General features: G+C 39.8%; 47 protein-coding genes, 1 tRNA gene and 1 other RNA gene (1 of these 49 running past the window's edge). 22 read left to right on the top strand and 27 right to left on the bottom strand.

Going from position 1 to position 57671, the window contains the following annotated elements:
• The 8 genes from QZ738_RS10345 to QZ738_RS10310 all read right to left on the bottom strand — a co-directional run.
• Positions 1-802, bottom strand: partial view of a citrate synthase gene (locus QZ738_RS10345; RefSeq protein ID WP_293787208.1) — the 5' portion only. The gene continues 488 nt to the left of window position 1, outside the view; the window shows 802 of its 1290 coding nt (coding positions 1-802); its start codon is at positions 800-802; the stop codon falls past the left edge of the window.
• 134 nt (positions 803-936) lie between these two features.
• Entirely contained in the window at positions 937-1467 is a 531-nt protein-coding gene (locus tag QZ738_RS10340; RefSeq protein WP_293787206.1) for a DUF3347 domain-containing protein, read from the bottom strand.
• 96 nt (positions 1468-1563) lie between these two features.
• Positions 1564-2112: a hypothetical protein gene (locus QZ738_RS10335; RefSeq protein WP_293787204.1), complete on the bottom strand. Its 549-nt coding sequence runs from the start codon at positions 2110-2112 to the stop codon at positions 1564-1566.
• Between the two features lie 149 nt (positions 2113-2261).
• Positions 2262-2768: a hypothetical protein gene (locus tag QZ738_RS10330; protein WP_293787202.1), complete on the bottom strand. Its 507-nt coding sequence runs from the start codon at positions 2766-2768 to the stop codon at positions 2262-2264.
• 133 nt (positions 2769-2901) lie between these two features.
• Positions 2902-3816 (bottom strand): tRNA (adenosine(37)-N6)-dimethylallyltransferase MiaA, encoded by a 915-nt coding sequence (gene miaA, locus QZ738_RS10325; RefSeq protein ID WP_293787200.1) that lies wholly within the window; start codon positions 3814-3816, stop codon positions 2902-2904.
• Positions 3816-4598 carry a hypothetical protein gene (locus QZ738_RS10320; RefSeq protein WP_293787198.1) on the bottom strand — a complete coding sequence of 261 codons (783 nt, stop codon included), beginning with the start codon at positions 4596-4598 and terminating at the stop codon, positions 3816-3818. The genes miaA and QZ738_RS10320 overlap by 1 nt, the downstream gene beginning before the upstream one ends.
• Positions 4599-4651: 53 nt before the next feature.
• Positions 4652-5014, bottom strand: coding sequence for a hypothetical protein (locus QZ738_RS10315; RefSeq protein WP_293787196.1), 363 nt, complete (start codon positions 5012-5014; stop codon positions 4652-4654).
• A 51-nt stretch (positions 5015-5065) separates the two neighbouring features.
• A complete protein-coding gene (locus QZ738_RS10310; RefSeq protein WP_293787194.1) occupies positions 5066-6160 on the bottom strand; it encodes an MBL fold metallo-hydrolase in 1095 nt (364 codons plus the stop codon).
• Between the two features lie 213 nt (positions 6161-6373).
• Here QZ738_RS10310 and QZ738_RS10305 point away from each other — a divergent pair, with 213 nt between their 5' ends.
• Positions 6374-7390 carry a LacI family DNA-binding transcriptional regulator gene (locus tag QZ738_RS10305; protein ID WP_293787192.1) on the top strand — a complete coding sequence of 339 codons (1017 nt, stop codon included), beginning with the start codon at positions 6374-6376 and terminating at the stop codon, positions 7388-7390.
• A gap of 893 nt (positions 7391-8283) precedes the next feature.
• On the opposite strand, the gene QZ738_RS10300 is transcribed toward QZ738_RS10305, so the two are convergent.
• From QZ738_RS10300 to QZ738_RS10290, 3 genes are all read right to left on the bottom strand, one after another.
• Positions 8284-8463, bottom strand: a complete 180-nt coding sequence (locus QZ738_RS10300; protein WP_056096518.1) for a hypothetical protein — start codon at positions 8461-8463, stop codon at positions 8284-8286.
• Between the two features lie 265 nt (positions 8464-8728).
• Positions 8729-9148, bottom strand: coding sequence for a response regulator (locus tag QZ738_RS10295; protein WP_293787190.1), 420 nt, complete (start codon positions 9146-9148; stop codon positions 8729-8731).
• Positions 9149-11362 (bottom strand): ATP-binding protein, encoded by a 2214-nt coding sequence (locus QZ738_RS10290; protein WP_293787188.1) that lies wholly within the window; start codon positions 11360-11362, stop codon positions 9149-9151.
• A gap of 141 nt (positions 11363-11503) precedes the next feature.
• On the opposite strand from QZ738_RS10290, the gene QZ738_RS10285 reads away from it, so the two are divergent.
• Positions 11504-11872: a response regulator transcription factor gene (locus tag QZ738_RS10285; protein WP_293787186.1), complete on the top strand. Its 369-nt coding sequence runs from the start codon at positions 11504-11506 to the stop codon at positions 11870-11872.
• Between the two features lie 3 nt (positions 11873-11875).
• On the opposite strand, the gene QZ738_RS10280 is transcribed toward QZ738_RS10285, so the two are convergent.
• From QZ738_RS10280 to QZ738_RS10270, 3 genes are read right to left on the bottom strand one after another with little or no spacing between them, the layout of a single operon-like run.
• Complete coding sequence (locus tag QZ738_RS10280; protein WP_293787184.1) at positions 11876-12682, bottom strand: mechanosensitive ion channel family protein; 807 nt, start codon at positions 12680-12682, stop codon at positions 11876-11878.
• A gap of 21 nt (positions 12683-12703) precedes the next feature.
• Positions 12704-12856 carry a hypothetical protein gene (locus QZ738_RS10275; protein ID WP_293787182.1) on the bottom strand — a complete coding sequence of 51 codons (153 nt, stop codon included), beginning with the start codon at positions 12854-12856 and terminating at the stop codon, positions 12704-12706.
• Positions 12857-12865: 9 nt separating this feature from the next.
• Positions 12866-13234: an STAS/SEC14 domain-containing protein gene (locus QZ738_RS10270; protein WP_293787180.1), complete on the bottom strand. Its 369-nt coding sequence runs from the start codon at positions 13232-13234 to the stop codon at positions 12866-12868.
• Between the two features lie 139 nt (positions 13235-13373).
• Here QZ738_RS10270 and QZ738_RS10265 point away from each other — a divergent pair, with 139 nt between their 5' ends.
• On the top strand, positions 13374-14492 hold the full coding sequence (locus QZ738_RS10265; RefSeq protein WP_293787178.1) for an alpha/beta hydrolase: 1119 nt from the start codon (positions 13374-13376) through the stop codon (positions 14490-14492).
• Positions 14493-14601: 109 nt separating this feature from the next.
• Here QZ738_RS10265 and QZ738_RS10260 read toward each other — a convergent pair whose 3' ends face one another.
• Positions 14602-15372: a Ku protein gene (locus QZ738_RS10260; protein WP_293787176.1), complete on the bottom strand. Its 771-nt coding sequence runs from the start codon at positions 15370-15372 to the stop codon at positions 14602-14604.
• A gap of 219 nt (positions 15373-15591) precedes the next feature.
• On the opposite strand from QZ738_RS10260, the gene QZ738_RS10255 reads away from it, so the two are divergent.
• The gene (locus QZ738_RS10255) at positions 15592-17862 is read left to right on the top strand and encodes a glycosyltransferase (protein ID WP_293787174.1); all 2271 of its coding nucleotides are present in this window, start codon (positions 15592-15594) and stop codon (positions 17860-17862) included.
• A 177-nt stretch (positions 17863-18039) separates the two neighbouring features.
• On the opposite strand, the gene QZ738_RS10250 is transcribed toward QZ738_RS10255, so the two are convergent.
• The gene (locus tag QZ738_RS10250; RefSeq protein WP_293787172.1) at positions 18040-19506 is read right to left on the bottom strand and encodes a glycoside hydrolase family 130 protein; all 1467 of its coding nucleotides are present in this window, start codon (positions 19504-19506) and stop codon (positions 18040-18042) included.
• Between the two features lie 145 nt (positions 19507-19651).
• Here QZ738_RS10250 and QZ738_RS10245 point away from each other — a divergent pair, with 145 nt between their 5' ends.
• Positions 19652-20752, top strand: a complete 1101-nt coding sequence (locus QZ738_RS10245) for a sensor histidine kinase KdpD (RefSeq protein WP_293787170.1) — start codon at positions 19652-19654, stop codon at positions 20750-20752.
• On the opposite strand, the gene QZ738_RS10240 is transcribed toward QZ738_RS10245, so the two are convergent.
• Complete coding sequence (locus tag QZ738_RS10240) at positions 20738-21841, bottom strand: metallophosphoesterase (RefSeq protein WP_293787168.1); 1104 nt, start codon at positions 21839-21841, stop codon at positions 20738-20740. The genes QZ738_RS10245 and QZ738_RS10240 overlap by 15 nt on opposite strands.
• Positions 21842-21930: 89 nt before the next feature.
• On the opposite strand from QZ738_RS10240, the gene QZ738_RS10235 reads away from it, so the two are divergent.
• On the top strand, positions 21931-22887 hold the full coding sequence (locus tag QZ738_RS10235) for an alpha/beta hydrolase (protein WP_293787166.1): 957 nt from the start codon (positions 21931-21933) through the stop codon (positions 22885-22887).
• Positions 22888-22942: 55 nt separating this feature from the next.
• On the top strand, positions 22943-24145 hold the full coding sequence (locus tag QZ738_RS10230) for a DUF763 domain-containing protein (protein WP_293787164.1): 1203 nt from the start codon (positions 22943-22945) through the stop codon (positions 24143-24145).
• Between the two features lie 604 nt (positions 24146-24749).
• On the opposite strand, the gene QZ738_RS10225 is transcribed toward QZ738_RS10230, so the two are convergent.
• Together QZ738_RS10225 and gltB are read right to left on the bottom strand one after the other, a co-directional pair.
• Entirely contained in the window at positions 24750-26216 is a 1467-nt protein-coding gene (locus QZ738_RS10225; RefSeq protein WP_293787162.1) for a glutamate synthase subunit beta, read from the bottom strand.
• 3 nt (positions 26217-26219) lie between these two features.
• On the bottom strand, positions 26220-30719 hold the full coding sequence (gene gltB / locus QZ738_RS10220; RefSeq protein WP_293787160.1) for a glutamate synthase large subunit: 4500 nt from the start codon (positions 30717-30719) through the stop codon (positions 26220-26222).
• 415 nt (positions 30720-31134) lie between these two features.
• Here gltB and ffs point away from each other — a divergent pair.
• The 3 genes from ffs (at position 31135) to QZ738_RS10205 (ending at position 33276) form a co-directional block, all read left to right on the top strand.
• Positions 31135-31234, top strand: an RNA gene (gene ffs / locus QZ738_RS10215) — signal recognition particle sRNA small type.
• Positions 31235-31325: 91 nt separating this feature from the next.
• Positions 31326-31985: a fructose-6-phosphate aldolase gene (gene fsa, locus QZ738_RS10210; protein ID WP_293787158.1), complete on the top strand. Its 660-nt coding sequence runs from the start codon at positions 31326-31328 to the stop codon at positions 31983-31985.
• A 619-nt stretch (positions 31986-32604) separates the two neighbouring features.
• Positions 32605-33276: a hypothetical protein gene (locus QZ738_RS10205; protein ID WP_293787156.1), complete on the top strand. Its 672-nt coding sequence runs from the start codon at positions 32605-32607 to the stop codon at positions 33274-33276.
• Between the two features lie 187 nt (positions 33277-33463).
• Here QZ738_RS10205 and QZ738_RS10200 read toward each other — a convergent pair whose 3' ends face one another.
• Both QZ738_RS10200 and QZ738_RS10195 read right to left on the bottom strand, forming a co-directional pair.
• The gene (locus tag QZ738_RS10200) at positions 33464-33970 is read right to left on the bottom strand and encodes an HAD family hydrolase (RefSeq protein ID WP_293787154.1); all 507 of its coding nucleotides are present in this window, start codon (positions 33968-33970) and stop codon (positions 33464-33466) included.
• A gap of 135 nt (positions 33971-34105) precedes the next feature.
• Positions 34106-35395 (bottom strand): sugar MFS transporter, encoded by a 1290-nt coding sequence (locus QZ738_RS10195; protein WP_293787152.1) that lies wholly within the window; start codon positions 35393-35395, stop codon positions 34106-34108.
• Between the two features lie 296 nt (positions 35396-35691).
• On the opposite strand from QZ738_RS10195, the gene QZ738_RS10190 reads away from it, so the two are divergent.
• A tRNA-Lys gene (locus QZ738_RS10190) sits at positions 35692-35764 on the top strand.
• 198 nt (positions 35765-35962) lie between these two features.
• Here QZ738_RS10190 and QZ738_RS10185 read toward each other — a convergent pair.
• The 4 genes from QZ738_RS10185 to QZ738_RS10170 all read right to left on the bottom strand — a co-directional run bounded on the left by QZ738_RS10185 (position 35963) and on the right by QZ738_RS10170 (position 39748).
• Positions 35963-37090, bottom strand: a complete 1128-nt coding sequence (locus QZ738_RS10185) for a TIGR03364 family FAD-dependent oxidoreductase (protein WP_293787150.1) — start codon at positions 37088-37090, stop codon at positions 35963-35965.
• Entirely contained in the window at positions 37087-38397 is a 1311-nt protein-coding gene (locus tag QZ738_RS10180) for a DUF5690 family protein (protein ID WP_293787148.1), read from the bottom strand. The genes QZ738_RS10185 and QZ738_RS10180 overlap by 4 nt, the downstream gene beginning before the upstream one ends.
• A gap of 6 nt (positions 38398-38403) precedes the next feature.
• On the bottom strand, positions 38404-39087 hold the full coding sequence (locus QZ738_RS10175) for an HAD-IA family hydrolase (protein WP_293787146.1): 684 nt from the start codon (positions 39085-39087) through the stop codon (positions 38404-38406).
• 82 nt (positions 39088-39169) lie between these two features.
• Positions 39170-39748: an XRE family transcriptional regulator gene (locus QZ738_RS10170; RefSeq protein WP_293787144.1), complete on the bottom strand. Its 579-nt coding sequence runs from the start codon at positions 39746-39748 to the stop codon at positions 39170-39172.
• Between the two features lie 150 nt (positions 39749-39898).
• Here QZ738_RS10170 and QZ738_RS10165 point away from each other — a divergent pair, with 150 nt between their 5' ends.
• The 4 genes from QZ738_RS10165 to QZ738_RS10150 all read left to right on the top strand — a co-directional run bounded on the left by QZ738_RS10165 (position 39899) and on the right by QZ738_RS10150 (position 46722).
• Positions 39899-40498, top strand: a complete 600-nt coding sequence (locus tag QZ738_RS10165; RefSeq protein ID WP_293787142.1) for an HD domain-containing protein — start codon at positions 39899-39901, stop codon at positions 40496-40498.
• Positions 40499-40689: 191 nt separating this feature from the next.
• Entirely contained in the window at positions 40690-43938 is a 3249-nt protein-coding gene (locus QZ738_RS10160) for a SusC/RagA family TonB-linked outer membrane protein (protein ID WP_293787141.1), read from the top strand.
• A 20-nt stretch (positions 43939-43958) separates the two neighbouring features.
• Positions 43959-45557: a SusD/RagB family nutrient-binding outer membrane lipoprotein gene (locus QZ738_RS10155; protein ID WP_293787139.1), complete on the top strand. Its 1599-nt coding sequence runs from the start codon at positions 43959-43961 to the stop codon at positions 45555-45557.
• Between the two features lie 58 nt (positions 45558-45615).
• Positions 45616-46722 carry a phosphoglyceromutase gene (locus tag QZ738_RS10150; protein ID WP_293787137.1) on the top strand — a complete coding sequence of 369 codons (1107 nt, stop codon included), beginning with the start codon at positions 45616-45618 and terminating at the stop codon, positions 46720-46722.
• Between the two features lie 5 nt (positions 46723-46727).
• Here the strand turns inward: QZ738_RS10150 and QZ738_RS10145 are convergent, their stop codons facing one another.
• Both QZ738_RS10145 and QZ738_RS10140 read right to left on the bottom strand, forming a co-directional pair.
• Positions 46728-47591: a helix-hairpin-helix domain-containing protein gene (locus QZ738_RS10145; protein ID WP_293787135.1), complete on the bottom strand. Its 864-nt coding sequence runs from the start codon at positions 47589-47591 to the stop codon at positions 46728-46730.
• A complete protein-coding gene (locus QZ738_RS10140; RefSeq protein ID WP_293787134.1) occupies positions 47584-47961 on the bottom strand; it encodes a glyoxalase/bleomycin resistance/extradiol dioxygenase family protein in 378 nt (125 codons plus the stop codon). The genes QZ738_RS10145 and QZ738_RS10140 overlap by 8 nt, the downstream gene beginning before the upstream one ends.
• A 448-nt stretch (positions 47962-48409) precedes the next feature.
• Between QZ738_RS10140 and QZ738_RS10135 the strand changes: the two genes are divergently transcribed.
• The 7 genes from QZ738_RS10135 to QZ738_RS10105 all read left to right on the top strand — a co-directional run bounded on the left by QZ738_RS10135 (position 48410) and on the right by QZ738_RS10105 (position 56850).
• Positions 48410-50110 carry a ribulokinase gene (locus QZ738_RS10135; RefSeq protein ID WP_293787133.1) on the top strand — a complete coding sequence of 567 codons (1701 nt, stop codon included), beginning with the start codon at positions 48410-48412 and terminating at the stop codon, positions 50108-50110.
• Entirely contained in the window at positions 50107-50808 is a 702-nt protein-coding gene (locus tag QZ738_RS10130) for an L-ribulose-5-phosphate 4-epimerase (RefSeq protein WP_293787132.1), read from the top strand. The genes QZ738_RS10135 and QZ738_RS10130 overlap by 4 nt, the downstream gene beginning before the upstream one ends.
• 154 nt (positions 50809-50962) lie before the next feature.
• A complete protein-coding gene (gene araA / locus QZ738_RS10125) occupies positions 50963-52456 on the top strand; it encodes an L-arabinose isomerase (RefSeq protein ID WP_293787131.1) in 1494 nt (497 codons plus the stop codon).
• Positions 52457-52982: 526 nt separating this feature from the next.
• Positions 52983-53747 (top strand): SDR family NAD(P)-dependent oxidoreductase, encoded by a 765-nt coding sequence (locus tag QZ738_RS10120; RefSeq protein WP_293787130.1) that lies wholly within the window; start codon positions 52983-52985, stop codon positions 53745-53747.
• A gap of 35 nt (positions 53748-53782) precedes the next feature.
• Entirely contained in the window at positions 53783-54640 is an 858-nt protein-coding gene (locus tag QZ738_RS10115) for a fumarylacetoacetate hydrolase family protein (RefSeq protein WP_293787128.1), read from the top strand.
• 4 nt (positions 54641-54644) lie between these two features.
• Entirely contained in the window at positions 54645-55466 is an 822-nt protein-coding gene (locus tag QZ738_RS10110; protein ID WP_293787126.1) for an amidohydrolase, read from the top strand.
• Positions 55467-55686: 220 nt separating this feature from the next.
• Entirely contained in the window at positions 55687-56850 is a 1164-nt protein-coding gene (locus QZ738_RS10105; protein ID WP_293787124.1) for an alpha-hydroxy acid oxidase, read from the top strand.
• Positions 56851-57671 lie beyond the last annotated feature (821 nt).

The following is a 57671-nucleotide window of genomic DNA, read 5'->3' as shown; positions in this document are numbered from 1 at the left end:
CACCGCCATGCAATGGTCCCCACAAAGCCGCAATACCAGCCGCAACCGAAGCGTATAAGTTGCAATCAGATGAGCCTACAATACGAACGGTAGAAGCGGAACAGTTTTGCTCGTGGTCTGCATGCAGAATTAGCAATTTATTCATGGCGTTAACCACAATCGGGTTCACATCATAATCTTCAGTACGTTGCCCAAACGTCATCCAAAGGAAATTAGTTACGTAATCATATTTATTTTTTGGATAAATAAGCGGGTGACCTAATGATTTTTTATAAACGAAAGAAACAATAGTTGGGAATTTAGCCAAGAGTTTGATAATGGTTAAATTCTGCTCCTCTGCAGTTTGATTTGGCTTTAAGCATTCTGGATAGAAGGTAGACAAAGAGAAAATCAATGAACCCAGCTGCCCCATCGGATGCGATCTCGACGGATAACCATCAAAAAATTTCTTCATATCCTCATGGATGAGGGTATGTTTACTGATCTCGGCCTGAAGTTCTTCTAATTGGGACAGCGTTGGAAGATCACCATAGATAACCAGATAAATCACTTCCAAAAAACTAGATTTTGCGGCAAGTTCTTCAATGGCATATCCCCTATATTTTAAAATGCCTTTTTCACCATCTAAAAAAGTGATTTTACTTTTCGTAGAACCAGTATTTTTAAAACCAGTATCTAAAGTTACGAAGCCCGTTAAATCTCTTAATTTAGAGATATCAATGGCCTTTTCATCTTCTGTTCCTGTAATTACTGGCAATTCTACTGTCTTACCATCAACTTTTATCTCTGCAATATCTGACATATTATTGTATTGTGTTTATAGCTTTCTAAATTATATAAAATTAATATACATGCATAACAAATCTGTTAAATTAAAATGAATAATTGGTCAAAATGACGTAACAATCATGCTTAATTTAAGCCATATCAGCGCCTTTATTTCGCTTTAATTTCTTCGGTAACCCTACCGCATTCCAACATCTCGTTCCCATAATAAGGGTTTTTAATTTCCTTTTCGATTGATAGCCAGTCGCCTCCATCTCCTTTATTTGCCATTGGGCAATGCTGAACATAGATCGTACCCTTTTCTATTTCAGTACTTTTTAATAAAGCAATGATATCGGCACTTAAAGCCGTAAAGTCTTTTCGTTGCACAACCAGGTTATTGCTCGACGCAATTTTTTGAGCAATTTCTGCTGTTGGCTCGCAGCCCTCGTAGGCAGCTAAACTGCTTTTTAATACGGCAGCAGTTTTTTGTGCATTTGCCGCATCAGATTTTACCAGTGCATTTTTTAAATCTACATAATTTGTAAATATGGCCAGTTTCCTTTCGTCTTTTATAGAAATCTCATTTTTCGCCGATACGGTATTCGTGTGGGCAGTATCTTTAGTTTCGGGAGATTTTTTATCCGCCTGGTTACAGGCCAATAAAGTAGTCAGTATGGCTATTCCGAATATTCTTTTCATGGTATTTGGTTTTCCGCTCAAAATAGCAATTAAAATGGTAAATAAATAAAAAAGTCCCAATTTTCATCGGGACTCTAAAATTAAATGATGTTTGAATTATAAATTGAAATTGTATGCTAGCCTTAATGCATACTGACCTGTTTTCCTAAAATAGGTTGCTGATGAACTATCATTTACGTAACCTTCATATCTCACGCCCGCATCGAAACCACCAAACTCATATCCCAGACCACCAGAATAAATAAAGTTCGTTTTACCACCATCTTTAATGGCAAAGCCTGCTCCCGCTTCAGTTGCCAAATACATCCTTTTAATCGGGAATACTTTAACACCACCTTTAGCTGGAATAAAATCTACATCAATAGCATTATTTTTTGCCATTAATTTGGTATAGCCACCTGACGCGGTTACGGCAACATATGGCGATAAATCCCATTGCAATTTCAAATCAGCACCATAAGCATAATCCATTGGGGATTGATCACGAAACAAGCCACCATTAACGCCAACCCCTACTTTAAAAGCCATTCCTTTTGGAGCTGGATTTGGATCAGTTTCTGTCATCGTTTGCGCTTTCAATGTAGTGGCTGCAAACACGGCTACAGCAGTTGCTGCTGTTGCGAAAATTTTAGTAATCGTTTTCATATTAGATAAAATTAAGTTAATACTAAGGTTTTGGTAGATATACGTAATATGATTTCATCCGGATTTAATATTTTCATTTTTTTCAGAAATAATCGTAAATAAAAAAAGCCCCGGCATTTGCCGGGGCTTTTTTTATGCGGTTGATGATCTTACAAACTAAATCCGTAAGCCAGGCGAATACCTGCGAAACCTATGCTACCATTATTGGAGTAACCTTCGTATTTTGCAGCTAGATCTAAACCGTTAGCCCAAGAGTATCCAATTGCTGGTGAATAAACAAATGAAGTACCGCTGCCAGATTTTGTACCAAAACCAGCACCTAGTTCTGCTAAGCCATAAGCACCGGAACCCGAATCGTTAAAGAAATATTTAGCGCCAGCTTTTACCGGAATTACACCAAAGCTTCCACCTCCGTATGAATCTTTGATAGAGAAGTTATTGTAACCGGCGGTTACAGGAATTGATAATTGTTTATCTACATTAAATTGATATCTAATATCACCTCCTAATACTAAACCATATCCGGTTGTCGTTCCTGCGCCAACATTTAAACCGATACCTAAGTTTCTTGCTGAACTTTGTGCATTTGCATTAGTAGAAAAAAATAGAGCCACAACAGCTGCTGAGGTAGCAATAATTTTTGTAATTGTTTTCATGTTTAAGATAATGTTTTTGAGTTAAAATAATATGAATAGATAAACACAAAGGTTGTGCCAAAGGGGCATTTTAGTAATGATTTAGGGCGTAAAACCGTATAAAATGATCTGATTGTGTTAATTTTTTAATATCTTAAACTTTTTCAAGAATCAGCTGTTTTAACAGGTTGGCTGGTGCAGCTGCGTCGAGCCAAATAATCTCAATATTGTCTTTTTCCATTTTTCTAAAAAAGGTATTTTGTCTTTTTGCATACTGACAAATGGCGGTACCGAGTTTTAATTTTAATTCCTCCAGGCTTAATAGTCCATCAAGATAATTCACTATAAATTTATATTCCAGTCCGTAGAAGATTAAAATTTCCTTGCTAATCCCATCTTTTAATAATTGTTCTACTTCTTCTATTAAGCCGGCCTTGAACCTTTCGTTCAGTCTGTTTAGAATTTTAGCTCTGGTGGTTTCAATTTCGTTCTTTAATCCGAAGATAACCGGTTTGAGGGCCGGCCGGTCAACAGTTTCCAGCTTATGATGCTTCAAATAATCGGCTATTTCCAATGCGCGGATCAATCTTTTTTTAGAGGATAGATCAACATGATTTTTTTTTTGAAATTCATCCTGCTGCAATTTTGAGATCAATTCTTCTTTTGATAATAAATCCAATAAATCTCTAAGTGGTTGATTGACGGGAACAGCAGTATAAGTTTGGTTTTGCAAAAGGCTATGGATATACATTCCTGTTCCACCGCAAAGGATAGGCATGCTATTTTTTTGCGCGATGGATGCAAATGCCTGATAGAAATCGTTTTTAAAAGCATCTACATGATAGCGTTCGCCAGGTGATAAAATATCGATTAAATGATATGGAATTGTCTTACCGTTAATATGATATTCCTGCAGATCTTTACCCGTGCCAATATCCATTCGTTTAAATACCTGACGGCTATCGGCACTAATGATTTCTCCATTTAAAGCATCAGCTACACTGACGGCCAGCTTGGTTTTACCTGAAGCAGTTGCTCCCAAAATAATGATGAGATTATGCTGATCCATTAAAATTGAAGAATATATTTTAAACTTCCGGTGTTAAACACGTTCTGCACAAAAGTTTGTTCATCTTTTTTGAGTCGACGATTTAGATTCTCATCCAGGTTGTAAATCCGGGGTTCCAAAATTGCCGTTTGCCTGAAACCTAATTTGATATAGGCCTCTCCTGCTGACCAGTCGCGGTCAGCATAAGTCATGAGGTCGGTAGGTTGATAGGTTGCGGCAAAGAATGAAATGAGTTTACTTAATCCACCTGTAATGGAGTAACCTGCTTTAACGGCAAATCTGATTAATTCTGCAGATTTATAATTTTCGGTATAGTTCATCTTACGCAATGCCGAAAAAGTAGCAAGGGCTACAAGTTGATCTCTTTCAAATAAGCCAATTTTGTAACGGCTGGTTACCGCACCCTGCAGATGATTTTCGGCTAAAAAAGAATCAGCAACTGGTTTAGTAATTTTTGCGATTTTAGTTTTCCTACCGTGAATGCGGGTATTTCTACCCAGCAAAGATTTTATTCTTGATAAAACCTGATCTGGTTTTGATAACCAGAGATCTTCCCAAAGGTGAATAAGTCTAATACCTTGTCGATAATAACGCTCCTGCAGATCAATAAGATCTTGTGGAATAAAGTTGTTTTTCAGGCAGACCAGGTGCAGGATAACGTGATGATCAATCCGCAGTAACTGAAATCTACCTTCTGTAAAAAAAAAGCACCCGATTTTGTGATCAGCAATTGCCAAACTTAGTTGGTGGTGCCAGTTATCGTCAAAAGTTAAATTATTCAATCAGCAGGATCTTGTTCAGAAAAATATTTATGGCAAATTTAACCATCAGCTGGTTAAATCCATTCTTTTTCTTTAAAGTTTGTGTGGATAATCTCTACCAGGGTTTCTACTTCCTTCAATTTCGTATCATCAAGGGCGGAAATTTTTAAGCCCGCCTGATGATGACCAAAATCATTTAAATGATGGTTTTCCGCAGAAAATTCTGCTGTATTTACCTTGACTTCAACAGCATCTCCATTAATATAAACACCTGCAAAAAAGCGCTCGGTTATTTTTTCTCCATTCCGTTCAATATTTTTTTCACTAAACAGATCATATCCGTTTTCGGAATTTTCATGTACCGTATATCCTTGACTGGCATAGGGCTGTAATCCGGCTCTGATAGTCTGAAAAATTTCTACAAGATCAGTTTTCATATGGTATTTAATTTTAGCATTAAACACTACAGTACGGTTATTGTTTAATTTTTATTCTTTTAGCCACCAATTTTCATTTGGCATATATTCATTTAAAATAATGGTTTCGCCCAATTTTGGGGTAACCAGGTGGAGTTGCCTGGCAGCTGCAGCGGAGACTACCCTTTGAATTGGCTCATTCCAGGGGTGCATTGCCAGGCTAAATTTTCCCCAGTGTACGGGCATTAAAAATTTTGCTTTTAAATCGATTGCGGCCTGCACCGTTTCTTCCGGAAACATATGGATGTATGGCCAGTAAGCATGGTATTGTCCACATTCGATCAAGGCTAAATCGAAAGGCCCATGCTCCTCGCCTATCCTGGCAAAATGTGTGTCATAACCAGAATCGCCACCTAAAAAAAGTTGGAAATTTTCCGCTTTCAATACAAAGGCCGACCAAAGCGTTTGATTTCTTTTAAACTTTCTTCCTGTAAAGTGTCTGGCCGGAACAGCTGTTAAATGGAGACTGTTGAACAATGTTATGGACTCATTCCAGTTCAGCTCATTTATCTTTTCTTTCCTGATTTTCCACCGCTCCAGATGTGAACCAACTCCAAGAGAGGTTACGATGCTTTTAACTTGTGGCGAAATTTTTAAGATACTCTCGTAATCGAGATGATCGTAATGATCGTGTGTGATGATGAGAACATCAATATTCTTAAATTCTTCAGCCTTTACCAGGTCAGTACCTAAAAAAGCCTTACTCCCGATGAATGAAAATGGAGAAGGCGTTTTACTGAATATGGGATCAACCAGAACCCTTAAACCATTTATTTTAATCAGGTAAGACGAATGCCCAAACCAGATAATTTCAGGAGAATTGCCATTAGCACTACCATTAACGTTTGGTAAAATAGATGGTAGCGCCTTACCTGGTACTTTATTGGGGTGTTTTTCGAAAAAGAAAGCATGTAAAATCTTTAAAAAACTTACACCTTCTGGCTGCATAGGCGTTATCGACAGGTTTTGTAGTGCACCATTTTGATAATTCTTCAGACTGCGGATTTTTTCCAACCTGGATCCCCCTGGCAAACGTCCAAAAACCGGTAGGTTGATGATGATAAGGAATATGGTGACGATAACAAATAAAATGTATAATAAGATCATTTTTAGAATTTAGCGCGACCAAAATATGAATATCATTTTAAAAATGATGTTGGTTCGATATATATGACCTGTGGATTACAGCTTAAATTATGAATGCCGTCTGTTATCTATCGGATAGCGCTTTAAAAGAATTGAGTAAAACAGTACAAACCTTTGATTAATTTTGTATTATTAGGTATTGAAGCAATTTAATGTAGTAGTTTAGCAGGCATCATGCAGTCGAAACCAACAACCATCAAAGAAATAGCCAGAATCTTAAACATTTCTCCATCCAGTGTTTCAAGAGGACTGCACGATCATCCAAGCATTGGGGCAATTACAAGGGAGAAAATTAAGCAGCTGGCGAAGTCGCTAAATTATGAGCCTAATAAGGCTGCTATTCTTTTTCAAAAGGGAAAAACATATACTATCGGCGTAATTTTACCGGAGCTATCAGAATACTTTTTTTCCATCGCTATTTCCGCAATTGAAGATGAGGCCATCAAGAAAAATTATACGGTAATTTTTGCCCAATCTCACGATTGTTATGAGCAGGAAATAAAGCTTGTTGAGAAAATGAAAAATCAGCGTGTGGATGGTTTATTGGTATCCATCAGTAAAGACACCTTTAAATTTGATCATTTTGAAAAACTAAATTCGTTTAACATACCGGTTGTATTTTTTGATCGGATTCCACCGGTTAGGAACGTACATTATGTTGCCTGCAGCCTGGAAAGTGCAACGGTTAAAGCCGTGAACCATCTAATAAGAAAAGGACACCGAAGTATCGGGATGATTAACGGACCCAAAACTTTGTATGCGAGTGAGGAGCGTAAGGAAGGCTATAAACAGGCGATTACTTTTAACCGTTTAAAATTTGACCCTTCACTGGTGATCAATTGCGATTTAACCGAACAGGGTACCTTATCTGCTGCCGAAATGTTTTTAAACCATAAAAGAAAACCAACGGCAATTGTTGCTTTTAATGATTATGTAGCGCTTTTTCTGATTAAATACTTCAAAAAACTAAATGTAATTAATAGTTTTGATATATTGAGTTATGCGAATCTACCTATTATCAGTTATTTAGATCACCCGCCGGTAGCCTCGGTAGAGCAATATCCGTATCTCCAGGGACAGAAGGCTGTGAATATATTATTGGATCTTATTCAACATCCCAAAGCTGAAAACCAGGCCTACTACCATACGATTGTAGATGCCGATCTGATTATAAATAGCCAAAATGAATAAATAAACGTTTGTGTTGCGTTTTTAACTTTTATTTAAACTTCCCGGCAAATTCTGGTATTACCTGTTTTAAGCAGGAATAAATGTTGCGGATTTTTATAGCCCATCAAAAAGGAAACTTCGTTTACGCTTTTCTTTGGATGAAAGATAGTATACTTTTTCCTTTCTGATCTAGCCGAACATCGTATACCTGATCTCTTATCTAATTTGCTAGCCCTCTCTTCAACATCTTTATATCATTTTGAAATCTTCAGGCTACGTTTACTCACCAATCCATTTCTCTGTGTTACCATTTCGAAAATCTAATTCCGATTGTCATTTCAGTCCGTTCGAAAGTGTTTGTTGTTTATTTACAATGATCTGAAAGGTACTTATTTATCAATTTTATATTATTTATAATTAGTCTAAATAAATTAAGTATATTTGTATCAATGATTTCGATTACTCGAGGAAAATTATAGCGTTATCGGTTCAACAGTCAGAGGATATGGCCATTATCAACCAGTCCTCAGCCTAGAAATCAGCGCTGCATTACCGCGATGAACGGCTAAATTACGGTGATTAGGAAAGGATTAATTCTGAGCAACGACAGTCGCTCATCAAAAATATGTTTTGTTAGTTGGATAGATGCTCCCCGCGATGGGGAGCTTTATCATTTTAGTGGCTTTTGTGTGCCGCAGACGTATGAGGTTTAATAACAAGCGGTAGTCATTTCGTGCGGAACGGATATCGCGATGTAGTCAAAAAGATAGTGGAATAAATTAAGGATGACGTTTCGGAAGCTTATTACGCTTGGCTATCGTACTCTCGTTTTAAACCTCAAAAGAAAAATCTTTTACAAACGCAAAAAGGGCTCCGGCATACCAGAACCCTTTTTGTTTCATACTCGCGAAATATTATTTTCCAGAGTTTTTCTTTTCAGTTACTTCTGCACGGATTTCTTGTGCTAAAACTTTAAGATCTTGCATTGCTTTACGCACACGAGTACCAGCAGCTGCGTTGCCAGCGTTATAAAATTTTTCTACATCTGCTTCAATAGCAGCAACAGCAGCTTTAACTTTTGAGAATTTTTCCATCGCTAATTGATGTTTTAAAGGTTTAAAAAATTTATTTTTTTCAATAATACATATTTACCTCGAATTAACAACAGAAAGCAAATATTTATTTACAAGAAGTTTTGCACATTTTCACAATCAAAAAATGCCTTGGCGTCAACTGCAACGCAATTTGTTGCAATTTTATGATAAAATGAGATCACTCACGCAATTTGTTCAAAATACTTGATCAGGTGGAAAAGGTTTTAGTGTTTGAAGCCGGGTCTATCTGTATTTTTATCAAATTTTAATTTAATCTCAAATGTTGGTTAAACCAAAAATCGTGTACGGAATGTATACATTTAAGCAGGTTCTCGTAGCCATCGGGCTTGGTGAGGTAAGCATTGGCGCCAAACTCTATAGATGCTTTTACATCTTCAGGATTATCCGAAGTAGAGAACAAGATTACAGGTATTGTTTTTAAATAAGGGATATCCCGTATAAATTTTAATAAATCCAGGCCAGATAAGCCAGGTAAATTCAAGTCTAGCAAGATTAATTTTGGTTTAGTTTTGCTTTCTGCAAAATGCTGAAGTTTTTTCAATGCTTCTACCCCATCTTCAACTATGGCCAGATTAAGGTTATCCTTAACCTCCGTTACAGCGCTCTGCATAAAAAATGCATAGTCAATGTCGTCCTCAACGTAAAATATATCTGGTGTTTTCATTTATCTATTTTTAAAAGCGACGAAAAAAGTCGATCCTGTATTTAACTTACTTTCAAACCAAACTCTACCATGATGTTTCTCTACAATCCTTTTTACGATAGCAAGTCCCACTCCGGATCCTTCAATGTCCTTCACATTATCCATACGCTTAAATAGCTCAAATACTCTGTCGTAATAACGGTTATCAATTCCTATACCATTATCTTTAACCGAATAGATAATTTCTCCTCCTTCTATATACGCAGAAACTTCAACCTTGGGTTTGTTAACCATTGCCGAATATTTTACAGCATTTCCGATCAGGTTGGTAAACACCTGAGTAATCATAATTTTATCTCCCTTGACATTGGGAAGTTGTCCTAAAATCAGCGTAATATGATCTGCTTTATATGCTGCCCATATTTCTGTGGTGATCTCTTTTAATAAGGAAGCTATATCAACTGTTTCAAAATTAATTTCAGAACGGCCAACTCTTGCTAAATTTAAAATCTCCTTAATCAACAAGTTCATTTTATCGGCACCTACCAAAATCCTGTTTAACATTTTTTTACCGCCCTCATCTATGCTTTTGTTTTTAGCCATCAGCTCTGCGTAGGTTTTAATCGAGGTAAGTGGTGTTCTTAAATCATGCGATATAGTGTAGCTAAACGTATCCAGTTCATCATAAGCGGCCTGAAGTTTTTCATTTAGCAATCTGATTTCGTTTGCTTTTTTATTAATATCGGTGATGATAATTTCCCGAATCCTTAATACGGAGGCAATTTCTTCGGCCATCCATTTTTCAGACGTGTTATTAACTACTTCCGACCAGATTTCGAAAGATTTACGTGGTGATAGGGTCATCAACCCATTTTCAGATGAAACTGCCGGTTTATCGGGATTTCCGGCCCAGTTTACTTTGGTAATCATTTCGGGTTTAAACCAGATGATCATTTCGCCCATTTCTTTATTGATCACACAAGAAAGAATTCCCGAAGCGATTGTTTTATATTTTTTGGCCGGAGAATAGATTTCAGGCAATCGATGGGTATAGTAAACTGACTCATCATTATTTTCCTTCAACCATTCGGCAAGTTGCCATATATCTTCTTCAGATGGTACCTCTCCAATAGTTTTGAGTTCGTTTTCAAAAATGACAGCTACTCCGGTTGCGCCGGTTGCATTCAGGATAGTTCGTTTGTGGGTGGTTATTGCCTGTATTAAGTATTTATCACGGTTTAAATGTTCAGACAGTAGAGTTGCCGTGCTTTTAAATTGTTCAATAACCCTAGCATCTTCTTCTTCCTGGCGATATTCAAGTGCTGATGAAAGAATCTGTCCGATTAATTTAGCGCCTTCTCTTGCTTTATAATCTATAAACTTAGGGCTATAATTATGGCAGGCAATCAATCCCCAGAGCTCACCATGAGCAATTAGGGAGATACTAAAACTGGAGTGGACACCCATATTTTTTAAATATTGAATATGGATGGGCGATACGGCACGTAAGCCTCCGTTTGTTAAATCAAGCGCTTCATTCTCCTTGTAGGTGATTACCTTCGAATCGGCTATGTTTACATCTGCAATTAATCTGGTCAGGTTGAGTTTGTAAAGTTCTCTGGCCTGCTTTGGAATATCGGATGCAGGATAGTGTAACCCAAAAAAGGCCTCTAAATCTGCTTCCTTTTCTTCTGCTACAACTTCGCCATGGCCATCTTCTAAGAATTTGTAAACCATGATACGGTCGTAATTGATCAGCCTTTTTACCTCTTTGGCTGCACCCTTTAACAATGATGAAATGTTTTTTCCCTGAAGCATAGACGATGCTGAACGGCCTATGGAACTTTGAATATCAAACTGCAGTGTTACGGGTTCGAATTCTAACAACCAATCGTTTTTTGATGAAGAAATAATAAGGTAAAATGGACTACCGTTTATTTCAAGTGGATGTGGACTCATGGTATCGAAACTTTTACGGATGATACCAAGCTTTAGCAAATCTTCAATATAGAGAGCAGAATCTGGTTGTTTAATTAAATTATTTAGTGTTGAGAGTGGTTTATTTAATAAGCTTCTGGCCTGTTCTTTTAAAAAATCTCCTGTATTTTCACTGATATAGGAAATGGTTGAGCTGTTTTTATCTACAGCTACTAGAAAACCATGCGACTGAATTTTGCCCGGTATATGAATAGGCTCTTGATCACAATTGGTTAGGTCTACAGAAAATTTAGTCATGTGTATTATATTGCAGCATATTTAATCTCGCAAATTAACAAATATAAAGCCTAATTTTAGAATGTCTATAATTTGATAAATTCAGATTTTGAGATTTGTTTTTTATTATATATTTGTTTGAATTTAAAAAATCATTCAAACTTGGCAAAGAAAAATATTTTGGTAATCGAAGATAACCATGCAATCCTGGATGTTATAACACTTATTTTAGAAAGCGAAGCTTTTAATGTTGATGGCTTAAACAAAGGCGCGGATTTTATTAACCATGTTCTCAAACTTAATCCAGATGTAATTATTATGGATATTATGCTCCCTGACACTGATGGAAGGGAACTTTTAAAAGAACTTAAAAATGCAGAAGCTACAAAAGATATTCCGGTTTTGATGATTTCTGCCCGTTACAATGCCAGCAACTATTCATTAGATGGTATAGAAGCAGACGACTTTATGGCTAAGCCTTTTAACATCGACGAATTAATGGATAAGATTTATGCCTTGCTAAAAAAGTAGTTTTTACTCAGGCATGCCTGGTAATTTTATTCCTCCAAGTTTTAGGTTTTTCATCAATACTTCGAGAAAAGAAAGTTTAGTATCGGTAAATCCGTGTGCATTTACCCAAATATTTAAACTTATTTTGAAACCGTTATCTTCCAAAGATGATACACCAATCCTTCGTTCAGGAGTTTTTAAGCAGGCACTGAATTCATCAACTGTTTTATTGAAAATGGAAACTACATTTTCGTAATCAATTCCATAGCTGAATTTAATTTCTATATCCAGTCTTCTGGTACCCTCCCTGCTGATATTGATGATCACTTCGTTGGATAGTTTACTATTGGGGATAACTACTGTTCTGTTGTCAAATGTTTTAACAATCGTATAAAATATTTGGATCGAGGCTACCGTTCCTTCCTGTCCTTGCGCAATGATGTTATCTCCTACAACAAAAGGTTTTAGGAGCAAAATCAATACGCCGCTTGCGAAATTCTGCAATGTGCCGGATAAAGCTAAACCTGCCGCAACTCCGATACCTCCAATAAGAACCGTTAAGAATGTAAGCTGTATGCCTACAACCTGCATTACGGTAAGCGCAAGCAAAATCCTTAAAGTAATAATAATCAGGCTCGTTAAAAAGGGGCGTAATGATGGATTTATATCTTTACGGTGCATACCCCCCTGCATCCATTTCGCTAATAGCTTAATGAGCCACAAGCCTAAAATAAGCAACACTACACCTAAAATTATTGATGGCCCTTTATTAATTATCCAATCATAGGCCTTATCATAAAAACGGTCAACATTACCGGTATCAATCTTCATCGTGGTATTTTCAGTATCTTATTATTGCTTTTTTTGTTTACCTGACTTGTCTTTAGTTGTATCTACTTTTTTTGCATCTTTGGCTGATGTAACCTGATCATCAGCACCTTTAGCTTTTGCATTTTTCGGTGCAGTAGCCTTGCTACTTTCTGCCGACGTTTTAGAATCTTTCATCTTTTATATTTAATCTTCGCTATTGAGCCAAACTTTTGCCTCTTCTATTTCTTCTGGTTTAAAGCCTTTTGATTGACCAGGGGTAGCTATGGTAAATACATCAGTAAACCACTCCACTCCTTTCTCAGCACTTACCACCGCAATTTTTTTCCATTTACTGAAATTTTGTAACCCTGCTTTAACATCCTGTACCCATGCACCAGCCGTAAAATTCTTTATATCAGTTTCTAAAACCAACAGATACCTGATTTCTTTGAACCGTTCAGCCGTTCTTTTTAAGCCAGTTATTAAAACACTTTTTATATCATCACTTGTAACTTCTCCGGTGGCTCTTACGCCAAAAATGTGGTCTGGTAGTCCCGTAATTTCTGTTAGCATAATTATTCGTTTAATTAAGAACATATTAATCTGTCAAGAAGTTTGCCATTTGTACAAATTCTGAGAAGTTGTGCGATCGCGAAAACACTTCTATAACCGATGATGTTATCACTCAATATTTTAAATAAGAAAAGATCCTATGAAAAACAATTTATTAAAACCTATTATGCTGGCATGTGGAACCGCAATCCTGCTTTCAGCCTGTACCAGCGGAACAAAAAATACTGCAGGTACAGATTCTTCCATGACTGATTCTACAACAATGGCAACAGTAAAACCAACCGGACCTGCGCCTGAATGGGGCAAAACAATAAAGCCTGAAATGCAGGCGGTAATAGAAAAATTAAGCAGTTACGGGGATAAGCCTATAGAAACTTTAAGTGCCACCGATGCGCGTAAAAACCATACGCCAACAGATGCGGTAATGGCTTTAGCAAAACAGAACAATATTGCTGTACCATCGCCTAAGGTTGATACCGTAGGCAAGGATATTGACGCTGGCAGCGGTAAGATACACTTACGTATTTATACACCCAAAGCCGGTAATGGACCTTACCCGCTTATTGTTTATTACCATGGTGGTGGTTTCGTAATTGCCAATATAGATGTTTATAATGCATCGGCCCAGGCTTTGGCTGAACAAGTTGGGGCAATTGTAGTGTCTGTGGCCTACCGCTTAGCACCAGAGCATAAATTTCCAACAGCACACAATGATGCGTTTGCCGCCTATGAATGGGCCATTAAAAATGCGGTAGATTTAAAGGCAGATCCGGCTAAAATTGCTGTTGTTGGCGAAAGTGCCGGTGGAAACTTAGCGGCAAACGTTTCTATTATGGCCAGAAACAAAAATATTATGATTCCTGTACATGAAGTTTTGGTGTATCCAATTGCCCAGGCAGATATGAATACAGCATCTTATAAAATGTATGCGAATGCCAAACCTTTAAACAAAGCCATGATGGGCTGGTTTACAGAGAAATACCTGAATAGTATGGTAGAAGCGAAAGACTCCAGAATATCATTGGTTAATGCAAATTTAAAAGGACTTCCTCCAACAACTATTATTACAGCCGAAATAGATCCCCTGCATGATGATGGAGTAATGCTTGCTGATCAGCTTAAAGCTGCTGGTGTAAAAGTTGACACCAAAAATTATGAAGGTGTAACACACGAATTCTTTGGCATGTCGCTTCTTGTACCAGAGGCAAAAGCTGCCCAGGCCTATGCTGCTGAACAGTTGAAAGCTGCTTTTAAATAAAATTATCCGCATTGAGGTGTTTGCACTTCAATGCGGTTTTGTATTGAGTTAAGCATAAAGCATGTAAATATGCTGAACAGCAAACTGATCACTACAAACTGCCAGCAGATTAAGCTCCCTTTTTAGAACCTAAACTTTGCATCAGTTGATCGTATAAATCATCGCTTGAAGCTTTTTTAGGTTTCATCTTTTTAACGGTGGCCCGCTTTCCTTTAGCCTTTGCCTTAATAATTTTCAACAACTCGTTGCTGTAATCATCTTTAAAAGTGCTAAGGTCAAATTTTGAGCTATACTGTTTAATCAAAGCCAATCCAACATCCATTTCTTTTTTGGTGATGCTGATATCATCAACCTTATTAATTTCAGCCAAGCTCCTGATTTCCTGGTCGAACCTGATTTTTGTGATGACGATCACATTTTCCATAGGATGGATAACACAAAGATTTTCTGTGTTCCTGAGCACAAACCGGGCTACCCCGGCTTTACCAGATTTTTGTAATGCTTTTAATAATAAACTATAGGCCTTCCTACCCTGTTTTTCGGGTTCGGTATAGTAAGAAGTTTCGTAATAGATGGGATTGATATCCTTGATGTCAACAAAATTCTCCAGCTCAATAATCTTTGTTTTTTCTGGTGCAGCCTCTTCAAAATCATGTTTATCCAAAATAATATACCGGTCTTTTAAAAAGTAGCCTTTTACTATTTTTTCATAAGGCACCTCTTTGTGCGTATTTTCATTCACCCTCAAAAATTTAATTTTGGCATGATCACGTTCGTCAAGCATATCTAAGTCCAGGTTACTATTCTGGACACCGGAAAACAACCTGACCGGAATATTTACCAAACCAAATCCAATCGAACCTTTCCATATTGATCTCATAGCTAAATATTTAAATATTTACCTATTAACAGGTGTCTAAAACTTATTGTTTTGGGTTTGTAACCTATAAATCGGCTAAATAGCAAACTATTTAGATTCTATACTGTTATTTGATCATAACCTTATAGAAATACTTGTGAAACCATAATGATTTTTCAAAGTAATAAAGGGAATGAAGAGATCACGATTGTGTAATTACCATTGAAAACATTTATAAAGATGAAAATAGCCTATATTTCTACCTATCCGCCCCGTGAGTGTGGTTTAGCTACCTTCAACCAAAATTTAGTTAATGCTTTGAGTTTAAATCCCACTTACGATGCTAACCAGAGTTTTGTAGTTGCGATGAATGAGTCGGATGACTTGAATGAACATCAGTACCCCAATGAAGTAAAATTTGTTATCCGGCAACAAAATCAACAAGATTATCTGGAGGCCGCTGATTTTATCAATAACAGTGATGTAGATACCTGTATTATTGAACATGAGTTTGGCATATATGGTGGTAATAGTGGCGTTTTTTTGCTTTCTCTTATTAACAGGTTGAAAAAACCTTTCATTACGATTTTGCATACGGTTTTAAAAGAGCCAAATTTTATGCAGCAAACCATTATCAAGGAGATTGCTGCTAAGACGGCTAAATTGGTAGTGATGAGTAAAAAAGCGGTAATGTTTTTAACAAGTATCTATCAGATTCCAAAGGGCTCTATTCAATTGATCGAACACGGTGTTCCGGATTTAGAGCCTGTAGTTAACAGTCAAATTGCACAGAGTGAATTGTTCAAGGGCAAAAAAGTACTCTTTACATTTGGCTTGATCAGCAGAAATAAGGGTTTGGAAACAGTTATACAGGCGTTACCATCTATCGTAGCGGAACATCCTGATGTTTTATATATGATATTGGGCAATACTCATCCCGGCGTGGTGAAACATAATGGCGAAGAGTATCGTGACAGTTTGAAAGCGCTTGCCAAAGATTTGGGCGTGGAAGAGAATATTGCTTTCGTTAACAAATTTGTTTCGGAAGATGAACTGCATCAATATTTAACCGCCTGCCATTTATACATTACCCCTTATTTGAATGAAGCTCAGATCACCAGCGGCACATTATCATACGCTATTGGTGCTGGAGCTGCAGTGATTTCTACTCCATACTGGCACGCCCAGGAGCTATTGGCTGATAATAGAGGTAAATTATTCGATTTCAAAGATCATCATAAACTGGCAGCAATTGTTAATGATCTTTTAAGTGATAATGATAAATATTATAAACTAAAACAAAACGCCTACGAATACGGACTGAATCTTCGCTGGCCAGCCATTGGAAGTATTTATCTTAATGTATTAAATGAAGCATTAACACTAGAAGTTAAAGCAGAAAGACCGGTTCCGCCTATTATCGATGTAGAAGGGATGCCGGCCCTAAATTTAAACCATATTGCGCTGTTAACTGACGATACAGGAATTATACAGCATGCACGTTTCGGCATTCCAAATTTAAAAGAAGGCTATTGCATCGATGATAATGCAAGAGCATTAATTATGGCCTTAATGGCTGTTGAGCAGGATAAAAACAAAAGAGCTTTAGCTTTTATGCCAATATATCTGAGTTTCATTCAATACATGCAAACTGAAGATGGAAATTTCAGAAATTTCTTAAGCTTTAACAGGCAATATTTAGATGAAGTGGGGTCTGAAGATTCCTTTGGCAGGACTATTTGGGCATTGGGTTATTTGGTTTCCGCCGCGCCTAATAATTCCTACCGGGAATTCGGCCGTGAGCTATTTTCTCACTCTGTAAAACACTTTAAAGAATTAAAATATTTACGCGGAAAGGCAAATACCATTATTGGTTTATCGTATTATCTAAATGCACATCCTGGAGATGAAATGATTATTCAGGAGATTAACATGCTGGCAAGTTCGCTGGTAGCTTCATATCGTGAAAATAAAGATGGAGAGTGGCATTGGTTTGAAGATATTTTAACTTACGATAATGCCATTCTTCCGCTGGCTTTGCTGCATCATTACGAAGTTACAGGGAACAAAAAATCGTATCAGACCGCCATGGAAAGTATTGAATTTTTAAATAGTTTTTCTTTTGAAAATGGTTACCTAAACCCGGTTGGTAATGCCGGATGGATGAAAAAACATGGAAAAAATCCCATTTACGATCAGCAGGCTATAGAGACAATGGCCATGGTTTTATTGTATGCCAAAACTTTTGCGATTACCAAAGACGATCAATATCTGAATTTGATGCATATGAGCTATAAATGGTTTTTAGGAGAAAACAGCCTTCATATTCCTTTATATGATTATGAAACCCATGGTTGTGCGGATGGATTACAGTTTAATAGTGTAAACAGAAACCAGGGTGCAGAAAGTACATTGGCTTATTTCATCTCCCATTTAGCTATTTTGAAGACTGCAGAGGTTGAATACGAGACTTTATCTTCACCATTAATGGAAACCGATAAGATTAGCTAAATAATAAAGCTTTCTTAGAATTACCGATAGCTGGTTCAATAAATGAATCAGCTTTTTTTTTAAGTTAACTTAGCAGTATAAAATAAAGAGCCATCTCAACTTATGTTTGTATGAGATGGCTTAGTGCATAAAATGATGAAGCGGGGTTCAGCAGCATCAAATAAATTGTAGTAAAATTTAATTATTTTCTAATAACCTATTTAATAGCAATTCCAGGTTTACAGTAGCGAATGATGAGCTGTAATCGGATAGGCCATAAGGGATTATCAATTCTCCATTACTGATAATTGAACCACAGGAGTATACCACATTTGGTACATAACCTTCCCTTTCATCGTTATTCGGGATAATCAAAGGTTCTTTCAAATGGCCAATTTCAATACTAGGGTCTTCCAGATCCAATAAACTTACCCCGATACAATATCTTCGCATAGGGCCAACACCGTGCGTAATAACCAGCCATCCTTTTTCGGTTTCTATAGGAGAACCACAATTGCCGATCTGCACCAGCTCCCAATCATAACGGGGCTGTTTTAAAAGCACCGGGTTTTCCCATACATTTACCTTATCAGAAAACATCAGGTAATTGTTCCACCCATCTATCCTGCTCATCATCACATACTTTCCTCTAATTTTTCGTGGAAACAATGCCAGGTTTTTATTCTGTGCACCATCTCCGTAAAGCGGAATTACTTTAAACTCATAAAAATCTTCTGTTTGAACGAGTTTAGGAATAATTAGAGAGCCATCAAAAGCGGTGTAAGTAGCGTAGTAAAGCACTTTTCCATCATCTTTAATAAATTTAACGAAACGTGCGTCTTCGATCCCTTTACGTTCAAATTCAGAAATAGGGAAAATCACACGATCAGAGATATCGGTATCTTTCGAAAAGGTAATGGTGTGGTAAGTGTCTGATAGCCAAAGAACCTTGTCGTATTCGATTAAACGGGACGGATTTTCTTTGTGTAAACTTTTTGAATCTTTAATGATATTGCTTAAACTGGTGTATTCAAATTTATCATCAAGTTTCGATTCTATTTCTTCCAGAACAGCAGGATCAATCTGTGCATAGGCCGCTTTTTTTAAGAATAATTTTTTGATATAAATGGCATTTTTCACCACCTCAGCCTCATCAACATAATTTCCAACCGGTAACACCTGGATATTATTGTTTTTATCAATTAAGGCACGTCTAAACACTATGGACGAAATATGACCCTCTCCTACAGCCCTAAAGCTGATGATTACCCTTTTTTCGCCTTCAACCAAATCGGTTTGATCAGGATCATCAACGATACTCGGGTTGAAAAATGCAGCAGACTCTATGGAATATTCATGAGTAAAGTAAGCACCGATCAACAACCTGGTGTATTCATCAATATCTTCGAAGGATGTACCCAGGGCCGTAAATTGTTTTTTTAATTTTTTGCAATGGCGGGTTAAGATTTTTGTAATATTCCGGTGTCTTTTAGAATATTCCTGTAGTATGGGCGATATCAGTGAAAATACTTTGTCATCTGAAAACTCCAAAACCTTCCTGATTACTTCCAGTGCTCTCTCTTCTCCATTAAAAAAAAAACGTGCAATAACTCTCTTCGTATCCGGATTTACCTTAACAGGTTTACGTTCAATATATAATCTCATTATTTAACAGTTTTGACGGTAATTTTAATGCTTTCCGCTCTATTATCTCCAACCTTATCATAACGAAAATTATAGCTCAATTGTTTATAGTTTATACATTATTTTTACCTTTAACAATTCATCTTTCCATTAAATTGTTCAATAAATGCAAAACGAAAAAGCAGAACTTGATATCTCTTCAGACGAAACCCTGCGTTTGAAAAAGCTGGGTAATTATGAGATATTGAATACTCCGCCAGAAAGCGCTTTTGATCAGATTTCGCAGCTTGCCTCCGAAATATTTGACGTACCATTTGCGGGAATCTGTTTTGAAGCTAATGGTGGTTTTTTCGTAAAGTCGGAGATTGGCGGATCTGCCCTGGAAATTATCCAAGACCGGGACAAGGATAAATTTGCTTTTTTTGCTTCAGAGCCGATCGCATCACCTGACGGATATCGCCTGGGCCTGATTTACGTTGCCGATACTGAATCTAAATCGGCTGAAGATCGGCAATTGAGAATGCTGCAGCGTTTAGCTGATATGGTGGTAGAAAAAGTGGAGTCGAGGATGGCTATCAGGAGAACTTTAAGGGCTTATGATGATCGTTTGCATGTATTGGTTCATGATCTCAAGAACCCAATGACCACCATCACACTTCAATCTGAATTGCTGGAACGAATTCCGGGTATAAATGAAAAGGCTTCTTTAATTGCTGGTAAGATTAATGCTCAGGCTAAAAAAATGATTGATAATCTGAATGGTATTTTAAGTGCCGCCCGGAAAGAGGCAACTTCGTTTAAACCTCAAAAAGATAAGATTGATTTAAAACAAATACTGGAAAAGGTAAAAAAAGATTTTACACTATCGCTCAAACGTAAAAATCAGACCGTTTCAATCAACATTGAGGAAACCCTTGAAGTTTTTGCTGACCCTGATAAAATTGCCATGGTTTTTATTCAGTTGATGGATAATGCGATCAAGTTTTCTCCCATGGGAAATGAAATATTTATCACGTCTCAAACAGCTGACAATGAGTTAACTGTATCAGTAAAAGACCAAGGAGTAGGTTTAACTGATGAAGACTTAGAAAAAGTTTTCTTGAAATTTGCTTCGCTAACTTCGGTGAGCACAAATTATGAAAACAGCTACGGATTAGGACTGATTACTGCCAACGCACTGGTAGAGATCCATAAAGGTAAGTTATGGGCGGAAAGTGAAGGAAAAAATTTGGGGGCTACTTTTCATGTAACCCTACCCATTAAATAGGTTTGTATCCAATAAATCGTCGATTTTCATTTCTTCCAGCACAATTCTTTCGGGTATGATATTCGTGTGGTACGACCATTTAATCAATCTTATCAATCCATCAGCAATTTCGATGCCCGTAATATCGCCATCACTAAAACAACAGCATCCGCTATTGAAGTAAACTGGTTTGTATTTGCCAAAAACCGGGCCCTGGTCTCCTTCCTTTATCCGTTTACGAAGCTCGTTATTTAAGAAAGTAATATCACCGGTATTTTTCTCTTTTTTTGCTTTGTTTAGTTTTGCATAAATTCTTTCCAGGTGAGTTAGCGATGCAAAAACTGGCTGGTGAGTGTGCCCTGTAATTAAAGCAATATTGTTTTTGGCGATTACCCAATCGTACATGAGGGAATTGTGGACTGTTTTAAGCTGATTGTCATATGCTGGCGTATTTGGATTAATTTGCAGGTAAGATTGCAGCGGTGCCCAAATGGTACTTACAAACCATTTGCTAAACCAGTTTCCATCACTTTGCAAATCGCCCTGATGTCCGTGTGTTAAGAAAATATCAATTTGGCCGTCTTTTGCAGGCATCCTAAGTATGGCACCTTCGTAAATACGGATCTGGGTTTCGTAAATCCTATTGAGATTAAAGCCGGCCAAAGGATCATTATCCCAGTATAAATCATGGTTGCCAAATATTTTAGTGAAATGGTTTTTAGCAATGAAGGCTTTTTCTGTTTCGAATGTTTCTTTGTTGTGTTTAATCACGGATTCGAGTAGATTCTCCCAAAGCTCTTCGCTATCTCCCAAATTTATATAATGGAAATCCTGTTGATGATAGTAGTCCAGTGCCTTCAGGTAATTTTTTTCAGCTAAACTGAAATCATCGGCATGATCTCTGGCACCCTTATGCTGATCTGATAAAATGATGAATTTATCTGTATCGGTAACTTCGAAGATCGGTCCACGTTTTCCCGGGCTATCGTGGATAGTTTTATAAAGTTTATCTAATGCTTCGTAGATGCGTTTACGGTTGGGATTTGAACCAAACTTATTCGACATGCGAATCATCCAGGTGCTGAGTAAACGTTGTAAATATTTTCGCATTAATCTGGTGCTACATTAAAGTTTAAACTTAACAAAATATAAGTTCAAAGGCTACATCAGCAGCTAAACTATTCCATATATTTACTTTAATGAAATTTCTAACCTTAATTTTTATATGCTGTTTTACCGTTAGTCAGGCGCAAAAAATCGCCGCTGATACATCTTTCAGTTTATACTCTACTTATATTAAAGAAAAAAAGAAACGCCCTTACATTACTATTGCCTACCCAATGGAAAAGGGTAATTTCAAAGCCAGAAGCAATATTTGTTATGCCAGATATCCAACAGGCGATTTATTTCTTGATGTAATTTCTCCAAAGAAACCTCAAAAACTTCGTCCCGCAGTTTTGTTTGTTTTTGGAGGTGGCTGGCGTTCTGGCAATCGTGCCCAGAACATCCCACTTGCTCAAAAAATGGCTCAAAATGGCTATGTTGCCATTACTACTGACTATCGTTTATCTACCCACGCGCAATTCCCTGCGGCGGTTTATGATTTGAAAAATACCGTTAGATGGATAAAAGCCAATGCAGCACAATTTAATATAGATACCAATAAAATTACGGTAGCCGGATTTTCCGCCGGCGGACAATTGGCTGCTTTAGTTGGCACAACTAACTATGATCCTCAGTTCGAAAAGGAAAAAATAAATAATCATAGTAGTAATGTGCAAGCCGTAATTGATGTAGATGGTATATTAGCTTTTGATCATCCTGAATCTGCTGAGGTAAGTACGGATACCAACAAAAAATCTGTGGCGGCAATTTGGCTTGGAGCAGATTTAAAAGAAAATCCAGCAGTATGGCACAATGCTTCACCATTAAATCATGCAGGTCAAAACTCGGTTCCAATATTATTCATCAATAGTTCTACAACTCGATTTCATGCAGGTAGGGACGATCTCATTGCAAAAATTAAACCTTTCGGTATCTATTCAGAAGTACATACATTTCCGGATACACCGCATCCCTTCTGGTTATTTAATCCCTGGTTCGAGGAAGTTTCCAGCGTGATGATTAAATTTTTAGATAAGCAGTTTAAAAATTAAATGATATGCAAACTACATTTCAATTAAATGAAAAATATTGCTAAATTTGTTAGTATTGAAAAGATCAGGAAGCGCAGATTTACCCTTGCATTATGGCCATGTACCACCATGGTTGTCGCAACGAATGGCCAAACTTGGCCTTGCCATAACAGAAGCTATACTTTTAGAGTATGGTAAAGCTGAAGTAATACGTCGATTAAGCAGCCCGTTTTGGTTTCAGAGTTTGGGGGCGGTGATGGGGATGGATTGGCATTCTTCAGGGATTACAACGTCAGTAATTGGCGCTTTAAAGAAATCGGTAAATCCCTTATCAAAAGAGTTGGGCATTTATATCTGTGGAGGCAAAGGAAAGTACAGTAGGGAAACGCCAAATGAACTTTTAAAAATTGCAGACAAAACCGGATTGAATGGTTCAAACTTGGTCCGTGCCAGTAAACTTAGTGCTAAAGTAGACAATACAGCCATCCAGGATGGATTTCAATTATATCTTCATAGTTTTATTTTAAGCGATGAGGGCGATTGGGCAGTGGTGCAACAAGGCATGAGCGACAGTAGCGGAATGGCGAGAAGATATCATTGGCATTCTGAAAATTTAAAATCCTTTGTAGAAGAACCGCATACGGGGATCTGTGGCATTAATCAAGGTCAGATCCTGAATCTAACGGCTAAAAATGCCAGACAGACAAGGCAAGGCATGATGAGCATTACAGCTGAATCGCCTAACAGGATGCTGAATGAGATACAGAAACTGGTATTGCCTCATCATCATGATGTAAAAGCAAAAGATATAGATTTAAAACGTTTAGGAAGCATATTGTGGCTGGCACAGGAAAAGCAACCCAGTGATTTTGAGGAATTGTTATTACTGGAAGGCATGGGACCAAGAACCCTACAATCTATGGCTTTAGTGAGTGAGGTGATTTACGGTACACCTTCCCGGTTTACTGATCCTGCGCGTTATTCTTTCGCGCATGGTGGCAAAGACGGTCATCCCTTCCCTGTTCCTGTAAATGTTTATGATGAAACAATAAATGTTTTACAAAAAGCAATTGATAAAGCGAAGATTGGCAATACGGATAAACAACAGGCGATAAAGTCACTTCATCAAATTGCCCGTAATGCTGAAAAAGACTTTATACCGAATATGGATTTTGAAAAAGTAATTCAAAAAGAACACGCTGAAAGCTGGAAATATGGTGGCAGAACAATTTTTGGGAAAGAGAAGCCGCGTAGAGATGAGCAATTGAAGTTGTTTTAAACAGTAGAAATAACCCTCCTCACTGAGGACGGCTATTTTATCCTTTCAACAATCGTCATCCTGAAATTATTTCAGGATCTATCTAATCACATTTTAAAATTATTTATTTCGTGATTTCCAGGCTTCCGTGGCAGAAATAACACATATTATGATAGATTTTTGCGAGATGCTAAGACTAGATAAGTATTTTATCCTTTCAATAATCTTCATCCTGAATTTATTTCAGGATCTATCCAGTACCACATTTAAAATTATTTATTTCGTGATTTCCGTGTTTCCGTGGCAGAAATAACACATATTGTGAAAGGTCTTAGCGAGATGCTAAGACTAGATAAGTATTTTATCCTTTAAAGAATCGTCATCCTGAATTTATTTCAGGATCTATCCAGTACCACATTTTAAAATTATTTATTTCGTGATTTCCGTGTTTCCGTGGCAGAAATAATACATATTGTGATAGGTCTTAGCGAGACGCTAAGACTAGATAAGACAATTAAAAACGCTAGCGCTACTTGTAAAATAATTCAGCATGGCGATCCATAGTATAAAACAAAAAAAGGTCGTGATTTGCACCACGACCTCAAAATATAATTATTAAACCTATTTAAGCATATGCTACTGCATCCTTCGATGCCAGTTTGGTTGCTCCCATTAAGTATTCGTCTACCTTGCGGGCAGCTTCTCTACCTTCTGAAATAGCCCAAACCACTAATGATTGTCCGCGGCGAACATCACCTGCTGCAAAAATCTTCGCAATGTTGGTTTGATAGGTATGTTCAGATGCCTTTACGTTTCCGCGGTTATCTAACTCTACACCTAATTTTTCAATTAAACCTTCTTTTTGAGGGTGTAAAAATCCCATCGCCAACAGCACCAGTTCGCATGGTAAATCTCGTTCAGTACCAGCTACTTCTTTAAAGGTAACCGGACGACCGTTCGCGTCAATCTCCCATTCCACATCAACTACTTTCAATGCTTTAAGATTTCCCTTTTCGTCAGCAATAAAGTTTTTGGTATTAACCGACCAGGCTCTTTGTGCGCCTTCCTCGTGTGATGAAGTGTTTTTTAACAACATGGGATAATTCGGCCAGGGCATATGTTCATTGCGTACCTGAGGTGGCATAGGCATAATCTCGAATTGTGTAACTGATTTTGCGCCATGACGGTTTGAAGTACCAATACAGTCAGACCCTGTATCTCCACCACCTATTACAATTACATTTTTACCGGTAGCCATAATATCTTCTACTCCTACCGTTCTTCCCGCTACACGTTTATTCTGCTGTTTTAAGAAGTCCATTGCAAAATGTACACCTTTAGCCGAGCGGCCATCAATTGGTAAATCGCGCGGAATTGTTGACCCTCCGGCTAGTACAATTGCATTGAAATCGCGCAATAAAGTGCCTATCTCTACATTTTCGCCTACATTGGCGTTACATTTAAAAATGATGCCTTCTTCTTTCATCAAATCAACGCGGCGATCTACTACATTTTTCTGTAGTTTAAAATCAGGAATTCCATATCTTAACAAACCGCCTGGAGCATCATCACGCTCGAAAATGGTCACCTCATGCCCAACTTTATTTAACTGGGCAGCAGCGGCTAAGCCGGCAGGACCTGAACCAATTACAGCTACTTTTTTACCTGTTCTGATTAATGGTGCTTTAGCTTTGATATATCCTTTATCAAAAGCAATTTCGATGATGTGTTTTTCAATTTCCTCAATAGAAACCGGTGGTCTGTTAATGCCTAACACACAAGCCGATTCGCATGGTGCAGGACAAATCCTACCTGTAAATTCCGGAAAATTATTGGTGCTTAATAAAATATGGGTTGCTAATTCCCATTTTCCCTGATAAACAGCATCGTTAAATTCTGGTATCACATTACCCAGCGGGCAACCTGATTGGCAGAAAGGCACGCCGCAGTCCATACAACGGGCAGCCTGATTATTTAATTCTTGTGGAGGTAAATTATTTAAAAATTCACCGTAGTGTTTTACACGTGTTGCAGCCGCTTCTCTAGTGGGTGCAACTCTATCGTATTCTTGAAATCCTGTTACTTTTCCCATGGCCTAGTGTGTTTTTACTTGTTGGTTACGTTTGCTTAAAACAGCTTTGTATTCTTTAGGGAATACTTTTACGAAATGAGCAGATTGCGTTTTCCAGTCGCTTAAGATAAATTCAGCTACTCTGCTGTCTGTCAATCTGATATGCGTTTTAAGTAACGCTAAAATACGCTCCTCATCTTCTGCCTGCAGCGGATCCAGGTCCACCATTTCTTTGTTGCATTTGCGCTCAAAAGTTCCGTTGGCATCATAAATCCAGGCTACACCGCCACTCATACCAGCGGCGAAATTGCTTCCCGTATCCCCTAAAATCAGCACTTCACCGCCCGTCATGTACTCGCAACCATGATCGCCCACACCTTCAACAACAGCTGTTGCACCAGAATTACGTACAGCAAAACGTTCACCTGCTTTACCACGGGCAAATAACTCACCCGAGGTTGCGCCATAGAGAGCCACATTACCAATAATAATATTTTGTTCAGGAACAAAAGTGGAGTTAGAGAAAGGATAAATAGCCAACCTTGCGCCCGATAAACCTTTACCAACATAATCGTTTGCCTCGCCCTCTAAAGATAAGGTAACGCCACGCGTATTAAAAGCACCAAAACTTTGTCCGGCTGAACCTACAAATTTAAAATTGATCGTATCTGGAGGCAAACCACCGCTTAAATGAACTTTAGATATTTCATTAGACAACATGGTACCTATTGCACGGTCAGTATTTTTTACATTGAAGCTGGCAAATACAGGCTCGTTATGATCAATGGCAGGTTGAGCAGCTGCAATCAACTGATGATCTAAAACATGATCTAATCCATGATCCTGACCTTCGGTATTATACAAAGGCAAGCCATTTTCTTCCGCTTTGTACAATATGGCTGATAAATCAAGGTGTTTCAATTTCCAGTCTTCGGCAGGTAGTTCCCGTAATTTTAAAATATCGGCCTGCCCAATCATTTCGTTAATGGTCCTGAAACCCAATTCAGCCATAATTTCACGTAATTCTTCAGCAAGGAAATAAAACAGGTTCACTACGTGGTCTGCATCACCGGTAAATAACTTTCTTAATTCCGGATCTTGTGTGGCCACACCAACCGGGCAAGTATTTAAATGGCACTTCCGCATCATGATACATCCGGTGGTTACCAATGCAGCTGTAGCTACCCCCCATTCCTCTGCGCCTAACAAGGCTGCAATAGCGATATCTCTACCTGTTTTAAGCTGACCATCTGTTTGTAAAACGATACGGTTACGCAATTTGTTTTTTACCAATGTTTGGTGTGCCTCCGCCAGTCCAAGTTCCCAAGGTAAACCCGCATGCTGGATAGAGGTTAATGGTGAAGCACCGGTACCGCCATCAAAGCCTGATACGAGAATTACATCGGCATGCGCTTTCGCTACACCGGCTGCGATAGTACCTACGCCAGCTTTAGACACAAGTTTCACATTAATCCGGGCTGCACGGTTGGCATTTTTCAGATCGTAAATGAGCTGTGCCAAATCCTCTATTGAATAAATATCATGGTGCGGAGGTGGCGAAATTAAACCTACACCTGGCGTAGAGTGACGAACTTTTGCAATCCAATCATCTACTTTGTGACCAGGTAATTGACCACCTTCACCTGGTTTAGCACCCTGAGCCATTTTAATCTGTAACTCGTCAGCATTGGTTAAATAATAACTCGTTACACCGAAACGTGCTGAAGCTACTTGTTTAATCGCTGAACGCATGCTATCGCCATTTGGCAATTTTGTATAACGCATTTCATCTTCACCACCTTCGCCGGTATTGCTCTTTCCACCGATACGGTTCATGGCAATCGCTAAAGTAGAATGTGCTTCATGAGAAATTGAACCGAAAGACATGGCTCCTGTTGCAAATCTTTTTAAGATTGACTCAGTAGATTCTACCTCGTTTAAAGAAACGGAAGGACGGCTATAATTAAATTCAAATAATCCACGGATGGTATAAGCCTGTTGTGTTTGCTCATTTACCAGTTTAGAATATTGTTTAAAGATGTTATGATCGTTTTTACGGGTCGCATTTTGTAACAAGTGGATGGTTTGCGGATTAAACAAATGCGCTTCACCTTTACGACGGAATTTATATGTTCCTCCAGCTGGTAACAGGTTCTCTGTTTGCGTCAGCGGACCAAAACTGCGGTGATGTTTGATTAAGGTCTCTTTTGCAATTTCATCCAGCCCTAAACCACCAATACGGGAAACCGCACCGGTAAAATAAGTATTCACCACCTGTTTGTTCAAACCCAAAATCTCGAAGATTTGTGCACCCTGGTAGGATTGCAGCGTAGAGATTCCCATTTTAGAGAAAATTTTAAGCAAACCGCTATTTACCGCGTAAATATAGTTTTTGGTTAGCTGCTCTGCTGATAAACCAGACTCCTGCTGAAAGCCATTAATGGTTTCTAAAGCCAGGTAAGGGTTTATTGCCGTAACGCCAAAGCCTAGCAACGTGGCGAAGTGATGTACCTCCCAAATATCGCCAGCCTCTATTACAATACCTACAGCACCGCGATAACCCTTGCGGATTAAATGATGGTGTACTGCTGATACCGCCAATAAAGAAGGCATTGCAGCATGTTCAGAATCGATCGCCCTGTCAGTTAATACAATCACCTGGAAACCATCTTCAACCGCATCAACTGCATAACGGCACAAACGGTCTAAGGCTTTTGCCATAGCACCCGGTTTGCCATCAGCCCTGAAATAGGTCTGTAAAGTTTTTGCCTGGAAAACACCGGTATCGATACTTCTTAATTTTTCCAGTTCCTGGTTGGTTAAGATAGGATGTTTAATGGCTACACAGTGTGCCTGTTTTGGCGTTTCTTCCAGCAGGTTGCCCATGCTGCCCATAAAACTGGCTAAACTCATCACCACTTTTTCCCTGATCGGGTCGATTGGCGGATTAGTTACCTGTGCGAATAACTGCTTAAAATAAGACGACAAATGCTGCGGCCTTTTTGATAAAATAGCTAATGGCGTATCGGTACCCATAGAACCGATTGGCTCTTTGCCTTCAATAGCCATTGGTTTAAGCAAAAGGTCCACATCTTCCCTACTATAACCAAAAACCTGCTGATATTTGAAAATAGATTCGGTAGATAAGCCGGTAAACATTACACGTGGTTCGGGTAATTCTTCCAAACGGATCTGGTATTGGTTAATCCAATCGCCGTAAGGGCTTTTGCCACAAATCTCTTGTTTAATTTCGTTATCGCTGATAATTCTGCCCTGCTCCATGTCTACCACGAACATTTTGCCGGGCGTTAAACGGCCTTTTTCGATGATCGTACTCTGATCAATAGCCAGCGCGCCGGCTTCAGACCCCATAATAACACGGTCGTCAGAGGTAATTGCATAACGCGAAGGACGGAGACCATTACGATCTAAAGTGGCACCAATTAACTTACCATCGGTAAACGCAATTGCTGCAGGTCCGTCCCATGGCTCCATTAAAGTAGCGTGGAATTCGTAAAATGCCTTTTTAACCGGATCCATATCCTCGTTGCCATCCCAAGCCTCTGGTACCAGCATCATTAATACGTGAGGCAGGCTTCTTCCCGAGTGGAGCAACAATTCAATCACATTGTCTAAACAGCCTGAATCTGAATTGGTTTCATCAATTACAGGCAATAACATATCGAGTTCTTCTGGTGTAAAATAAGCAGAAGCAAAAGACTTAACACCTGCTCTAAACCAATTTAAATTTCCTTGTAGAGTATTGATCTCGCCGTTGTGTGCAATAAAGCGGAAGGGTTGGGCCAACCTCCATGAAGGAAAAGTGTTGGTTGCAAAACGCGAGTGAACCAAACCTAAAGCAGAAACCATGCGCTTATCGGTAAGATCCGTAAAATAGGTACGTACCTGTAACGAGGTTAGCTGACCTTTATATATAATGGTTTGTGCGGAAAGCGACACAATGTAGAAATCTTTACCGCCGTGAACAGTATTGACGATCAGTTTGATCAGGTAATTTTTAAAGATATACAGTTTGCGTTCGAAATCTGCACCCGGCGCTACCGCATATGGACGGGCAATAAATACCTGCTCAATCTCTGGTTCAACAGAAAGAGCCATGTTACCAATATCTGCGGTATTAACATCAACTTTTCTAAACCCCAAAATTTCAAGGCCTAGTTTTTCGGCAGCACGGTAAATCAGTTCCCTGCATTCTTCTCTGGATCTGATATCCTTTGGCATAAATAACATGCCAACACCATAATTATTGGTTTCTGGCAGGCTAAAGCCTGCTTTTAAACATTCGTCGTAAAAAAATTCGTGAGGAATCTGAATCATTATACCTGCTCCATCGCCTGTATTAGGTTCTGCTCCACACGCCCCTCTATGATCCAGGTTTTCTAAAATAGTAAGTGCATCAGAGATGATTTGATGCGATTTCCGCCCTTTCACATGTGCAACGAACCCAATACCGCAGGCATCGTGTTCAAATTGCGCATCGTACAATCCACTGTTTGGTTCCATTCTTTGCTCGTTAGTTGTTAGTGTATAGGAAACACTAAGATAGGAAAAAGATATTTTAAATTACAGAGTTGATACGATTTTTGGAAAAATTTTAGTTCTTAGGTAATTTAAAGCGTTTAAATTTAAATATTAGTAATTAAAATTATTGAGTTTTATCAAAATGATAATGGCAATATTTTGCAATAAAACCGCATTTTTTATGAAAATTATCAATAAATCGTTTTAATTATTATTTTAAAATGAATGCTGTATTTATATATAAAAATGTCTAAAACTGATTTAAGTTGATAACTTCAACCAGCATAAAATTAAACTTTCGATTTTATTAATTTACTAATCAACTACATAGCTTAAAAGTAAAAAAAAATGCAAAAATGCATTTTGCGAAACAACTTCTTTTTCTACCTTTGTGCCCGGGCAAGTCTTTTACGACCAGCTCCCTTTGAACTCCCCCAGGGTGGGAACGCAGCAAGGGTAGAAGGTTGTAGCGGTGCGATAGAAGGTGCTTGCCCTTTTTTTACCCCCTTAATCCCCTGAAGGGGGGATATTAAATTCTTCAGGGGTTCTAGCAGCAGAACCTAATAATCATTTTAAGAATTTATAAACATGAAATTTTTTATTGACACAGCAAATCTTGATCAAATCAAAGAAGCGCAGGATCTTGGCATTTTAGACGGCGTAACCACCAACCCTAGCTTAATGGCTAAAGAAGGCATTACCGGCGATGAAAATGTAATCAACCATTATAAAGCAATTTGCGATATTGTTGACGATAATGTAAGCGCAGAAGTAATCTCGACCACTTTTGACGAAATTATCAAAGAAGGCGAAGCACTTGCAGCTTTAAACCCGAAAATTGTAGTAAAAGTTCCAATGATCAAAGATGGTTTAAAAGCCATTAAATATTTTACATCAAAAGGAATCAAAACCAATTGTACGTTAATCTTCTCTGCCGGACAGGCTTTATTGGCGGCTAAAGCAGGCGCTACATACGTTTCTCCGTTTTTGGGTCGCTTAGACGATATTTCTAACGATGGTTTGGTTTTAATAGAAGATATCAGAACTATTTTTGATAACTACGGATACGAAACGCAAATTTTAGCGGCATCGATCCGCGGGCCATTGCACATTGTAAACTGTGCGAAATTGGGCGCTGATGTAATTACGGCACCATTGGCTGCTATTGTTGGTTTATTGAAACATCCATTGACAGATAGCGGTTTGGCAACATTTTTAGCTGATCATGCTAAGGCAGCGGGTAAGTAAGTTTAGTGTATTGAGTTTGGAGTGTTGATTTCCAGGCGCATAAGAAGTCCTGAGTTAAGTAATAATTCAGGACTTTTTTGTTTGATAAAATTTTATGAATACGCATGAGCCGTGTTTGTCCAGGTCAGTTTACGAAATCCGCATTTAACTTCTTTCTCACAATTATAGTTTAGACTATTAAAGTCTTACTGTGGTATTTGTTATGGCAACCGCAGTTTACATCGTCTATTTTCTCTCCCCCATTTTATAGGTTTTTTCGGAGAGCAAGACCAGTGCAAATCGGTTTCTCCACTCCTACTTTCCATTATATTCCCGTGAATTTTCTGGAAAAATCAATTGATCTGACACCGGAATGCCATTTCAATCAGGTCTGGGTTGCAATTATAGTAGTTCTTTTGCCAGGTGAAATAGCCAGCAAACTGGTTAAATTAGGCTCCGCATTTAACTTCTTTCTTCCATTTTACAGGTTTTTTTGGGAGAGCAAGGCCAGTATCAATCGGTTTCTCCACTCCTGCTTTCCATTATATTCCGGTGAATTTTCTGGAAAGATCAATTGATCTGATACCGGAATGCCATTTCAATCAGGTCTGGGTTGCAATTATAGTAGTTCTTTTGCCAGGTGAAATATTCAACAAACTGGCCAAGTCAGTCTCCGCATTTAACTTCTTTCTTCCATTTTACAGGTTTTTTTGGGAGAGCAAGGCCAGTACCAATCGGTTTCTCCACTCCTGCTTTCCATTATATTCCGGTGAATTTTCTGGAAACATCAATTGATCTGATACCGGAATGCCATTTCAATCAGGTCTGGATTGCAATTATAGTAGTTCTTTTGCCAGGCGAAATATTCAGCGAACTGGCCAAGTTAGGCTCCGCATCTAATTTCTTTCTCACAATTATAGTTTATACTATTAAAGCCTTACTGTGGTATTGGTTATGGCAACCGCAGTTTACATCGTCTATTTTATCTCCCCCATTTTATAGGTTTTTTTGGAGGGCAAGACCAGTACCAATCGGTTTCTCCACTCCCGCTTTCCATTATATTCCGGTGAATTTTCTGGAAAGATCACTTGATCTGATACCGGAATGCCATTTCAATCAGGTCTGGGTTGCAATTATGGTAGTTCATTTGCAAGGTGAAATAGCCAGCAAACTGGCTAAATTAGGCTCCGCATTTAACTTCTTTCTTCCATTTATAGTTAAGACTGTTAAAGCCTCACTGTGCTATTGGTTACGGCAAACCGCAGTTTACACCATCCATTTTCCCTCTACCATTTTACATCAGTTTAGGTGAGCACAACGGTAGCCTTTTTTATTTATCGCCTCATTTGCGTTAACGATGGAAACGGCATCCTTTTTGGCTGCCATCCAGAGCCTGGCCAAATGACAGCCAAAAAGATACAGTGTACAGCGTGTTAAAACGCCCAAATAAATCCATACCAAACCTTTGACGTAGATTTTTATGCGCTGTAGGGATACTGTTAAACTAAAGATTCACGGCTAAGAACTTCCTTAATCCTCTCGTAACTAATCTGTTCATCCGGTTCAATTAAAATTCCCTTCACACCTGCTCCATTTGCGGCTTCAACATCTCTCGGCTTATCGCCGATCATGATAGATTGTGCGGGATCAATGTCGTACATATCAATGGCATCCAAAATCATTCCGGATGCCGGTTTTCTACATTTGCACTCCCCACCAACAGTGGGATGATGCGGACAATAATAAAAGCCGGCGATATCTGCGCCTTTAGCCAGGAAAGCATTGCGAAGCATTTGGTGCATAATGGCAAGTTCCTGTTCAGTATAACGCTTTAATGCAATACCACCCTGGTTCGTAATTACAATTAGTAGGTAACCCTCATCGAACAGTTTTTTTAGTACAGGAATTTGGTAATCCAGGATTTTAAAATCTTCCACACGGCAGATATAATCGTATATTTCATGGTTAAGTACGCCATCGCGGTCGAGAAAAATAGCTTTGTTCATTCTAAAGATTTGAGTATTGTGATGTGAGATCTAAGACAGGATACCTATCACTCACTTATCATTTGGCCAAAATAAACGAAAATTAAGCACAAAAGAAAACTCAATCTCATTAAAGCCCGGACTTTACTCATCAATTTATGATTTCAAATTCAATCCTGCCTTGTGGCCTTTTATGGCAAAAAACAGAATGTATAAGTAACACGGCAATACGGTTAAAAGGTAAGCCAGTTGAAAATTAATATGCAGTTTTTCATTCAGGAAAGCATACAATAATGGCATTAAGGCCCCACCTGCGATACCCATAATCATAATGGCTGAACCGATTTTAGTGAATCTACCGAGATGGCTTATGCCCAGTGGGAAAATTGCCGGCCACATCAGTGAATTGGCCAAACCCAATAAGGCTACAAAAATCACCGCAAACCAGCTGGAAATTATAAATGATAAAATTGTGAATATAATTCCTAATATAGCACAAATCCTCAAAGCCTTTTGCTGAGAGATGTATTTTGGAATGGTTACAATACCAATAATATAGCCGATTAACATACTAAAGAGCGTTATCGAAGTTAATTTTCCGCTAATTTCCGCTTTAATGCCCAACTCACGTCCATAAATCCCGATAATATCGCCAGCCATAACCTCTGCCCCTACATACACAAAAATACAAAGTGCCCCTAAGAATAAATGTGGAAACTGGAAAATGCTCTGGTGTTTTACTACTTCTCCCTTGCTTTCATTAATCACATCCTCTTCAACTTCAACCTCCGGCAAATCGGTAAATTTAATCAGTGTTGCGAAAAGGCAAAAAACTATGGCTAAAACAATGTAAGGCATATTTACCCGACCTAGAACGTCATTCAAAAGTTGTTCATGAACGACACCGGTAGCCGCTTTGATCTGTTTTTCCACTTCAGAAGCATTTTTCAAAAACAAGCTGCCCATAATCAAAGGCACAATCATTCCGGCAAACTTATTACAGATACCGGCAATACTGATGCGTTTGGCGGCACTTTCAATCGGACCTATAATGGTTAGATAAGGATTTGATGCTGTTTGCAGCAAAGCCAATGCTGCGCCCTGAACAAAAATGCCGGTTAAAAATAAACCGAAGGTCCTGGTTTGGGCAGCCGGAATAAATATTAATGAGCCCAGGCCTAAAACGACCAGGCCTAAAACGATCCCATTTTTAAACCCCACCTTTTTAAGTATCCAAGATGAAGGTAAGGCTAAAAAGAAGTAGGCCATGTATGAAGCAAAGGTTACAAAAAATGCCTGTAGATTTGATAAGCCAAAAGATAACTTAAAAAATGGAATCAGGGTTCCGTTTGCCCAGGTTACAAAGCCAAAAATAAAAAATAACGCACAAATAATAATGAGCGGTTTTGGTCCCTGTGTTTGGACTGGATTTGTTGTTTGTTGCATGAGGTTTGGTTCGGTTTATTTCTTTAGGCCAAACTAAACAATAATATTTAATTATTATGGATCAAGGCTTTCGTAATTTCAATTTTAACATTCCTCTGCACTATCGTACATCGTGGATACTGATAGGTCAGGTTAAGAATGAAATATTAAAATGGATTAAAAAACAATTGCCGAATAATTAATTTGCCTATAAATCAATACACTACCGCACTAATCGATTTTTTATTTGCATGAAAGCGTTTATACGCCTATATTTGCACCACTTTAAAGGAAACGGTTAACGTTTGTATAAAGTAGATTCCGTAGCTCAGCTGGTAGAGCATTACACTTTTAATGTAGTGGTCCTGGGTTCGAATCCCAGCGGGATCACGAAAATCCTCTAACGCAAGTTAGGGGATTTTTTGTTTTAAGCCTGCTGAGGTTCGAACAGAAGCGTTGGCCTGGCTCACTGCTATACGCTATGGCGTCGGATTTCTCAACAGACCACAAATAAATATTTGAGTATTTGGGCGAGCTATTAATAGTTATCAGCTGAACGATATCTGCAAAATGAGTTGATTTGCAGACCTAATCGAACATAGCACCAATTACCTGTTCACATAAGCCAAAAGACAAAGTCATGCCATTGCCACCCAGTCCGTTAATGATGGTCACCCCATTTTCTGCAGTGAGAATCAACTCGGTTTCACCGTTAGTCATTTTAGGGTAGATTCCATGCCAGGTCTGAACCACTTTGTGTTGCTTAAAAGAGCTGAAAGTCTTCAAATATTGTAGTATCAGGTGGTTAATAAAGTCCTTGTCGAAAGGATCATGAACCAGTCCGTATTCATGAGAATCGCCAATGGTGATTTCTCCGGTATGGTTCTGAGCGGCCATGACATGAATTCCCCATTTGAGGTACTCTGCATACTCGTTTTCATAGCGGTTGCGAAGATTTTTCAGGGCAGGTACGGCGTGAAAACCGGGGTAATGAATCATGCTTAAACTTCCGCATAAAGCCGGGCCGATGCGCCGGTTATCTGCCTGGGCCTCTATTCTCATCATCTGAAGTTTGCATTTGGTAATCGCTTGCGAGCGAAAAAGTTCCGGGTAGAGGGTTTCGAATTCTGCTCCACTGCAAATAAATACCTCATCAGCCTCCCATGTTTGTTTGCCCGAAGCAACCTTACCACCCGCTACACTGCTTATCGCAGTATTCCAATGAAACGTCACATTGAATTTATCGCTCAGGTATTCAGCTAACTTTCCGATAGCTACCCTTGCCTCTACTATCATTTCATTCGGACTCCAAAGGGCGCCTTTTAAGTTTTCGGAATTAACAGCCGGCGATTTTTTCAGGGTTTCTTCCGGGCTGAGCAAGCTACACTCCCGGTAGTGGCTGTTCAGGGCTACATAGCCATTCATCACCTCCAGCTCATCATCACTGCAGGCAATGTGTAGTGAACCCACTTCATCATGCCAAATACCCGCTTCGGTACAGATTTGCTTCCAGATACTTCTCGATAACATGGCGCGATCAAAGCGTTGTCCCTTTGGCTGTCCGATAGGCCAAACCATGCCAAAATTGCGGATGGAGGCACCAACTGCCCTTTCATTGCGCTCAAAAACGCTTACCTTAAAACCCCTGAGCGAAAGTGCCCTTGCGGTTGCAAGTCCGACTATACCGGCCCCGATAACAATGGCAGATTTATTCATATCGTTGAAAGTTTATATTTAGTTTTTAAGGGGTTTCCTTTGCGGGCAGATTGATTAAAATAGACGAGAGACAACATTCCGCACAGGCTGCCGATGATGGCCACCAGGATCAGTCCCTGATGAAAAAAATTGCTCCAGGAAATATCAGGTTTACCAAACTCCTTAACCAATAAAATGCTGATGCTGGCCAGGTAACCGAGAGAATCGGCAAGGTACATGATGAAGCCTACATTGCTTTTGTAATGGAAAGTAGCAATCATCCTTTCAAAAAAAATTGCATTATATGGTACGTAACCTAAATAAAGGCCTAAACCGGCCAGGGTCATCCAGGTTACCGGACCGATGCCCGCAGTACTGAAAAGCCAGGTGGCCGTCCCGATGAGTAAACAGCCACTAATGATAAGCAAATGAATGACACTAAAGGCCCTGAGGTTACCCTTTATCAGGAAAAGCAGACCCATAGCGAGCAGCACCAAAACAGATATCCGGCTGTCGATTTTTGCATAGATGTTTTGATCCGTTATGCCCAGGCTGTTCCAGATTTCTACTTCAAAATTATCACGGACATCTCGCATCACGGTGAGCATCACGTAGATTATCAGCGTGAGCAGAATTCCCGGAAAAAATCTTTTAATAAAAGCCTTCCGCTCCGGAGCAGTCATGGGCACCCGCTCCGTACGCATCTGTTTGTCTCTCGTTGTAGGGGGCGGCATGAGCTCAAGCACAAATACAAAAAGCGTAAGTGGCAAAACAAACAGCGCACCGGTTAAGAAAGGCATCTGGTACGCGCCTATATGGTAAACATGCAGCAACGACTGACCAACCGTTTTTACAAAACCGGAACCAAAGATCAGACTGATGGACAAGACCGCGGCCATAAACTCAGTAGATCTGCGTCCCTCTAAATAACCAAAAACCAAACCCCAGATCAGGCCGAGCGGAAAGCCGTTGATAAACAGGAAAGGTATGTTGTAGGGTGCCGGCACAAGTGCAAAACCAAGCAAAGCCATCCACGAAATCCCAACCAGTAACAGTATGGTTAGTCCCCGCTTTTTACCCTTTAATTCTGCGATAAAACGAATGCCATAGAATTTACTCATCGTGTAGCCCAGAACCTGAAAAATAACCAACCAAACCTTATAGTCGATGTGCAGATAGGGCTGACTGGGATAGGTTCCGGCGGCAAAGGCCTTGCGAAAAGCATACATTGAAGAATAAGCACCAAATGCAGATAGAGCCGTCAGAATTGAGCTGACTGCATACGGCCATCGCGCTACTTTGTTTTTTAAACTTTCAATGAGTAACATGCCACACTATAAAATAATTTCTAAAAGTTCAGACAAATCATTTATGATGTGAGTGGGTTTATAGGGCTCTAGTTCCTCACGCGTGAATGCACCGGTGGTTACGGCGATTACATATTTGCAATTTGCATTTTGCCCTTCCCGAACATCCACCTCCGTATCGCCAACTTTGGCCACCTCATCAGTTTCAGCGAGACCGGCCATTTGCTTTAACCGGTTAATCATCCCGGCGTTCGGACGACCTTCGGATACCTCGTCTGAGCATATCAGGTAGTCGAAAACCGATTTCTCCCGCCATTGTAAACGCGATAGGATAACTTCAGCTATATCCCTTGAAAAACCCGTATTAATTCCGATTTTGATACCCGAAGCCTTTAGCGTTTTCATGGTTGATTCTGCATGAGGCAAGGCCTCCAGGCTTGAAGTGTGCGTATAGAAGCTTATCATCCTTTCAACAAAAGCATCATGAATCTTCGCGATAAGCTCCGGTGTTACCTTAGATTGATCAGCCTCAAAGGCATGAAGCATTCGTTTAATGGCTACAATCTTTTTATAGCCCATTAAAGGGTTAATGACAGATTCAGGAACCCGGTAACCAAATTGACTTAAGGCATCACTGAAGGTCTGCGTAACACTGTTTTCGTCTTTGACCGTCGTTCCGGCCATATCGAATACGATAAGTTTAATCGGCATTGCGTAAACGTTTTATTTGTTTAGCAAAATTAAACTTAGTTTATTAATATAAAACTATCTTAATGTTAAGGTATATTTAAATTTAGTTGTTTTCTTCAAAAAAGTAAATAACCAGCATACTCGCTTTGGTGTTACCGGAGTTTTTAGGGGTATGTGCCATGCGCCCATCAAAAAGCATAGAGTCCCCGTCTTTTAAAGCATAAGAACGTTCGCCAAATTCGTAGGTAATTTCACCGCTGATAATGTATTTAAATTCGTAAGCTTCGGTTTGAATCTGTGGCCGCTGTGCATTGGGCTCCAACTCCAGAAGAACGATATCTACAGTCGATTTTTTGATGGATTGGGTAAATATGCGCTTATAGCTGAAGCCCTCGGTATCCTCTTTTTCAAAATACTGATAATCTTCCCTGCGGCGGATTAATACCGGAAATTCCTGGCCCTGATGTTGTATATCCTTAAAAAATACATTTAAATCTACTTCCAGGGCTTTAATAATATCAATTAATACAATTAAAGAAGGTACTGTCCTGCTATTTTCAATCTGGGAGATCAAACCCTTACTTACGTTAGCCCTGATCGCCAGCTCCTGCACAGTAATGTTCTTCTCGCGTCTGCGTTCTTTAATCCGGTTACTGATCTGAATCAGTACGTCGTCTTCCATTTCTATCTGCTATTGGTTTACGGATGAAAATTATAGAATTAATCCTGGCCAGACAAGCTTTTAATTTAATTTAGGTCTGGCATAATAAGATATTGCAAATTTAATTTTCAGCTAATACTAATTTTTTTAATTCGCCTCTTTATTCAGGCTATGAAAAAATCATTAAGTACACAGGCAGTCGTAAATCAAATCTTCAGCCTGTATGAAAAGTTTGGCAGTGCAGATTACATTGGCGAACCCGTATCCCAGTTAGAACACATGTCTCAGGCGGCAAGCCTTGCAATGGCCGAAGGTCATGATGATGAAGTTGTTTTAGCTGCCTTTTTTCATGACATTGGCCACCTCTGTGCAAATGGTGAGGCGGCAGGCAGCATGGACGGTTTGGGCAATGTGAATCACGAACAAATTGGTGCAGATTACCTGCTGGAGCTTGGTTTTTCTCCACGTTTAGCCAAATTGGTCAGCGGCCATGTTATCGCTAAACGCTACCTCACCTCCAGGTGCCCGGAATATTATGAAAAATTATCTCCGGCAAGCAAGGTAACCCTCGATTTCCAGGGTGGCCCGATGAGCGAAGAAGAAGCATCAGACTTTGAAAAAGATCCGGATGCCGATATCCTCATTCGCCTCCGTCACTGGGATGATGAGGCAAAGCTTGTTAATTTAGCGGTAGATAACCTACCTGCTTTAAAGGCTCTGGCGATTAAACACCTTGAGCATACAAAGAGTTTAATGTTGCCGGAATGTTAAGTCATCTTAATTTAATCGTGTCGCCTCAGTTAGGAAATAGACGACGATTTAATGCTAAATCAATAAATCGTTAAAAGTTACATAACCTTAATTTAGTTTACTAATAATAAACAAAGTTTAGTATTGCTGGTAGAAATTAAACAAAATTAAACCAGCAAATGCGACATTTTTACACGCTTTTTAAACGGCTCATGCTTTTAATGGTATGCTGCCTTTCGCCAATGATTTTATTGGCCCAGTCGAAAATTTCGGGGACTGTAAATGATGAGACCAATCAACCGCTTCCGGGAGTAAGTGTGATGATAAAAGATTCAAAAGTAGGTACAACTACAGATAATTACGGCCGCTTCCTGTTATCGGCCAATCCGGGACAGGTGTTAGCTTTCCGTTTTTTAGGCTTTAGCACGCAGGAGGTGCTAGTTGAGGGGAACAACACTTCACTTAACATCACGTTAAAAAGTGACAATAAGGTATTAAATGAAGTCGTTGTAACGGCTTTAGGCGTAAAAAAAGATAACCGTAAGCTTGGTTATGCAGTTTCCACCGTTCAGGGTGAAGACCTGACCCTCGCCCGCGATCCCAACCCCGTTACAGGTTTGATTGGCAAGGTTGCCGGATTATCTGTTGGTCCGTCTGCAGAGCTTCTTGGCGCTCCAAATGTTGCCATAAGGGGAAATACGATATCGCTGTACGTAGTCGATGGATTTCCAATCAACACCGATACCTATAACATCAGTCCGGACGACATTGAAACATACACTGTATTAAAAGGACCCGCCGCTGCTGCACTCTACGGAAACAGGGCTTCTTATGGTGCGATTTTAATTACGACCAAGAAAGGAAATAAAAGCCGGCAGGGATTATCTATCGATGTGAACAGCAGTACCGTAATCAATAAAGGATTTCTGGCCTTTCCAAGGGTACAGCATGCCTATGGTGCCGGAGAAAATACCTTTTACCAGTTTGTTGATGGTAAAGGCGGTGCCCCAGGTGGTGTTGATGCCGATTATGATATCTGGGGTCCTTATTTTAACGGACAGCTTATTGCCCAGTATGATAGCCCGGTTGTTAACGGGGTGCGCCAGCCAAAGCCTTATACGGCGAGAGGTGCAAACAATCTGAACAATTTTTTAAGAACAGGTATACAAACCAATAATAACCTGTCTTTAACTTCGAACGGCGAAAATCACACCATACGTTTTTCTGCCTCCCAGCAGCATCAGGATAGTTATATCCCTGAACAATACCTGGATATTGCCAATGCCAATATGTATGCTTCTTTCAACCCTTCGCCAAGATGGAAATTTGAAGGGAATTTGAACTTCAACCGCCAGACTACCGATAATTTTCCTGACGTACAATACGGGCCAAATAGTTTAATTTACAACCTGGCCATCTGGACCGGGGCAGACTGGGATGTAAACGCCCCTGACATTAAAGCCATCTGGCAACCAGGTAAAGAAGGTATCCAGCAGCAGTTTGCCGAATACACCCGTTACCATAACCCCTGGTTTATGGTAAAGGAATGGATGCGTGGACACCGTAAAACCAACACAACCGGTTATTTGCTGGCAAATTATAAAATAAACGCCAACCTGAATGCCACGCTACGTTCGCAGATCGATACCTACAACATTCTGCGTACTGAAAAAATGCCGTTCTCTGCACACCCTTACGGCAGAGAAGGCAATGAAGGTGATTACCGGGAAGACCGCCGTGATTTGTTCGACAACAACACCGAGCTTATGGTTAATTATGATTATACCATTAAGAAATTCCTGAATATTTCCGGATTGATTGGCGGAAACATGCGCAACATGTCTTATAATTCCAGCTGGACTTCGACAGATTACCTGAATGTACCAGAGGTATATGCCTTCAGCAATTCCAAAAATCCAATTCAATCAACCAGCTTTAATTCTGGTATGCGGGTTTTAAGTGCATATTATTCAATGGATTTAAGCCTGGGTAAATATGCCACCATTTCAAGCACCGGGCGTTTAGACAAATCATCTGCATTCCAGGTGCCAACCACCTATTACTATCCGAGTTTATCTTTGGCAACTGTGGTTTCAGACTATATCAAAATGCCTGATTTTATCAGCTACCTGAAAGGAAGGGCTTCTTATTCAAATATCCGTTCGGACGCGACTTCAACAACTATAGGCCCTGCCCCATTCAGTTCAATTACTGCTTTTGGCGGAAGTACAGGTGCATCGCTGTTCAATAACCCCCTGGATTACGGCACAACCTACAACTCGCCATACAATGGTCCGGATTATTCTCTGAACACTTCTTATGCAACCAGTAAGCCATACAACAGCCAAACTGCAGGATATGCATCCAATTACCTGTACCAGAATGGTATAAAGACTTCTACACGCGTAAACTATGAAGAAGGTTTCGACATTAGGTTTATGAAAAACAGGCTCGGCTTGAGCGGTACTGCATTCCAATATATTGATGGCCCCAGAATTCTGCCCAATGCCATATCAACTGCTACGGGTTATACTGTGGAGTACCTGAACGCATTGAAAACTAAAAAAACAGGTTATGAAGGTTCGCTAAGTGGCGATGTATTTAAAGACCCGCAGGGCTTCAGCTGGAACATCCTGACGAACATCTCCACTTATAAAGAAACCTATAAGGAGCTTCCCCAAGGCCAGAACACTTATGCAACTTTCTTTAAAGTTGGCGACCGTACCGATAAACTTTATGGCACTGCATTCGTTAGAACACCAGATAACAGCATTATTAATGATGCAGCGGGTAAACCACTTATTAATCCAACCGCACAATTCTTGGGAAACGAAATTGCAGACTACAGCTGGAGCATCTATAATAAATTCCAATACAGGAACCTAAGCCTGGGTATACAATTTGATGGTTCAGTGGGCGGGGTAATTATTGATTATATGCACAACAAAACGATGCGTGGTGGTTCAAATGCAGAAACTGCAGAAGGTGCCCTGGGCGCAGCACGTTACCAGGACTGGTTGAATTTTGGTAAAACCGGTTATAACGGCTCTTATATCGGCGAAGGGGTGGTTATTTCCAACGGCGCAGCAATCAACTACGATTCAAATACCGGCGCTGTTTTAAATTACGGTGCTTTACAATATGCCCCGAACAGCCAGGTAGCCTTCGTTCAGGATTATGTAAGTAAATACTACAAAGCAGATGAAGCCAACTTAATGAGCAAAACGTTTACCAAACTTCGCGAGGTTACTTTAGGTTACGAATTTTCAAAAGAACTACTGGAAAAAACCTTTATCAGGAAGGCATCAGTATCGCTTTATGGCCGTAATCTTTTATACTTCTACAAAGACAAGCGCTTTAAGGATGTTGACCTTGACCAGTATAATTATGCGACAGCATCGACAGGCCTGCAGTCTCCTACCGTACGTAGCTTTGGCTTTAACTTAAATATTTCCTTCTAACCCGGATAAGAAAAACAATCATGAAAAAAATAGTCAAAATATACCTGATGGCATTTACGCTCGCAATCACCTTTAGTGGTTGTAAGAAAAGCTTCGAAGCGCTCAGCCGAAATGAGAACAAACCAAATGCAGTATCGGCGGCCCTATTATTTAACGGGGTATTAAACAACCTTCCTGATCAGCCGGACGGCTCAAAGGAGACCTATAGCCAATACTACTTAAATAACTATGATTATTATGGCAACAACCGTTATGATTTTGGGAGCGGAGATGATTATTACACGACTTTGAAAAACGTAATGGCGATGGAGGAGCGTGCAAAGGCAACTGGTGGAGCGGCAATAAATCCGTATGAAGCACTTGGTAAGTTTTTCAGGGCTTACTTTTTCAGTAAGATGAGTTTAGAAATGGGCGATATCCCGATGACCCAGGCCCTGAAAGGACTCGATGGACTAGAACCGGTTTATGATTCACAGAAAACAGTGATGCAACAATCGTTAGCCTGGCTGGAAAGCGCAAACAGCGATCTGGATCAGCTGATAAAAAACCCTTCTAATTTTGGCACTGGTGACGGAGCCACATTAAGCAATGATATCTACTTCAACAATGACCTGCTGAAATGGCAAAAGACTGTAAATGCACTGCGAATCCGTTTACTGATACAGTTAAGTAAAAAAACCGGTGACACCGATTTGAATGTGACGACTCAATTTGCGAACATCATCGCAAATCCAACCAAATATCCTCTAATGAGCAGCAATTCGGATAATTTGCAATATACCTTCGTTGCCCCGAATAATTATTATCCGCAAAACCCAAACAATTTCGGACAAAGCGGGTCAAGGAAAAATGCCTCGGCAACCTACATCAGCCTGCTTACCCAATTTAAAGATCCAAGGGTTTATGCAACTGCAGAGCCGGCACGCGACCGTGTGGATAACCTGAAACAAAGTGCAACCGACTTTAGTTCCTTCGTTGGTGCTGATGCCGGCCTTGATTTGGGGGTAATGTATAACAATGCTGGTCTGCAAAAGTATTCTTTTATCAATCGTAAACGTTTCTACTCAACCTATACAGGCGAACCCAGTATCCAGATTGGCTATCCTGAACTGATGTTTAACATAGCAGAAGGCATCAACAGAGGTTGGGTATCCGGAAATGCCGAAAGCTATTACATTGCTGGAATCAAGGCCTCCAGAGCCTCATACAACATTCCGGAAAGTGGTAACTATACCGCATATTTTTACCGTCCGGGTTCAACTGATGTAACGGTAGCAAGCAACTACGATACCTTTGTTGTGCCCGTAGATTTTAATACCTATTATAACCAGACTGCGGTGAAATATACGGCAGGTACAACTGGATTAACTCAGATTCTTCAACAAAAATACCTGGCACTTTTCAGGCATTCCGGATTGGAATCTTATTTTACTTACCGCCGTACGGGCATACCTGCCTTTACTACAGGGCCGGGAACAGGAAACGGCGGCCGGATTGCCTTGCGTTTCCAATATTCTTCAGCCGAACGTACTTCGAATGCAAAAAACTATCAGGCTGCTTTGATGAGTCAGTTTAATGGCAATGACGACATCAATGGAACCATGTGGATCTTAAAATAATTCTTACCTCACATACACACAAAGTCTATACGGCTTTGTGTGTATTTAAAACAAGTATATGAAAAAACTGATGTTAATGCCGGTTTTATTGCTGAGTATATTCTGCTGTTTTGCACAAAAAAACAAAACGAAAAACCTGGTTATCGTTACCCTTGACGGAATGCGCTGGCAGGAAATATTTCGTGGAGCAGATTCATCTTTAATCCATTCAAAATATACCGACGACCAGGACGATGTTCGTAAAAAATACTGGTCCGGTTCCGTGCAGCAACGAAGGAAATTGCTTTTCCCCTTTCTTTGGAACACCTTAGCGGTACAAGGACAAATTTATGGCAACCAGGATCTGGGTAACAAAAATATGCTCGCCAACCCCTACCGCTTCTCTTATCCGGGCTATAACGAAATTTTCACCGGTTTTCCTGATCCGGGAATGAACACCAATGACGCAGTTAACAATCCCAATAAGAACGTGCTTGAATTTATTGCCGGGCAAAAAGGTTTTGAGGGCAAAGTGGTTGTCTTTTCTTCATGGGAACGTTTCCCTCAAATCCTGAATACCCATCGGTCGGGCCTACCTGTTTACTCAGGTTATGCAAATCTTAAAAAAAAGGATGCTAATTCACGTTTAAAATACCTGAATGAACTCCAGCATAATATTCCGCATGATCTTGGAGACTCGACCAGACTCGACTTCATTACCTATGAATTTGGTAAGGAATACTTAAAACAGTACAAACCAAGGGTACTTTACATCGCTTTTGATGAAACCGATGATCTCGCCCATGCAGGCAACTACAAACTTTATCTGGAAAGGGCCAAACAGGAAGATGGCTACCTGGAAGCTTTATGGAAAATAATTCAGGCAGATCCGTTTTATAAAGACCAGACAACCTTACTGATAACGTGCGACCATGGACGTGGCGAGCAGCCACTGGATAAATGGCGTGATCACGGCGCAGATGTGAACGGTGCAGAAAATACCTGGTTTGCTGTTTTAGGTCCGGATAGCCCTGCAATCGGAGAAATCAAAACCGCCTCGATTACTTATCATAAACAACTGGCGCAAACTATGGCTATGCTTTTGGGTCTGGATTTTAAATCAAATGCAGGTCACGAGGTTGGAATAGCTATTCAAACCGTGTTCAAAAAACATTTGGCAAATTAAATAAATTATTCATTTTTCGAGTGTTTTGGGTTTCCAAACGCCTTTCTGTAGGCTATTGGCGTCATCCTGAATTCTTTTTTAAATAGCCGTATAAAAGCACTCTCGTCTTCAAAGCCACATTGGGGAACGATATGCCCTATCGTGATGGTTGATTGTTTTAATAGTAAAGATGCTTTCTTTAATCGCAATCGCGTAAGGTACTGTAATGGTGCTAGTTCGTAGGCACTGCGGAAACAGCGTATAAAATGATAGGGAGAAATATGTGCTAAGTCGGCCAGTTGCGCAATGGTGATTTTCTCTTCCGGGTGTTTGGTCATGTACGCCAATGCCCGTTTGAGTTTTTTATGCAGGTCTTTCTGGGTAGCCTCGTGCGTGGCCGGAATTTGTTTTGCGGTCTGGAATTGTGGCAATTCAAACCAAGGCCTCTTTGGCCGCGTAGCCGGATAGCCCTGCTGCTCACGGAAGGCCTTACGCTCAGGTGTAAAATTCCACCAATTCAGTTTGCTATCCGGGTGCCTGGCGAAATGGACCACCAGCCGGAATTGGTCTTCCACACAGGGATCTACCCACACCCCTTTTTGCAATTCGTATTCATCGGTAAGCTTCGCGCCATCTTTTCCTTTCAGGTCTTTTAGCGAATAATAGCCCATTCCAATCAGGTCGTGTGCAAAGCGTATACCTATGGAGGGCACACGCTGAAACTCGGACAGCGCAAATAGCTCCATCGCCCTGATTTTAGACGTATCAAGCAATTGCTGTAGCACCTCTACTTCATGCAGGTGCATTTCACTTTTTTTAATTTTCAGCGTACGCAGCTTTTTCGCTTCTGCAGGTGTTACCTCCAGCGGGTTAAGTACCTTTTTAATCATGTTCTGCGAAAGTTAGCAGGTAATTATTGTTGTCGCAAATGGAGAACTCGGTTGCACCATAAAAAGTTTTCTCCAGACCGGTAAGAAGTTTGACCTGTTTTCTGACCTGCTCATAATATTCACGGATATTTTGCATACTTACATACAATAAAAGCGATCCGCCATCGGCACGATGCACCATCGGGAGCTTGCCTTCAATGCTGGCAAAGGTCTGAAACATGAAAGTGACACTTTCGTTCGTCATCATCGCAAATACCTTCTCTCCTTCTGATGCAGACACTTCATTAATTACACTGAAACCGAGTTTGGTGTAAAAGGTTATTGTTTCGGCTAAGTCATTGACAAAAATGTTCGGTGAGATTGATTTCATAAAAGGAATGCGGGTTGGTTTAGTCAAAAGTAAAAAAAAGGTAAATTTCAGAATATGCCGATATTGCTAAAGTGGATTAAACCTGGAAGTAAACATTTGAAGGGTTTTGGGCTGATAAGATTTGAGCGCCTACCTGATTAGGGAGCATTCTAATCCTTTGCTTGCACTATTACCAAATACGAACTTCTATTTTACACTCTCTTCTTTCATAATGTTTACTTTAACCGCTAGAAATGCAAGTATATTGGCAAGAAGGTTTAACGCCAACTGAATACCAGCATAATGAAAGTTGATGCGGATTTACAGGTGAAAAGATAAAAGGATAGTGAAAGCCTTTGCAAAAATAAATCCTGTCTTTTTGAGGTTAAAATTGGTGTTTATTATTAAAAAATCAATAAAATTTTTTAATTCAAATAAATAAACGTTAATTAGACATTTATTTATTGTTATGAGCACAGCAAACTATGTAATTGGAGTAGATTACGGGTCAGATTCTGTCCGGTCTGTTTTAGTCGATACCACAAACGGAAAAGAAATCGCATCATCAGTTTTTCTTTATCCAAGATGGCAGAAAGGTTTATACTGTAAACCAGCTGTTAACCAGTTCCGCCAGCATCCCTTAGATTATATTGAAGGTTTAATCCACACCATAAAAGATTGCCTGGCCAAAGCCGGCGGTGCAGAAATTGCACGTTCGGTAAAAGGTATTTCGGTTGATACAACAGGTTCCAGCCCGGTTGCTGTTGATGCTACAGGTACTCCCCTGGCCTTAACACCTGGTTTTGAAGAAAACCCAAATGCCATGTTTGTGCTCTGGAAAGACCATACAGCCGTTAAAGAAGCAGCAGAAATTAATGAGCACGCTACTAAGTTTAAAACTAATTACTTAAAGTATGTAGGCGGAATTTATTCGTCTGAATGGTTTTGGGCAAAGCTGCTGCGTACCTTAAGGGTAGATCAATCTATACGAAATAGTGCGCAATCTTGGGTAGAGCATTGTGACTGGGTTCCGTTTTTACTTTGTGGTGGAAACGATGTAGCTAAGATGAAAAGAAGTCGTTGCGCTGCCGGACACAAAGCATTATGGGCAGAAGAATTTAATGGCCTACCACCAGAAGATTTTTTTAGTAGCCTGGATCCGCTTTTGGCTGGTTTCAGGGATAAATTATTTAATGATACCGATACTTCTGATGTGGCCGCGGGCACCTTATGCGAAGAATGGGCAGGCAAACTGGGTTTAAATACTGATGTAGTAATTGGTGTTGGTGCTTTTGATGCACACATGGGCGCAGTTGGCGGGCAAATTGAGCCTTATTATTTAAGTAAGGTAATGGGTACCAGTACCTGCGATATCCTGGTAGCTCCTAACCAGGATTTAGATGGTAAATTAATTAACGGAATTTGTGGACAGGTAAACGGTTCTGTAATTCCGGGTATGGCAGGTTTAGAGGCCGGGCAGTCTGCCTTTGGTGATGTGTATGCCTGGTTTAAAAATTTAATCAGCTGGCCATTAAACCATTTGTTAACAGAATCTACATTAATTGATGAGGCTACAGCAATTGGGTTAAAAGAAGAACTGGAAAGCAAGATTATTGCCAGTTTAAGCAAACAGGCTGAAGCTTTGGATGATGAAGATTATGCCGAACTAGCTGTTGATTGGTTAAATGGCAGAAGGACACCCGATGCTAACCAGGAACTTAAAGGTGCTATTACCGGTTTGGGTTTAGGTACTGATGCGCCGAGGTTTTTCCGCGCTTTAGCTGCTGCTACCTGTTTTGGCGCCAAAGCTATTGTAGATCGTTTTAAAGAACAGGGTGTACCGGTAAGAGGCATTATCGGTATCGGTGGTGTGGCTAAAAAATCAGGCTATATTATGCAAATGATGGCTGATGTGCTTGAAATGCCTATCCGCATTCACCGTTTTGAGCATACCTGCGCTTTAGGCGCGGCCATGTTTGCCGCAGTAGCAGCAGGCATCTACCCAAATATTGAGGCTGCCATGCAGGCTATGGGTACTGGTTTCGAAAAAGAATATAAGCCTAACGTTAAAAAGCAAAAGCTTTACCGCCAACATTACCAGCAATATTTAGGTCTGGGCCGTTATCTGGAGAAATACAGTAAAAAAGACGTTAAACCATATTTATCATGAGCAACTATCAGGATATAAAGCAACAGGCTTACGAGGCCAATATGCAGCTGCCGAAATTAGGATTGGTACTGTTTACTTTTGGTAATGTAAGTGCCGCCGACCGTGAGAACGGTGTATTTGCGATTAAGCCCTCCGGTGTGCCTTACGAAGAATTAACACCTGAAAAGATGGTGATTGTAGATTTTGAGGGAAAAACGGTTGAAGGAAGCCTTCGCCCCTCTTCAGATACAAAGACCCATGCTGTTTTATACAAACACTGGGAAGGTATTGCGGGTGTAGTACATACACATTCTACCTATGGCACTGCATGGGCACAGGCGCAAAAAGCCATTCCAATTTTTGGGACTACCCATGCCGACCACCTGACAGTCGACATTCCCTGTGCGCCACCCATGGATGACGCGATGATTAAGGGTAATTATGAATATGAAACGGGTTTCCAGATTATGAACCATTTTGAAAGCTTAGGCTTAAGCCATAAAGAAGTGGAAATGATCTTGGTGGGTAACCATGCACCTTTTACCTGGGGCAAAACAGCAGAGAAAGCGGTTTATAATAGTGCAGTGCTGGAAGCAGTGGCACAAATGGCTTTATTGACGCAGCAAATCAATCCACAGGCACCTAGGCTAAAAGATTCGTTAATTGAGAAACATTATGAGCGCAAGCACGGTGCGGGAGCTTATTACGGCCAGACGTAGTTAGTTTGGAGTCTGAAGTCCTCAATTTGGAGTACAGGAAAAGCGAAAAGTCTAACTATCGGTTGGTGCTTCACCGACCTAAAAATACAAAACCACACAGGTTTTTAAAACCTGATAGGTTTGATTGAGTAAATTAAAAACAACTTAAAACATAATGATTGATTTAAAAAAATTACAGGTATGGTTTATCACCGGTACCCAACATTTGTATGGCGAAGAGACCTTAAAGCAAGTGGCAGAACATGCACAACAGGTTGCTGATTCTTTGAATCAAGACCAAAATATCTCTGTGTCGGTGGTATACAAGCCGATTGTAAAAACGACTGAAGAAATTTTTGAAACTTTACAACAGGCCAATATTGATGAAAACTGTATTGGTGTGATGACCTGGATGCACACCTTCTCTCCTGCCAAAATGTGGATCAGGGGTTTAAATGTATTGCAAAAGCCCTTGCTACATTTACATACGCAGTTTAATCGCGATATTCCATGGAATACCATTGATATGGATTTTATGAACCTGAATCAGAGTGCACACGGCGACCGCGAATTTGGTTTTATGGTTTCGCGTATGCGTAAAGACCGTAAAGTGGTGGTTGGGCATTGGCAGGATGAAGAGGTAGCAAAACAAATTGATACCTGGTGTAGGGCTGCTGCCGGATGGAACGATTGGCAAGGTGCTAAATTTGTTCGTTTTGGCGATAACATGCGCTTTGTTGCCGTTACTGATGGTGATAAAGTTGAAGCGGAAATGAAATTCGGTTTTTCTGTAAATACTTATGGCATTGGCGATTTAGTAGCTGTAATTAACGGAATTGATGAGGACGCTGTTCAGGCTTTATTACAGGAATACGAAGCTACTTATGAAATGGCTGAAGATTTGAAAGCCGGTGGTGCGAGACATCAATCGGTTTACGATGCAGCTAAAATTGAACTGGGACTACGCAAGTTTTTGGTTGATGGTGGCTTTAAAGGTTTCTCAGATACTTTTGAAGATCTACATGGTATGATTCAGTTGCCAGGTATTGCAGCGCAACGTTTAATGGCCGATGGTTATGGCTTTGCAGGTGAAGGCGACTGGAAAACAGCAGCTTTGGTTCGTGCCTGTAAAGTAATGGGTGCTGGTTTACCTGGTGGAAATGCATTTATGGAGGATTATACTTATCACTTCGATCCGGCAAATGCAATGGTGCTGGGTTCGCACATGCTCGAGGTTGATGCCAGTTTAGCTTCTGGAAAGGCAAGTTTAGAGGTACATCCGCTTGGCATTGGTGGTAAGGCCGATCCGGCACGTTTGGTATTTAATGTGGGTGGTGGCGACGCCCTGAATGCTTCTTTAATTGATATGGGTAATCGTTTCCGTTTATTGGTAAACGAAGTTAAAGCTGTGGAGGCGGAAAATGACCTGCCTAACCTACCTGTTGCACGCGTGCTTTGGAAACCACTTCCAGATATGAAAACAGGCTGTGCAGCATGGATTTATGCCGGTGGAGCGCACCATACCGCTTACAGTCAGAATTTAACTACCGAGCACTTATCTGACTTCGCCAATATTGCCGGTTTAGAGTACATTAATATCGGCGCCGATACGAAAATCAATCAGTTCAGAAATGAATTGCATTGGAACGAGGTGTTTTATAAAGGTTAAGTTAACAAACCTTAAATATACAAAAGCCGATAATAATTTAAATTATCGGCTTTTTTGTGATTATATTTATTAGCGATAAAATTGCTGTTCTCCTGCATCTGCGTTACAAACGCAAACGACTTCATTATTCTTATTCCATCGTCATCCTGAACTTCCGCACGGCCAGTCGGACGGTATTCAGGATCTTAAAGTAAATACGTTTATTTTATAGATGCTGAAATCAGGTCAACATGTGTCTTTGGGTTGATTTATGGCTAAAATTTAATTTTTCATTTGCGCCAATAGTCGAAATATTCATTTTATTTGCCGTTCCTATTGGAGTGTTCAGCAAAATGAATGACAATATTTGTTAATATTTAGACAAGAAGATAAAATTTTCAGTCAACAATATTTATTTTATTTGTGGTCGTATTCTAATCAATTATAACATTCTGCCTCTTTAGGTGCTATCAAACATGAATGATCATATTACCGGATGCCAACTGAAAAAAGTAAATTACACCATCAATTATTTTAAATAACAAACATGTTTTCACTCAAAAATAAAAAAGCAGTAGTTACAGGCGGTGGAAGTGGAATTGGTAGGGCTATTGCCACCATTCTGGCCAGGCAGGATGCTGAAGTACACATTATTGAATTGGGTATTGCTCAGGCGCAAGATACATTTGATGAGATTAAAGCAGCTGGCAAACAAGCTTTCAGCTATGCCTGCGACGTTTCCGATCACCAGTCCGTTAAAGCTGTTTTTGAACAGATCGGCACTATCAATATTTTAATCAATAATGCTGGCATTGCACACATTGGCAAAGCTGATACCACAGAAGAAGGCGATTTTGACAGGATAATGCGTGTTAATGTTAAAGGTGTTTACAATTGTTTGTATGCCGCTATTCCGCAGATTCGTTTAGCTGGTGGTGGTGTAATTATTAATATGGCTTCTATTGCTGCATTAATTGGCCTGCCAGATCGTTTTGCCTACAGTACAGCGAAAGGTGCGGTAAAAGCCATGACCATGAGTGTAGCTAAAGATTACATTAACGAAAACATCAGGTGCAACTCTATTTCTCCCGCGAGGGTACACACCCCTTTTGTAGATGGTTTTTTACAAAAGAATTATCCGGATAATATCTCTGAAATGTTCGAAAAATTATCCAAAACGCAACCGATTGGCCGTATGGCAAAACCTGAAGAAATCGGGGCGCTTGCGTTATATTTATGTAGCGACGAAGCGGCATTTATTACCGGCTGCGACTACCCTATTGACGGTGGATTTACTACCTTAAACAATTAATATCCTTCTTACATAAAAAATATAACCTTTTTAATATGAAATTAATACGATTTGGAGAGGCAGGGGCAGAAAAACCGGGAGTGATTATCGACGATAATTACTATGATGTATCTGCATTGGTGAACGATTATAACGAAGCGTTTTTTGGTGGCGATGGCCTGGCAGAACTAAAATTAGCTATTCCATCTGCTGATTTGCCACAGGTAGATAAAAGTGTACGTCTTGGACCGGCTTTGGCGCGCCCTTCAAAAATTATCTGCGTAGGTTTAAACTATAAAGATCACGCAGCTGAAACCAATGCACCTATTCCCGCTGAGCCTATTTTATTTTTCAAAGCAACCTCAGCCATTGTAGGGCCTAATGAAGATCTGGTGATTCCGAAAAACAGCAAAAAAACAGATTGGGAGGTAGAGTTAGCGATTGTTATTGGGAAAAAAGCGAATTATGTAAGTGAAGAGAATGCTTTAGATCACATTGCTGGCTATGTATTACATAATGATTACAGTGAACGCGAATTCCAGCTGGAGCGTAACGGACAATGGGTTAAGGGGAAAAGCTGTGATACTTTTGCGCCAATCGGGCCATTTATCGCCACACCGGATGAAATTGCCGATGTTCACAACCTGCGCTTATGGTTAACCGTTAACGGGAAAACTTTACAGGATGGCAATACTGCTAACCTGATTTTTAATGTACCTTTTATGGTTTCATACATCAGCCAGTTTATGACCCTTCTGCCAGGTGATATTATCACTACCGGTACGCCTGCCGGGGTGGGTTTAGGACAAAAACCGGAGCCCTGGTACCTAAAACCCGGCGATGTGGTAGAATTGGGTATCGACGGCTTAGGTTCCAGTAGACAAATTGTTAAAGCCTATAGCGAAAATTTTTAACGTAATGATCGACACCCACGTACATTTCTGGAATTTCGATCCGGTTAGAGATAACTGGATTAACGACGATATGCAGATCATCCGCCATGATTTTGCTCCCGAAAATCTTTTGGATATTTACAGTGATTTAAATATCGAGGGTTGCATTGCGGTGCAGGCGAGCCAATCGGAAGAAGAGAACCATTTTCTCCTGAAACTGGCGGACGGGCATGAAATTATAAAAGGTATTGTGGGTTGGGTTGATTTGCGTGACCCCAATCTGGATGAACGTTTAAGCTACTGGCAAAATTATAAAGCCATTAAAGGCTGGCGGCATGTGTTGCAGGCCGAAAGCCGTGATTTTATCCTCAATCCTGCTTTTATTGCCGGTGTGAAGCAGCTGAAAAAATACAATTATACATACGATCTATTGTGTTACCATAATCAATTAGATGCCATCATAGAAATGGTTGATCAAATTCCCGAGCAGCCATTTGTACTGGATCATTGTGGTAAGCCTGATGTAAAAAGCCAGGATATCAGCGGTTGGACTAAAAAAATTAAGATCCTGGCTGCCAATCCAAATATACACTGTAAAGTTTCAGGTCTCCTGGCCGAAGCTGACTGGCATAATTGGAGAGAAAAAGAGTTGTTTAACTGTTTTGATGTCGTTTTTGAAGCATTTGGTCCTGAACGTGTTATGTATGGCAGCGACTGGCCGGTCATGCTGATCAGCAGGCCCTATCAGGATTGGTTTAATCTGGTCCATAAATACACGGAAAAATTTAATACAGCAGAAAAAAGAATGATTTTTTCGGATAATGCAAAAGCTTTTTATAAAATTTAATGAAATTGATACTGGCGCTCGTTTCCAACACGCGTTGAGTATTTTATCGTTATAACGATATAATCGTTTTGCTATTTATGCACTCGTTTGGAAACGAGCGCAAATAAATTCCATCCTAAAACGATCAATACAAAATAGCAGATTGTGCAGGATGGAAACTTCAAAGGATGATGTTAGTTTTCATTTTTAACACGCATACGGGCAAGATAATAACCTAATCATGAGTAAAAAAATTACTTTTCCTTATCATTCTCAATACCCTTCGGTAGCTGACCTCAGGCATAAAGCAAAAAAAAGAATACCAAAATTTGCTTTCGATTATTTAGAAGGTGGCTGTAACGAAGGATTAAACCTGGCTCGAAATGAAACAGATTTCGATAATATATTCTTGAAACCAAATTATTTGCGTGTGGGGGGAGACATCGATATGTCGGTTGAGCTTTTCGGGCGCAGATATAGTGCACCGTTTGGCATCTCTCCCATCGGTTTACAAGGTTTGATGTGGCCAAATGCGCCCGAAATTCTGGCGAGGGCGGCGGCCAAGCACGATATCCCGTACACATTAAGTACGGTATCTACCAGCAGTATCGAACGCATAGCAGAAGTTTCGGAAGGAAAAGCCTGGTTTCAGCTCTACCACCCTACCGAAAACAAATTGAGGGATGATATTTTATCACGCTTGAAGGCGGTTGAATGTCCGGTATTGGTTGTGCTGGTAGACGTTCCTGCTTTCGGTTTACGGTACAAGGAAATTAAAAGCGGCCTTTCCATACCGCCTAAAATGTCGGTCAGCAATATATTACAGGCTTTCGCCAGACCGTTATGGGGCATCAAAACGTTGCAGCACGGTATCCCCTCGTTTGCAACTTTAAAACCCTATATGGAAAAAGGAATGGACATGTCGCAGCTTGGACAGTTTATGAACAGAACTTTTACGGGGAAAGTTGACATCGAAAAGGTTTCGGCTATCCGCGAAATCTGGAAGGGTCCGCTGGTATTAAAGGGTATAGCTACCGAAGAAGATATGCAGGCCGCGATACAGATTGGTGTTGATGGCATTATTGTCTCCAATCATGGTGGACGACAGATTGACGCAGGTGAATCATCGATCAATTCATTAATCAAACTTGCCGGAAATGATGCCTATAAATCGAAACTTAAAATCATGCTGGATGGTGGAATCCGTTCGGGTGTTGATTTGGCCAGGGCACATGCCGTAGGTTCTGAATTTAACTTTATGGGACGACCGTTTATGTTTGGCGTTGGTGCATTGGGTAACGATGGTGGAGACCATACCATCAATATGTTTAAAACCCATTTGTATCAGATTATGCAGCAGCTTACTATAGAAAAGATTTCGCAATTTCCCGAAAGGCTGTTGTAATCTAAACTATACTGGTTGTTATCATACAAACCAGCTTAAATGATATTTCGTAACCTCCCTGAAGCGCAGCGGAGGGATATAGCGGAAAACGGGAACAAACTTTAATAGTTGCTAAAGTCTTTGTGCTTCAAAATGAGTGTAATATTTTGTAAATCAGGGTTCGTTGTCTTTCGGTTAATGCAGTCCTTCTTTCCGCTATTATTTTTTTTGAGCGGTTAGTAGGCATATTTTTGTTTCTGTACCAAAAAGGATAGCCGCTTCAATAAGGTTTATTGAATATGGGCCGGTGTAAGAAATCAAGAAGTATTTTGCCCGATATTGAGAGTTTTTACGTTGTTCTTTGCAGCAACTTTGTTCTTAGCCCCGGGCTCAGCGGAGGGATATAGCGAAGCACGGGAACAGACATTAATAGTTGCTACAGCACTTGCGCTCCAAAATGAGAATAATTTTTTATAAATCAATTTTCGTTGCCTTTCGGTTAATGCAGTCCTTCTTTCCACTATTATCTTTTTTGTGAGGGGTTAGCAGGCATATTTTGGTTTCTGCACCAAAAAGGATAGCCGCTTCAATAAGGTTTATTGAACAGGGGCCTGTGTAAGAAACCGGGTATCGCTTTGCATATCATCAGCCGTTTGCACTTTCTTGTTTTGCACGAACCGTGTGATCTAGCCCCCTGCCCGTTGCAGGCGGGCGGGCAATGTCGTTAAGTTAAGCTATATCCCTCTGTACATCAAAGGTTTTCTCTTTTCTTTATAGACCTTAATTCTTTTGAAGCTTCTATTGGATCTAACTATATCCGTGCAATTCTTTAATAACTTTAG

Source organism: uncultured Pedobacter sp. (assembly GCF_913776295.1).
In the GTDB taxonomy this organism is placed as follows: domain Bacteria; phylum Bacteroidota; class Bacteroidia; order Sphingobacteriales; family Sphingobacteriaceae; genus Pedobacter.
The sequence above is the reverse complement of the archived record's forward strand: the minus strand, read 5'-3'. Positions and strand labels throughout refer to the sequence as shown.

Bases quoted from the DNA above. Each gene is read 5' to 3' on its own strand.
- fsa (WP_293787158.1), top strand. From the start codon at position 31,326: ATGAAATTTTTTATTGACACAGCAAATCTTGATCAAATCAAAGAAGCG.
- QZ738_RS10180 (WP_293787148.1), bottom strand. From the start codon at position 38,397: ATGTTACTCATTGAAAGTTTAAAAAACAAAGTAGCGCGATGGCCGTAT.
- QZ738_RS10200 (WP_293787154.1), bottom strand. From the start codon at position 33,970: ATGAACAAAGCTATTTTTCTCGACCGCGATGGCGTACTTAACCATGAA.
- QZ738_RS10275 (WP_293787182.1), bottom strand. From the start codon at position 12,856: ATGAAAGATTCTAAAACGTCGGCAGAAAGTAGCAAGGCTACTGCACCG.
- QZ738_RS10270 (WP_293787180.1), bottom strand. From the start codon at position 13,234: ATGCTAACAGAAATTACGGGACTACCAGACCACATTTTTGGCGTAAGA.
- QZ738_RS10310 (WP_293787194.1), bottom strand. From the start codon at position 6,160: ATGATCTTATTATACATTTTATTTGTTATCGTCACCATATTCCTTATC.
- QZ738_RS10195 (WP_293787152.1), bottom strand. From the start codon at position 35,395: ATGCAACAAACAACAAATCCAGTCCAAACACAGGGACCAAAACCGCTC.
- QZ738_RS10165 (WP_293787142.1), top strand. From the start codon at position 39,899: ATGAAAAAATCATTAAGTACACAGGCAGTCGTAAATCAAATCTTCAGC.
- QZ738_RS10115 (WP_293787128.1), top strand. From the start codon at position 53,783: ATGAAATTAATACGATTTGGAGAGGCAGGGGCAGAAAAACCGGGAGTG.
- QZ738_RS10295 (WP_293787190.1), bottom strand. From the start codon at position 9,148: ATGAAAACACCAGATATATTTTACGTTGAGGACGACATTGACTATGCA.
- QZ738_RS10240 (WP_293787168.1), bottom strand. From the start codon at position 21,841: ATGCGAAAATATTTACAACGTTTACTCAGCACCTGGATGATTCGCATG.
- QZ738_RS10305 (WP_293787192.1), top strand. From the start codon at position 6,374: ATGCAGTCGAAACCAACAACCATCAAAGAAATAGCCAGAATCTTAAAC.
- QZ738_RS10135 (WP_293787133.1), top strand. From the start codon at position 48,410: ATGAGCACAGCAAACTATGTAATTGGAGTAGATTACGGGTCAGATTCT.
- miaA (WP_293787200.1), bottom strand. From the start codon at position 3,816: ATGGATCAGCATAATCTCATCATTATTTTGGGAGCAACTGCTTCAGGT.
- QZ738_RS10140 (WP_293787134.1), bottom strand. From the start codon at position 47,961: ATGAAATCAATCTCACCGAACATTTTTGTCAATGACTTAGCCGAAACA.
- QZ738_RS10155 (WP_293787139.1), top strand. From the start codon at position 43,959: ATGAAAAAAATAGTCAAAATATACCTGATGGCATTTACGCTCGCAATC.
- QZ738_RS10150 (WP_293787137.1), top strand. From the start codon at position 45,616: ATGAAAAAACTGATGTTAATGCCGGTTTTATTGCTGAGTATATTCTGC.
- QZ738_RS10185 (WP_293787150.1), bottom strand. From the start codon at position 37,090: ATGAATAAATCTGCCATTGTTATCGGGGCCGGTATAGTCGGACTTGCA.
- QZ738_RS10120 (WP_293787130.1), top strand. From the start codon at position 52,983: ATGTTTTCACTCAAAAATAAAAAAGCAGTAGTTACAGGCGGTGGAAGT.
- QZ738_RS10160 (WP_293787141.1), top strand. From the start codon at position 40,690: ATGCTTTTAATGGTATGCTGCCTTTCGCCAATGATTTTATTGGCCCAG.
- QZ738_RS10340 (WP_293787206.1), bottom strand. From the start codon at position 1,467: ATGAAAAGAATATTCGGAATAGCCATACTGACTACTTTATTGGCCTGT.
- QZ738_RS10245 (WP_293787170.1), top strand. From the start codon at position 19,652: ATGCAAAACGAAAAAGCAGAACTTGATATCTCTTCAGACGAAACCCTG.
- QZ738_RS10105 (WP_293787124.1), top strand. From the start codon at position 55,687: ATGAGTAAAAAAATTACTTTTCCTTATCATTCTCAATACCCTTCGGTA.
- QZ738_RS10175 (WP_293787146.1), bottom strand. From the start codon at position 39,087: ATGCCGATTAAACTTATCGTATTCGATATGGCCGGAACGACGGTCAAA.
- QZ738_RS10235 (WP_293787166.1), top strand. From the start codon at position 21,931: ATGAAATTTCTAACCTTAATTTTTATATGCTGTTTTACCGTTAGTCAG.
- QZ738_RS10290 (WP_293787188.1), bottom strand. From the start codon at position 11,362: ATGACTAAATTTTCTGTAGACCTAACCAATTGTGATCAAGAGCCTATT.
- QZ738_RS10265 (WP_293787178.1), top strand. From the start codon at position 13,374: ATGAAAAACAATTTATTAAAACCTATTATGCTGGCATGTGGAACCGCA.
- QZ738_RS10250 (WP_293787172.1), bottom strand. From the start codon at position 19,506: ATGAGATTATATATTGAACGTAAACCTGTTAAGGTAAATCCGGATACG.
- QZ738_RS10335 (WP_293787204.1), bottom strand. From the start codon at position 2,112: ATGAAAACGATTACTAAAATTTTCGCAACAGCAGCAACTGCTGTAGCC.
- QZ738_RS10130 (WP_293787132.1), top strand. From the start codon at position 50,107: ATGAGCAACTATCAGGATATAAAGCAACAGGCTTACGAGGCCAATATG.
- araA (WP_293787131.1), top strand. From the start codon at position 50,963: ATGATTGATTTAAAAAAATTACAGGTATGGTTTATCACCGGTACCCAA.
- gltB (WP_293787160.1), bottom strand. From the start codon at position 30,719: ATGGAACCAAACAGTGGATTGTACGATGCGCAATTTGAACACGATGCC.
- QZ738_RS10260 (WP_293787176.1), bottom strand. From the start codon at position 15,372: ATGAGATCAATATGGAAAGGTTCGATTGGATTTGGTTTGGTAAATATT.
- QZ738_RS10170 (WP_293787144.1), bottom strand. From the start codon at position 39,748: ATGGAAGACGACGTACTGATTCAGATCAGTAACCGGATTAAAGAACGC.
- QZ738_RS10110 (WP_293787126.1), top strand. From the start codon at position 54,645: ATGATCGACACCCACGTACATTTCTGGAATTTCGATCCGGTTAGAGAT.
- QZ738_RS10315 (WP_293787196.1), bottom strand. From the start codon at position 5,014: ATGAAAACTGATCTTGTAGAAATTTTTCAGACTATCAGAGCCGGATTA.
- QZ738_RS10300 (WP_056096518.1), bottom strand. From the start codon at position 8,463: ATGGAAAAATTCTCAAAAGTTAAAGCTGCTGTTGCTGCTATTGAAGCA.
- QZ738_RS10255 (WP_293787174.1), top strand. From the start codon at position 15,592: ATGAAAATAGCCTATATTTCTACCTATCCGCCCCGTGAGTGTGGTTTA.
- QZ738_RS10280 (WP_293787184.1), bottom strand. From the start codon at position 12,682: ATGAAGATTGATACCGGTAATGTTGACCGTTTTTATGATAAGGCCTAT.
- QZ738_RS10145 (WP_293787135.1), bottom strand. From the start codon at position 47,591: ATGATTAAAAAGGTACTTAACCCGCTGGAGGTAACACCTGCAGAAGCG.
- QZ738_RS10225 (WP_293787162.1), bottom strand. From the start codon at position 26,216: ATGGGAAAAGTAACAGGATTTCAAGAATACGATAGAGTTGCACCCACT.
- QZ738_RS10330 (WP_293787202.1), bottom strand. From the start codon at position 2,768: ATGAAAACAATTACAAAAATTATTGCTACCTCAGCAGCTGTTGTGGCT.